At 62.2% G+C, this 57671-nt stretch carries 42 protein-coding genes and 5 rRNA genes (2 of these 47 running past the window's edge); 27 read left to right on the top strand and 20 right to left on the bottom strand.

Going from position 1 to position 57671, the window contains the following annotated elements:
• A 23S ribosomal RNA gene (locus KCX59_RS20115) occupies positions 1-2751 on the top strand; it begins 403 nt to the left of the window's first position.
• A 163-nt stretch (positions 2752-2914) separates the two neighbouring features.
• Positions 2915-3031 (top strand): 5S ribosomal RNA (gene rrf / locus KCX59_RS20110).
• A gap of 290 nt (positions 3032-3321) precedes the next feature.
• Here rrf (KCX59_RS20110) and KCX59_RS20105 read toward each other — a convergent pair.
• Entirely contained in the window at positions 3322-3612 is a 291-nt protein-coding gene (locus KCX59_RS20105; protein WP_256871311.1) for a hypothetical protein, read from the bottom strand.
• Between the two features lie 80 nt (positions 3613-3692).
• Positions 3693-3956 carry a hypothetical protein gene (locus tag KCX59_RS20100; protein ID WP_256871310.1) on the bottom strand — a complete coding sequence of 88 codons (264 nt, stop codon included), beginning with the start codon at positions 3954-3956 and terminating at the stop codon, positions 3693-3695.
• A 285-nt stretch (positions 3957-4241) separates the two neighbouring features.
• On the opposite strand from KCX59_RS20100, the gene KCX59_RS20095 reads away from it, so the two are divergent.
• From KCX59_RS20095 to rrf (KCX59_RS20080), 4 genes are all read left to right on the top strand, one after another.
• On the top strand, positions 4242-4544 hold the full coding sequence (locus KCX59_RS20095) for a hypothetical protein (protein WP_256871309.1): 303 nt from the start codon (positions 4242-4244) through the stop codon (positions 4542-4544).
• A 426-nt stretch (positions 4545-4970) separates the two neighbouring features.
• Positions 4971-6491: ribosomal RNA gene (locus KCX59_RS20090) — 16S ribosomal RNA — on the top strand.
• A 570-nt stretch (positions 6492-7061) separates the two neighbouring features.
• Positions 7062-10215: ribosomal RNA gene (locus KCX59_RS20085) — 23S ribosomal RNA — on the top strand.
• Between the two features lie 169 nt (positions 10216-10384).
• Positions 10385-10501, top strand: a 5S ribosomal RNA gene (rrf, locus tag KCX59_RS20080).
• The 16S, 23S and 5S rRNA genes sit together here, the layout of an rRNA operon.
• A gap of 133 nt (positions 10502-10634) precedes the next feature.
• Here the strand turns inward: rrf (KCX59_RS20080) and KCX59_RS20075 are convergent.
• Positions 10635-11618 carry a patatin-like phospholipase family protein gene (locus KCX59_RS20075; protein WP_179017804.1) on the bottom strand — a complete coding sequence of 328 codons (984 nt, stop codon included), beginning with the start codon at positions 11616-11618 and terminating at the stop codon, positions 10635-10637.
• Between the two features lie 204 nt (positions 11619-11822).
• Between KCX59_RS20075 and KCX59_RS20070 the strand changes: the two genes are divergently transcribed.
• The 6 genes from KCX59_RS20070 to KCX59_RS20045 all read left to right on the top strand — a co-directional run bounded on the left by KCX59_RS20070 (position 11823) and on the right by KCX59_RS20045 (position 18115).
• Positions 11823-12386 carry a GNAT family N-acetyltransferase gene (locus KCX59_RS20070; protein WP_179017803.1) on the top strand — a complete coding sequence of 188 codons (564 nt, stop codon included), beginning with the start codon at positions 11823-11825 and terminating at the stop codon, positions 12384-12386.
• Positions 12387-12615: 229 nt separating this feature from the next.
• Positions 12616-12903 (top strand): HU family DNA-binding protein, encoded by a 288-nt coding sequence (locus KCX59_RS20065; RefSeq protein WP_011776355.1) that lies wholly within the window; start codon positions 12616-12618, stop codon positions 12901-12903.
• A gap of 132 nt (positions 12904-13035) precedes the next feature.
• On the top strand, positions 13036-15291 hold the full coding sequence (locus KCX59_RS20060) for a cytochrome c oxidase assembly protein (RefSeq protein WP_370629195.1): 2256 nt from the start codon (positions 13036-13038) through the stop codon (positions 15289-15291).
• Positions 15291-17264, top strand: coding sequence for an NHL domain-containing thioredoxin family protein (locus tag KCX59_RS20055; RefSeq protein WP_179017802.1), 1974 nt, complete (start codon positions 15291-15293; stop codon positions 17262-17264). The genes KCX59_RS20060 and KCX59_RS20055 overlap by 1 nt, the downstream gene beginning before the upstream one ends.
• Positions 17265-17427: 163 nt before the next feature.
• On the top strand, positions 17428-17721 hold the full coding sequence (locus KCX59_RS20050) for a type IV toxin-antitoxin system AbiEi family antitoxin domain-containing protein (RefSeq protein WP_256871458.1): 294 nt from the start codon (positions 17428-17430) through the stop codon (positions 17719-17721).
• A 49-nt stretch (positions 17722-17770) separates the two neighbouring features.
• A complete protein-coding gene (locus tag KCX59_RS20045) occupies positions 17771-18115 on the top strand; it encodes an endonuclease domain-containing protein (protein WP_256871457.1) in 345 nt (114 codons plus the stop codon).
• 80 nt (positions 18116-18195) lie between these two features.
• Here KCX59_RS20045 and KCX59_RS20040 read toward each other — a convergent pair whose 3' ends face one another.
• The 4 genes from KCX59_RS20040 to KCX59_RS20025 all read right to left on the bottom strand — a co-directional run bounded on the left by KCX59_RS20040 (position 18196) and on the right by KCX59_RS20025 (position 23637).
• Positions 18196-19224, bottom strand: coding sequence for a hypothetical protein (locus KCX59_RS20040; RefSeq protein WP_178996023.1), 1029 nt, complete (start codon positions 19222-19224; stop codon positions 18196-18198).
• 126 nt (positions 19225-19350) lie between these two features.
• On the bottom strand, positions 19351-21081 hold the full coding sequence (locus KCX59_RS20035; protein ID WP_179017801.1) for a helicase HerA-like domain-containing protein: 1731 nt from the start codon (positions 21079-21081) through the stop codon (positions 19351-19353).
• Positions 21082-21084: 3 nt separating this feature from the next.
• On the bottom strand, positions 21085-21603 hold the full coding sequence (locus KCX59_RS20030; protein WP_179017800.1) for a GNAT family N-acetyltransferase: 519 nt from the start codon (positions 21601-21603) through the stop codon (positions 21085-21087).
• A gap of 57 nt (positions 21604-21660) precedes the next feature.
• Positions 21661-23637: an FAD/NAD(P)-binding protein gene (locus tag KCX59_RS20025; RefSeq protein ID WP_179017799.1), complete on the bottom strand. Its 1977-nt coding sequence runs from the start codon at positions 23635-23637 to the stop codon at positions 21661-21663.
• 288 nt (positions 23638-23925) lie between these two features.
• Here KCX59_RS20025 and KCX59_RS20020 point away from each other — a divergent pair, with 288 nt between their 5' ends.
• From KCX59_RS20020 to KCX59_RS19985, 8 genes are read left to right on the top strand one after another with little or no spacing between them, the layout of a single operon-like run.
• The gene (locus KCX59_RS20020; RefSeq protein WP_178995716.1) at positions 23926-24891 is read left to right on the top strand and encodes an amino acid ABC transporter permease; all 966 of its coding nucleotides are present in this window, start codon (positions 23926-23928) and stop codon (positions 24889-24891) included.
• On the top strand, positions 24888-25805 hold the full coding sequence (locus KCX59_RS20015; RefSeq protein WP_218649259.1) for an amino acid ABC transporter ATP-binding protein: 918 nt from the start codon (positions 24888-24890) through the stop codon (positions 25803-25805). The genes KCX59_RS20020 and KCX59_RS20015 overlap by 4 nt, the downstream gene beginning before the upstream one ends.
• An 8-nt stretch (positions 25806-25813) precedes the next feature.
• Complete coding sequence (locus KCX59_RS20010) at positions 25814-26794, top strand: ABC transporter substrate-binding protein (RefSeq protein ID WP_178995718.1); 981 nt, start codon at positions 25814-25816, stop codon at positions 26792-26794.
• Complete coding sequence (locus tag KCX59_RS20005) at positions 26791-27957, top strand: LLM class flavin-dependent oxidoreductase (RefSeq protein ID WP_179017798.1); 1167 nt, start codon at positions 26791-26793, stop codon at positions 27955-27957. Before KCX59_RS20010 ends, KCX59_RS20005 begins: the two co-directional genes overlap by 4 nt.
• Positions 27941-28774, top strand: a complete 834-nt coding sequence (locus KCX59_RS20000; RefSeq protein WP_179017797.1) for a DUF1684 domain-containing protein — start codon at positions 27941-27943, stop codon at positions 28772-28774. The genes KCX59_RS20005 and KCX59_RS20000 overlap by 17 nt, the downstream gene beginning before the upstream one ends.
• Complete coding sequence (locus tag KCX59_RS19995) at positions 28771-29838, top strand: LLM class flavin-dependent oxidoreductase (protein ID WP_179017796.1); 1068 nt, start codon at positions 28771-28773, stop codon at positions 29836-29838. Before KCX59_RS20000 ends, KCX59_RS19995 begins: the two co-directional genes overlap by 4 nt.
• Positions 29839-29847: 9 nt before the next feature.
• Positions 29848-31194, top strand: a complete 1347-nt coding sequence (locus tag KCX59_RS19990) for an NtaA/DmoA family FMN-dependent monooxygenase (RefSeq protein ID WP_091469728.1) — start codon at positions 29848-29850, stop codon at positions 31192-31194.
• Positions 31191-31352 (top strand): hypothetical protein, encoded by a 162-nt coding sequence (locus KCX59_RS19985; protein WP_178995728.1) that lies wholly within the window; start codon positions 31191-31193, stop codon positions 31350-31352. The genes KCX59_RS19990 and KCX59_RS19985 overlap by 4 nt, the downstream gene beginning before the upstream one ends.
• A 6-nt stretch (positions 31353-31358) precedes the next feature.
• Here KCX59_RS19985 and KCX59_RS19980 read toward each other — a convergent pair whose 3' ends face one another.
• Positions 31359-32579 (bottom strand): FG-GAP repeat domain-containing protein, encoded by a 1221-nt coding sequence (locus tag KCX59_RS19980; protein ID WP_179017795.1) that lies wholly within the window; start codon positions 32577-32579, stop codon positions 31359-31361.
• Positions 32580-32651: 72 nt separating this feature from the next.
• Positions 32652-33095 (bottom strand): GNAT family N-acetyltransferase, encoded by a 444-nt coding sequence (locus KCX59_RS19975; RefSeq protein WP_178995732.1) that lies wholly within the window; start codon positions 33093-33095, stop codon positions 32652-32654.
• Between the two features lie 273 nt (positions 33096-33368).
• Between KCX59_RS19975 and KCX59_RS19970 the strand changes: the two genes are divergently transcribed.
• From KCX59_RS19970 to KCX59_RS19960, 3 genes are all read left to right on the top strand, one after another.
• Positions 33369-34088 carry an LppX_LprAFG lipoprotein gene (locus KCX59_RS19970; protein ID WP_179017794.1) on the top strand — a complete coding sequence of 240 codons (720 nt, stop codon included), beginning with the start codon at positions 33369-33371 and terminating at the stop codon, positions 34086-34088.
• Positions 34089-34117: 29 nt separating this feature from the next.
• Positions 34118-35632, top strand: a complete 1515-nt coding sequence (locus KCX59_RS19965; protein WP_179017793.1) for an MFS transporter — start codon at positions 34118-34120, stop codon at positions 35630-35632.
• Positions 35633-35723: 91 nt separating this feature from the next.
• Positions 35724-36653 carry a threonine/serine dehydratase gene (locus tag KCX59_RS19960; protein ID WP_179017792.1) on the top strand — a complete coding sequence of 310 codons (930 nt, stop codon included), beginning with the start codon at positions 35724-35726 and terminating at the stop codon, positions 36651-36653.
• Between the two features lie 80 nt (positions 36654-36733).
• Here KCX59_RS19960 and KCX59_RS19955 read toward each other — a convergent pair whose 3' ends face one another.
• Complete coding sequence (locus tag KCX59_RS19955; protein WP_179017791.1) at positions 36734-37720, bottom strand: ABC transporter substrate-binding protein; 987 nt, start codon at positions 37718-37720, stop codon at positions 36734-36736.
• A gap of 283 nt (positions 37721-38003) precedes the next feature.
• Here KCX59_RS19955 and KCX59_RS19950 point away from each other — a divergent pair, with 283 nt between their 5' ends.
• Positions 38004-38993 carry an LLM class flavin-dependent oxidoreductase gene (locus tag KCX59_RS19950; protein ID WP_178995740.1) on the top strand — a complete coding sequence of 330 codons (990 nt, stop codon included), beginning with the start codon at positions 38004-38006 and terminating at the stop codon, positions 38991-38993.
• 10 nt (positions 38994-39003) lie between these two features.
• Here KCX59_RS19950 and KCX59_RS19945 read toward each other — a convergent pair whose 3' ends face one another.
• The 5 genes from KCX59_RS19945 to KCX59_RS19925 form a co-directional block, all read right to left on the bottom strand.
• A complete protein-coding gene (locus KCX59_RS19945) occupies positions 39004-40440 on the bottom strand; it encodes an amidase (protein WP_179017790.1) in 1437 nt (478 codons plus the stop codon).
• The gene (locus KCX59_RS19940; RefSeq protein ID WP_178995744.1) at positions 40437-41669 is read right to left on the bottom strand and encodes a M20 family metallo-hydrolase; all 1233 of its coding nucleotides are present in this window, start codon (positions 41667-41669) and stop codon (positions 40437-40439) included. The genes KCX59_RS19945 and KCX59_RS19940 overlap by 4 nt, the downstream gene beginning before the upstream one ends.
• Before the next feature lie 44 nt (positions 41670-41713).
• Positions 41714-43075, bottom strand: coding sequence for an MFS transporter (locus KCX59_RS19935; RefSeq protein ID WP_218649257.1), 1362 nt, complete (start codon positions 43073-43075; stop codon positions 41714-41716).
• Positions 43076-43416: 341 nt separating this feature from the next.
• Positions 43417-44334: a LysR family transcriptional regulator gene (locus KCX59_RS19930; RefSeq protein WP_091469746.1), complete on the bottom strand. Its 918-nt coding sequence runs from the start codon at positions 44332-44334 to the stop codon at positions 43417-43419.
• A 29-nt stretch (positions 44335-44363) separates the two neighbouring features.
• Positions 44364-46034, bottom strand: coding sequence for a PucR family transcriptional regulator (locus KCX59_RS19925; RefSeq protein ID WP_179017789.1), 1671 nt, complete (start codon positions 46032-46034; stop codon positions 44364-44366).
• Positions 46035-46149: 115 nt separating this feature from the next.
• Here KCX59_RS19925 and KCX59_RS19920 point away from each other — a divergent pair, with 115 nt between their 5' ends.
• From KCX59_RS19920 to KCX59_RS19910, 3 genes are all read left to right on the top strand, one after another.
• Positions 46150-47637 (top strand): CoA-acylating methylmalonate-semialdehyde dehydrogenase, encoded by a 1488-nt coding sequence (locus tag KCX59_RS19920; protein ID WP_179017788.1) that lies wholly within the window; start codon positions 46150-46152, stop codon positions 47635-47637.
• Between the two features lie 26 nt (positions 47638-47663).
• Entirely contained in the window at positions 47664-49025 is a 1362-nt protein-coding gene (locus tag KCX59_RS19915; protein ID WP_179017787.1) for an aspartate aminotransferase family protein, read from the top strand.
• A gap of 154 nt (positions 49026-49179) precedes the next feature.
• Complete coding sequence (locus KCX59_RS19910) at positions 49180-51816, top strand: trehalase-like domain-containing protein (RefSeq protein ID WP_179017786.1); 2637 nt, start codon at positions 49180-49182, stop codon at positions 51814-51816.
• Between the two features lie 78 nt (positions 51817-51894).
• On the opposite strand, the gene KCX59_RS19905 is transcribed toward KCX59_RS19910, so the two are convergent.
• The 5 genes from KCX59_RS19905 to rhaI form a co-directional block, all read right to left on the bottom strand.
• Positions 51895-52821 carry an AEC family transporter gene (locus tag KCX59_RS19905; RefSeq protein ID WP_091469758.1) on the bottom strand — a complete coding sequence of 309 codons (927 nt, stop codon included), beginning with the start codon at positions 52819-52821 and terminating at the stop codon, positions 51895-51897.
• Between the two features lie 161 nt (positions 52822-52982).
• On the bottom strand, positions 52983-53414 hold the full coding sequence (gene panD, locus KCX59_RS19900; RefSeq protein ID WP_179017785.1) for an aspartate 1-decarboxylase: 432 nt from the start codon (positions 53412-53414) through the stop codon (positions 52983-52985).
• A gap of 80 nt (positions 53415-53494) precedes the next feature.
• Positions 53495-54994, bottom strand: coding sequence for a rhamnulokinase (locus tag KCX59_RS19895; protein WP_179017784.1), 1500 nt, complete (start codon positions 54992-54994; stop codon positions 53495-53497).
• Between the two features lie 8 nt (positions 54995-55002).
• Positions 55003-57033, bottom strand: a complete 2031-nt coding sequence (locus tag KCX59_RS19890; RefSeq protein ID WP_179017783.1) for a bifunctional aldolase/short-chain dehydrogenase — start codon at positions 57031-57033, stop codon at positions 55003-55005.
• 4 nt (positions 57034-57037) lie between these two features.
• Positions 57038-57671: the 3' portion of an L-rhamnose isomerase gene (rhaI, locus tag KCX59_RS19885; RefSeq protein WP_178995758.1), read on the bottom strand. 533 nt of this gene lie beyond the right edge of the window; the window shows 634 of its 1167 coding nt (coding positions 534-1167); the start codon falls outside the window, past its right edge — the gene reads right to left on this strand; it ends in the stop codon at positions 57038-57040.

Raw genomic sequence — 57671 nt, 5'->3', positions numbered from 1 at the left:
CCAGAGAGGGTGTGAGCCCCGTAACCGTAATGTTGTGCACGGCCTGGGGAGTATCCCAAGTAGCACGGGGCCCGAGAAATCCCGTGCGAATCTGTCAGGACCACCTGATAAGCCTAAATACTTCCTAATGACCGATAGCGGACCAGTACCGTGAGGGAAAGGTGAAAAGTACCCCGGGAGGGGAGTGAAACAGTACCTGAAACCGTGTGCTTACAATCCGTCGGAGCAGTCGTGAGTAATCACAAGTAACTGTGACGGCGTGCCTTTTGAAGAATGAGCCTGCGAGTTAGTGTTACGTCGCGAGGTTAACCCGTGTGGGGTAGCCGTAGCGAAAGCGAGTCTGAATAGGGCGAGTGTAGTGGCGTGATCTAGACCCGAAGCGGAGTGATCTACCCATGGCCAGGTTGAAGCGACGGTAAGACGTCGTGGAGGACCGAACCCACTTCAGTTGAAAATGGAGGGGATGAGCTGTGGGTAGGGGTGAAAGGCCAATCAAACTCCGTGATAGCTGGTTCTCCCCGAAATGCATTTAGGTGCAGCGTTGCGTGTTTCTTGCCGGAGGTAGAGCTACTGGATGGCCGATGGGCCCTACAAGGTTACTGACGTCAGCCAAACTCCGAATGCCGGTAAGTCAGAGCGCAGCAGTGAGACTGTGGGGGATAAGCTTCATAGTCGAGAGGGAAACAGCCCAGACCACCAACTAAGGCCCCTAAGCGTGTGCTAAGTGGGAAAGGATGTGGAGTTGCGAAGACAACCAGGAGGTTGGCTTAGAAGCAGCCATCCTTGAAAGAGTGCGTAATAGCTCACTGGTCAAGTGATTCCGCGCCGACAATGTAGCGGGGCTCAAGTACACCGCCGAAGTTGTGGATTTCACATAATGCCCTAGCCTTCGTGGTTCAGGGGTGTGGAGTGGTAGGGGAGCGTCGTGTGGGCAGTGAAGTCGCGGTGGAAACCAGCGGTGGAGCCTACACGAGTGAGAATGCAGGCATGAGTAGCGAAAGACGGGTGAGAAACCCGTCCGCCGAATGATCAAGGGTTCCAGGGTCAAGCTAATCTGCCCTGGGTAAGTCGGGACCTAAGGCGAGGCCGACAGGCGTAGTCGATGGACAACGGGTTGATATTCCCGTACCGGCGAAAAACCGCCCATGCCAAGCGGGGGATACTAACCGCCCGGAGCCTGCCCGCTCACCCTTGTGGTGTTGTGGGTTTTGGCCGAGCGCGGGACCTGATCCCGGGAGGTAAGCGTATTAACAGGTGTGACGCAGGAAGGTAGCCGGGCCGGGCGATGGTTGCCCCGGTCTAAGGATGTAGGGTCAGGGATAGGCAAATCCGTTCCTGTGTGCTTCGAGCACGATCCTGAGATCTGATGGGACCCCCGTATGGGGGGATCCGGTGATCCTATGCTGCCAAGAAAAGCATCGACGCGAGGTTTTAGCCGCCCGTACCCCAAACCGACACAGGTGATCAGGTAGAGAATACCAAGGCGATCGAGAGAATTATGGTTAAGGAACTCGGCAAAATGCCCCCGTAACTTCGGGAGAAGGGGGGCCTGCCCCGTGATGGAGACTTGCTCTCCGTGAGCGGGTGTGGGCCGCAGAGACCAGGGGGAAGCGACTGTTTACTAAAAACACAGGTCCGTGCGAAGTCGCAAGACGATGTATACGGACTGACTCCTGCCCGGTGCTGGAAGGTTAAGAGGACCGGTTAGCCACTTGTGGCGAAGCTGAGAATTTAAGCCCCAGTAAACGGCGGTGGTAACTATAACCATCCTAAGGTAGCGAAATTCCTTGTCGGGTAAGTTCCGACCTGCACGAATGGAGTAACGACTTCCCCGCTGTCTCAACCATAAACTCGGCGAAATTGCAGTACGAGTAAAGATGCTCGTTACGCGCAGCAGGACGGAAAGACCCCGAGACCTTTACTATAGTTTGGTATTGGTGTTCGGAGTGGCTTGTGTAGGATAGGTGGGAGACGTTGAAACCCGGACGCCAGTTCGGGTGGAGTCATCGTTGAAATACCACTCTGGTCACTTTGGACATCTAACTTCGGCCCGTGATCCGGGTCAGGGACAGTGCCTGATGGGTAGTTTAACTGGGGCGGTTGCCTCCTAAAAAGTAACGGAGGCGCCCAAAGGTTCCCTCAGCCTGGTTGGCAATCAGGTGTCGAGTGTAAGTGCACAAGGGAGCTTGACTGTGAGAGAGACATCTCAAGCAGGGACGAAAGTCGGGACTAGTGATCCGGCGGTACATTGTGGAATGGCCGTCGCTCAACGGATAAAAGGTACCTCGGGGATAACAGGCTGATCTTGCCCAAGAGTCCATATCGACGGCATGGTTTGGCACCTCGATGTCGGCTCGTCGCATCCTGGGGCTGGAGTAGGTCCCAAGGGTTGGGCTGTTCGCCCATTAAAGCGGTACGCGAGCTGGGTTTAGAACGTCGTGAGACAGTTCGGTCCCTATCCGCTGCGCGCGCAGGAAATTTGAGAAGGGCTGTCCTTAGTACGAGAGGACCGGGACGGACGAACCTCTGGTGTGTCAGTTGTACTGCCAAGTGCATCGCTGATTAGCTACGTTCGGATGGGATAACCGCTGAAAGCATCTAAGCGGGAAGCTCGCTTCAAGATGAGATTTCCATACACATTATGTGTGAGAGGCCCCCAGCCAGACCACTGGGTTGATAGGCCGGATGTGGAAGCGAGGACTAAAGACTCGTGAAGCTGACCGGTACTAATAGGCCAACAACTTACACCACACAAAACACACTGCACGCGTCCACTATGTGGTTCCCGAACAACAACCCGCTTGTTCCAGGAACCAACAACTAAATAACAACACCACAGTTGTAACCACCACAGATTTCCCACCCCGAAAAACAGCCCACACCAGGCAAAAACACCGGGGACGGGTAACAAGGTTACGGCGGTCATAGCGTGGGGGAAACGCCCGGTCCCATTCCGAACCCGGAAGCTAAGACCCACAGCGCCGATGGTACTGCACCCGGGAGGGTGTGGGAGAGTAGGACACCGCCGGACAACCATTAGGTAGAGACCCCCCAACCCACCACGGGTCGGGGGGTCTCCCGCATTTAACAACCACCCCAAAACAAAAGCCTCCACCACCCACGGAGGCTTCACCCCTTTAACCACCAAACTCACGCCGACACAGCAGCCACCTCAAGCGGCCTAAGGTAGTGATCAACGCGGCCGAGGTCCGCCACGCCGTTTCCGGCAGCCCGTTCTTGTCTGGCCGGTTCCAAGGCACCCAACGCCCGGCGGATCACAGAGGGCTCGCCCAGTTCGCTCGTGCCGCTGGGCCAGCCGGTCTACCGCATCGGCTTGGTGCTGGCTGAGCTGGTGTCATTCACGGCGCACAATGCCTGCATACGAATCAGCCGCCCGTTGATTTCAGAGGTGGGCGAATCGGCGTCGAACGCTGTTGTTATCGGCTCCTGGCCGATTTCGGCGCGATCTGCTGCAAGCCCGGCTGAGGTGAAGGTCTGCATAAACCGGGCGCTCAGGGCGAAACAGAGCAGTTGCGCGTCCCCTAATCTCCTGGCGATTGCCTCCGCTTCGCTGACTTCCGGGTAGCGAACGCCGGTGCCCCGGGATTCCATGGCTAGGTGGCCAGGAGACGGGCGCGGCTTCGGTCGTTGAGGCCTGGGTTGGGCGGCAAGCGCATCCTCCGCAGCGGCAATCACGACGGCGGCAGCAGCTGGTTCATCCGGGCGCCAACCCCGGGTACGTCGTAGCCGCCGATGACGCTGGCAGCGAGTGTGGGATCGTTCAGCTCTGCAGCAGCTTGGATGGCCGCTATGCGTTGGGTGCGAGCTGTCTCAAGAATGCCGGCGACTGCCAAGCTGCCGAACACAGCGTTCGAGGCTTCCAGCTGAACCCTCGTGCCGCGTCTGGAATAGGCGGTGGCAGTCAAAGCCAAGCCGAGGGGTTCCACGCGGTGCATGGCGACGGCCTCCGCCGGCCGGCCGCAGTCCAGACATGCGGAGGCAAAGCGCTCGACGCGGCCTGCCGCAGCCCGGTAAGTCGTTTCACCTTTGGGAGGGCCCGTGGCCGCTCGGCGAATTCATGAAAGGCTGCGCCCCGCCAGTCGCGGAGTGCAGTGGAGAAGAGTGGTTCGGCCTGGTTAGGCGTTGCTCCAACTGCTCGGGTCACTACCACCCCAAACCTCCAGGCATCAACGGCATTGAGATCGAGTCGAAAGGCGTACCCATCACGCACTGTAACGAGCATGCCAAGGTTCCCCTGCGCCGGCGCTTGGACACGTGAAGCCGTGTGGTCGATCGTTGCCGACTACCGGGCTTCTGCGGGAATCGACGTCGCGCATGATCTCGCCGATAGGAACGCTGGACGCAGCCTGTGCATGCCTTTGATGCATCAGGATTGGGGAGGGGTGCTGGGCTATGACGCCGCCTCCCTATGGGGTGCGTGGGTGCCCGACCTTGCACACATGACGGTAAACACTGGCCACTTCATGGCTGAGGAGAATCCGGCGGCGGTGGTCGCGGCCATGCGCGAGTTGATGGAGCGCTAAGAACCAGCGTCCGACGGCGGTTGGTGGGGTTTTGGGGGTGTGTGGGGTGGGGTTGGGGGTGGATTTGCGTTGGGGGTGTGGGGCGTGTATTGTTTTCTGAGTCGCCGGGTGCGAAACGGAAAGCCGGAAGGTGTGTACGGTTCGGTAGGCGGCCAAAAATAACTCTTCTTTTCCAATGGCCCTGTTGGGTGCGCTGATTTTGTGGTGTGCTGTGGGTGATGTTTTGAGGGGTCTGTTGTTTGAGAACTCAATAGTGTGCCAAGTTTGTTGATACCGATTGTTTTTCAATTGGTTGAAATTATGGCTGGATCATTATGCACCCCCGTGTGTGGTGGTCTGGTTTTCAGCTGGTTTCGAATTTTGTGCAGCCGCGTTCTACCGTTATTTCCGGTGGGTGTGGTTGTGTCTGTTTGGTTTTGTTTTACTTCAACGGAGAGTTTGATCCTGGCTCAGGATGAACGCTGGCGGCGTGCTTAACACATGCAAGTCGAACGATGATCCCAGCTTGCTGGGGGATTAGTGGCGAACGGGTGAGTAACACGTGAGTAACCTGCCCTTGACTCTGGGATAAGCCTGGGAAACTGGGTCTAATACCGGATACGACCATCTGGCGCATGTCATGGTGGTGGAAAGCTTTTGTGGTTTTGGATGGACTCGCGGCCTATCAGCTTGTTGGTGGGGTAATGGCCTACCAAGGCGACGACGGGTAGCCGGCCTGAGAGGGTGACCGGCCACACTGGGACTGAGACACGGCCCAGACTCCTACGGGAGGCAGCAGTGGGGAATATTGCACAATGGGCGCAAGCCTGATGCAGCGACGCCGCGTGAGGGATGACGGCCTTCGGGTTGTAAACCTCTTTCAGTAGGGAAGAAGCGAAAGTGACGGTACCTGCAGAAGAAGCGCCGGCTAACTACGTGCCAGCAGCCGCGGTAATACGTAGGGCGCAAGCGTTATCCGGAATTATTGGGCGTAAAGAGCTCGTAGGCGGTTTGTCGCGTCTGCTGTGAAAGACCGGGGCTCAACTCCGGTTCTGCAGTGGGTACGGGCAGACTAGAGTGCAGTAGGGGAGACTGGAATTCCTGGTGTAGCGGTGAAATGCGCAGATATCAGGAGGAACACCGATGGCGAAGGCAGGTCTCTGGGCTGTAACTGACGCTGAGGAGCGAAAGCATGGGGAGCGAACAGGATTAGATACCCTGGTAGTCCATGCCGTAAACGTTGGGCACTAGGTGTGGGGGACATTCCACGTTTTCCGCGCCGTAGCTAACGCATTAAGTGCCCCGCCTGGGGAGTACGGCCGCAAGGCTAAAACTCAAAGGAATTGACGGGGGCCCGCACAAGCGGCGGAGCATGCGGATTAATTCGATGCAACGCGAAGAACCTTACCAAGGCTTGACATGAACCGGAAAGACCTGGAAACAGGTGCCCCGCTTGCGGTCGGTTTACAGGTGGTGCATGGTTGTCGTCAGCTCGTGTCGTGAGATGTTGGGTTAAGTCCCGCAACGAGCGCAACCCTCGTTCTATGTTGCCAGCGCGTTATGGCGGGGACTCATAGGAGACTGCCGGGGTCAACTCGGAGGAAGGTGGGGACGACGTCAAATCATCATGCCCCTTATGTCTTGGGCTTCACGCATGCTACAATGGCCGGTACAAAGGGTTGCGATACTGTGAGGTGGAGCTAATCCCAAAAAGCCGGTCTCAGTTCGGATTGGGGTCTGCAACTCGACCCCATGAAGTCGGAGTCGCTAGTAATCGCAGATCAGCAACGCTGCGGTGAATACGTTCCCGGGCCTTGTACACACCGCCCGTCAAGTCACGAAAGTTGGTAACACCCGAAGCCGGTGGCCTAACCCTTGTGGGGGGAGCCGTCGAAGGTGGGACCGGCGATTGGGACTAAGTCGTAACAAGGTAGCCGTACCGGAAGGTGCGGCTGGATCACCTCCTTTCTAAGGAGCTGCTAACAGCTGGTTGCTGCGCCTGCATGGGTGTGGTGGTGGTTGTCAGTGTTGCCCATTGCGCAGGCGTCTGTTCTGCGGTGGGTGCTCATGGGTGGAATATCAACGAATCAAACTTGTTTGGCATGGCCTTCACTGGTTGTGTCCTGGTGCCAGTACGGCGACCTGTGCCCCTTGTGGGTGTGGTGTTGTTTGGAACGTGTCGGGGCGTGGATTGTGTGGGGTTGTGTTTGGCGCACTGTTGGGTCCTGAGGCAACAGGACCTTTTTGCAGCAATGCATGGGGGCATCTTCTGGTGTTTCTTTTGTTCCTGCTTCCGGTAGCACTGTTCATCGTGCACGGCCCCGCTTTGGTGTGGGTTGTGGTGGGTGGTGGTCTGGTTGACGGGGTTGTTGTTTGAGAACTACATAGTGGACGCGAGCATCTAGAACACGCACGTGGCTGATCGTCTTTACCCTTTTGGGTGGGGTGGTTGGTGTGTGTGTTCTTACAGCAATTTCTTATGAATGAACCTGGCCCTTGTGGTCGTGGTTCTCTCGAGTAAGTTTATTGATCTTGTGTGGTCAAGTTTTTAAGGGCACACGGTGGATGCCTTGGCATTAGGAGCCGAAGAAGGACGTAGGAATCTGCGATAAGCCTGGGGGAGTTGATAACCGAGCGTTGATCCCAGGATGTCCGAATGGGGAAACCCCGCACAACGCTGCAAGGTGATTGTGTGACCCGCATCTGAACACATAGGGTGCGTGGGGGGAACGCGGGGAAGTGAAACATCTCAGTACCCGCAGGAAGAGAAAACAATAGTGATTCCGTTAGTAGTGGCGAGCGAACGCGGATCAGGCTAAACCGTTTCCATGTGTGATAGCCGGCGGGCGTTGCATGGGCGGGGTTGTGGGACTTTCCGTTCTGGTTCTGCCGGACCAGTGAGGTGAGGTGCAGGCATAGGTGAACGGTCTTGAAAGGCCGGCCAGAGAGGGTGTGAGCCCCGTAACCGTAATGTTGTGCACGGCCTGGGGAGTATCCCAAGTAGCACGGGGCCCGAGAAATCCCGTGCGAATCTGTCAGGACCACCTGATAAGCCTAAATACTTCCTAATGACCGATAGCGGACCAGTACCGTGAGGGAAAGGTGAAAAGTACCCCGGGAGGGGAGTGAAACAGTACCTGAAACCGTGTGCTTACAATCCGTCGGAGCAGTCGTGAGTAATCACAAGTAACTGTGACGGCGTGCCTTTTGAAGAATGAGCCTGCGAGTTAGTGTTACGTCGCGAGGTTAACCCGTGTGGGGTAGCCGTAGCGAAAGCGAGTCTGAATAGGGCGAGTGTAGTGGCGTGATCTAGACCCGAAGCGGAGTGATCTACCCATGGCCAGGTTGAAGCGACGGTAAGACGTCGTGGAGGACCGAACCCACTTCAGTTGAAAATGGAGGGGATGAGCTGTGGGTAGGGGTGAAAGGCCAATCAAACTCCGTGATAGCTGGTTCTCCCCGAAATGCATTTAGGTGCAGCGTTGCGTGTTTCTTGCCGGAGGTAGAGCTACTGGATGGCCGATGGGCCCTACAAGGTTACTGACGTCAGCCAAACTCCGAATGCCGGTAAGTCAGAGCGCAGCAGTGAGACTGTGGGGGATAAGCTTCATAGTCGAGAGGGAAACAGCCCAGACCACCAACTAAGGCCCCTAAGCGTGTGCTAAGTGGGAAAGGATGTGGAGTTGCGAAGACAACCAGGAGGTTGGCTTAGAAGCAGCCATCCTTGAAAGAGTGCGTAATAGCTCACTGGTCAAGTGATTCCGCGCCGACAATGTAGCGGGGCTCAAGTACACCGCCGAAGTTGTGGATTTCACATAATGCCCTAGCCTTCGTGGTTCAGGGGTGTGGAGTGGTAGGGGAGCGTCGTGTGGGCAGTGAAGTCGCGGTGGAAACCAGCGGTGGAGCCTACACGAGTGAGAATGCAGGCATGAGTAGCGAAAGACGGGTGAGAAACCCGTCCGCCGAATGATCAAGGGTTCCAGGGTCAAGCTAATCTGCCCTGGGTAAGTCGGGACCTAAGGCGAGGCCGACAGGCGTAGTCGATGGACAACGGGTTGATATTCCCGTACCGGCGAAAAACCGCCCATGCCAAGCGGGGGATACTAACCGCCCGGAGCCTGCCCGCTCACCCTTGTGGTGTTGTGGGTTTTGGCCGAGCGCGGGACCTGATCCCGGGAGGTAAGCGTATTAACAGGTGTGACGCAGGAAGGTAGCCGGGCCGGGCGATGGTTGCCCCGGTCTAAGGATGTAGGGTCAGGGATAGGCAAATCCGTTCCTGTGTGCTTCGAGCACGATCCTGAGATCTGATGGGACCCCCGTATGGGGGGATCCGGTGATCCTATGCTGCCAAGAAAAGCATCGACGCGAGGTTTTAGCCGCCCGTACCCCAAACCGACACAGGTGATCAGGTAGAGAATACCAAGGCGATCGAGAGAATTATGGTTAAGGAACTCGGCAAAATGCCCCCGTAACTTCGGGAGAAGGGGGGCCTGCCCCGTGATGGAGACTTGCTCTCCGTGAGCGGGTGTGGGCCGCAGAGACCAGGGGGAAGCGACTGTTTACTAAAAACACAGGTCCGTGCGAAGTCGCAAGACGATGTATACGGACTGACTCCTGCCCGGTGCTGGAAGGTTAAGAGGACCGGTTAGCCACTTGTGGCGAAGCTGAGAATTTAAGCCCCAGTAAACGGCGGTGGTAACTATAACCATCCTAAGGTAGCGAAATTCCTTGTCGGGTAAGTTCCGACCTGCACGAATGGAGTAACGACTTCCCCGCTGTCTCAACCATAAACTCGGCGAAATTGCAGTACGAGTAAAGATGCTCGTTACGCGCAGCAGGACGGAAAGACCCCGAGACCTTTACTATAGTTTGGTATTGGTGTTCGGAGTGGCTTGTGTAGGATAGGTGGGAGACGTTGAAACCCGGACGCCAGTTCGGGTGGAGTCATCGTTGAAATACCACTCTGGTCACTTTGGACATCTAACTTCGGCCCGTGATCCGGGTCAGGGACAGTGCCTGATGGGTAGTTTAACTGGGGCGGTTGCCTCCTAAAAAGTAACGGAGGCGCCCAAAGGTTCCCTCAGCCTGGTTGGCAATCAGGTGTCGAGTGTAAGTGCACAAGGGAGCTTGACTGTGAGAGAGACATCTCAAGCAGGGACGAAAGTCGGGACTAGTGATCCGGCGGTACATTGTGGAATGGCCGTCGCTCAACGGATAAAAGGTACCTCGGGGATAACAGGCTGATCTTGCCCAAGAGTCCATATCGACGGCATGGTTTGGCACCTCGATGTCGGCTCGTCGCATCCTGGGGCTGGAGTAGGTCCCAAGGGTTGGGCTGTTCGCCCATTAAAGCGGTACGCGAGCTGGGTTTAGAACGTCGTGAGACAGTTCGGTCCCTATCCGCTGCGCGCGCAGGAAATTTGAGAAGGGCTGTCCTTAGTACGAGAGGACCGGGACGGACGAACCTCTGGTGTGTCAGTTGTACTGCCAAGTGCATCGCTGATTAGCTACGTTCGGATGGGATAACCGCTGAAAGCATCTAAGCGGGAAGCTCGCTTCAAGATGAGATTTCCATACACATTATGTGTGAGAGGCCCCCAGCCAGACCACTGGGTTGATAGGCCGGATGTGGAAGCGAGGACTAAAGACTCGTGAAGCTGACCGGTACTAATAGGCCAACAACTTACACCACACAAAACACACTGCACGCGTCCACTATGTGGTTCCCGAACAACAACCCGCTTGTTCCAGGAACCAACAACTAAATAACAACCAAGCACCACAGTTGTAACCACCACAGATTTCCCACCCCGAAAAAACAGCCCACACCAGGCAAAAAACACGGGGACGGGTAACAAGGTTACGGCGGTCATAGCGTGGGGGAAACGCCCGGTCCCATTCCGAACCCGGAAGCTAAGACCCACAGCGCCGATGGTACTGCACCCGGGAGGGTGTGGGAGAGTAGGACACCGCCGGACAACCATTAGGTAGAGACCCCCCAACCCACCACGGGTCGGGGGGTCTCCCGCATTTAACAACCAAACCCACACCGCACGTTCCTCGCCCGGCCTGAAACCCGGCTGAGCTAAGACTCAGCCGGGGCAACACTCGCTAGCGCCAGAACTCGGTGATGTGCTCGGCGAGGACCCTGCCCTGGCCGAAGCCGGCTTGGGCAGCAGCCGGCCGCAGCGTCAGATCCATCGCATTGATGCCGAACATGTGCTCCGCCTCGCTGTCGGGGAAGATTGTCTCAACCCGGCTCCCGCTGCGCCGCAGTTCGTCCAATTGCCCGGATAAGTGCATGCCCCACTCCAACGGAGTCCGCGTCCGGCCGCCAAACGGAGACAGCACCAGTACGCGGCTGTACCCGGCTGCCAGGTCCGCATTCTCAGCGTTGGCCCGGTAGCCGCCGTCGATATAGTGATTGCTGCCGATAGCGTAAGCGAAGCCACTGGCGCAGCTGGCCGCCACGGCGTCAACCAATTCCACTCCGCTATGGCGGTGGAACACCACAGGTTCACCGGTTTCGGCATCAACCGCTGTGAGCAACACCAGTCGTTCCGGCCACTCCTGATGAGGCAGCCGGGCTGCAACGGTTGCGTGCCACCGCGCACTGGAGTCGTCCATAGCTGCAGCCATGTCTATTGCGGCGGCGCCCATCCTGCGGCGCATATCAGCCATATCCGTAGAGGACTCCAGGATTTTGCCTGTTCGCGCCATGTGGTCGGACACGGGCCGGGCTCTGTGGTTGGCCCCAACGTTATCAACCAAGCCGGACGGTCTTGGTGGAGCGGCTGCAAGGACGGCGTCAAGGAGCTCGGCGGGGTTTGCCCAAGCAAGCTGGGCCGCCGCCGTCGATCCAGCAGACGTGCCGACGGTGAGGTCCGCGGCGGTCACGTCCAACCCGGCGTCGAACAGGCCCGCGACGACGCCGATCAGCCACGCGTTACCGGTTGAGCCACCGCCACCGAGGATTAGAGCCCTCTCGCCGTCGGGCACCCGGTGTGAGGCGTCAACCCTTAGCTGAGGCTGGTGCGACCGCAGTGGGTCGGAAGCCGAGGCGGAGGTCAGGGGAGAAGAAGATGTTGTGTTCATGGGAGTCGCCTTTCGCGAATTGCCTGACGGGCGCTCCCAGTGGCGACTAACTCCGTCGCGAGATCGTGGACTGCAGGGGAGCGCCCACTATGGATACTGCGTACATGGGTCTCACCTCCTGGTCTTGGTTCACGATCACCCGAAAAACTATCATTCAGCCGACTCGCACGCAATCGCCGGGCTGGTGGCAGGTAGAGTCTGTGGATGATTCTCACGCGAAGCCTGGACCGCGGCTTAGTGGGCGAAGAGGCTGGTCAGCTTCTCCTGCGCCCGCTGGAACGTTCAGATGCGGCCGCCCTGGCCGCTGCCTACCGGCGGAACCGTGAGCACCTGGCACCGTGGGAACCAACCCGGGCTGATGAGTTCTTCACCACTACAGGCCAGTCGGCGGTGATGCAGGCGAAACTGAATCTCGACGAACAAGGCACTGAGGTGCCTTGGGTGTTGACGACAGCAAAAGGCATCATCGGGATGTTCACTCTCTCCGGGATTGTCCGGGGGCCCTTCTTGAATGCCAACCTCGGCTACTGGGTGGATGAGGCTTGGACCGGCAAGGGCATAGCGTCAGGTGCGGTGGCCGCCGTCGTGTCTATGGCCGAAAATGAGCTCGGTCTGCACCGTATCCAAGCCGCTACGCTGGTCCACAATGCGGGCTCCCAAGCCGTCTTGAAGCGGTCTGGTTTCGAGCGGATCGGGATGGCGCCCTCCTACCTGCAGATCGCAGGGGAGTGGCAGGACCACGTACTGTTCCAGCGCATTCTGTTCTAGCCGGGGAGGCCCGGCAGTGCGGCGGCTGTCCCTTCTGCCGATGCCGTAGGGTACGCCAAGGGCGTAAAGCACCCCTAAAAACCCCGAAAATCCGGTGATTTTGGTCAAAAAGGCGCGGAAACACGCGGAATTTGCTGGCCATGTCAGCCCAAGCTGGTAAGTTTTCGAACAGTGGCTTGCTCGCATTCCGCTTGAAAGCTCAAAAACGTATGAGTCCAGGAGGACGTAAATGGCTAAGAACCGTAGTGAACTCGTTGCAGAGGTAGCAGGCAAGGCTGGCACCAGCCAGGCAGCAGTCAACTCCGTGCTCGATGCACTGTTCGAAGTTTTCGAGACTTCTGTCGCCGCCGGCGAAAAGATCACCATCCCGGGCTGGCTCGCAGTTGAGCGCACCGACCGTGCAGCTCGCACCGGCCGCAACCCGCAGACCGGCGAAACCATCCAGATCGCAGCCGGCCACAGCGTCAAGCTGACCGCTGGCTCCAAGCTGAAGGCTGCTGTCGCCAAGAAGAAGTAACTACTCTTCGGCGAACGCCTTGAAGGGACGGCAACCTCTGGTTGCCGTCCCTTTGCCGTTATTGCTGTTAGTTAATGCACATAGCGCCTTATCCGATTCGCAGCCCGGCGGCAGGTAGCGGACAATGGATAAGTGCCATCAGCAAGAAGCTCCGCTACTGCCCCTTCGCCTGTTCCCAAGCCGGGAGCGCGGGGAGGCACTACAGTCGCGGGCATTTCCTTGCCGTGGCAACTGGCCGGCCTGGCGGTGCTGTTCCTGACTCTTGCGGCGGCCCTCATCTTCTCCGGCGCCTCAGCTGCCCGGCAGGTTTCTGATCCAGGCGAATTGGTCCGTTGGGGCCTTCCTTTCGCGAAAGCAATCCACAACGTGTCAGTGGCAACAGTGGTTGGCGGCCTGATCTTTGCCGTCGGCATCCTGCCCAAGAACCTCGGTGGCTCGCGGTCCCGTGAGAAGGATGCTGACGCGCCCGAACATCCGGCCTTCGCCCGGGCCTTGGCAGTTGCTGCGGCAGCCGGCGCAGCCTGGACTTTGTCCGCGGTGGCGGTCCTTGTACTCACTTACGCAGATGTCGCGGGGCAGGGGCTCTCGGGAGACGCGGAGTTTACGCGCTCCCTGGTCTACTTCATGACGGACATCGAGACGGGCAAGGCTTGGCTCGCGGTCACCATCATTGCCGCTGTCGTCACCACTGCGCTGTTCGGGGTGAGATCCTTGACCGGGCTGGCGTTCACTCTGCTGCTGGCTTTGATCGGCCTCATTCCCACCGCATTGATCGGACACTCCTCCAGTTCCAGCGACCACGAAGGCGCCATCAACTCGCTGGGGCTCCACCTCGTAGGTGTCTCCACGTGGGTTGGCGGCATCATCATGCTTGCGGTCCTCTCCGGCATCCTCACGGGTTCCAGGAGCAAGGGCACACCAGACATCACCGAGCAGACCTTGAGCCGCTTCTCGACGCTTGCCGGCTTCGCCTTTGTCCTCGTGTTTGCCTCCGGCGTCATCAATGCCGCCATCCGAGTGACCAACCCCGCGGACCTGTTCGGGTCTCCGTACGGTCAACTCATCGTCGCGAAGTCCTTGGCCACGTTGGTGTTGGGTGGCATCGGCTTCATGCACCGCCAGTGGGTTATCCCCCAGCTTGGCAAGAACGGCTCCATGTCGGCCCGCCGCGTGCTGTGGCAGCTTGTGTTGGTTGAGCTTCTGGTGATGGGCGCGACATCGGCACTCGCCGTCGCGTTGGGACGCTCAGCTCCGCCCCAGCCCACCACCTACGCACCTGATGCATCGCCGTCGTTCATCCTCTCCGGTTACGAGCTTCCACCCGAGCTGACGCCGGAGCGCTGGCTCACGGAATGGCGCTTCGACTGGCTGTGGGTGGGAGTGGCGCTGTTCGGCGCGGTCACCTACATCCTTGGCATCATCAAGATCCGCCGGCGTGGAGACAAATGGTCCTGGTTCCGGGCAGTCAACTGGATCATCGGACTGCTGGTACTCACTTACATCACCTCGGGCCCGCCTGCTGTCTATGGCCGCGTCCTTTTCTCTGCGCACATGGTGGACCACATGGCCCTGACCATGGTGGCGCCGATCTTCCTTGTCCTGGGCGCCCCCGTAACCCTTGCCTTGCGAGCCCTGCCCGCCAGGGGCGAAGGCGCCCACGGCTCACGTGGCTTGCGCGAGTGGCTGCTGCTGTTTGTGCACTCCAAGTTCTCGCAGATTGTGACGCACCCGTTGTTCGCCGCTGCCAACTTCGCGGGCTCCATCGTCCTGTTCTATTACTCGGACCTGTTCAGCCTGGCGATGCGCGAGCATGTGGGCCACGAGCTCATGAATGTGCATTTCCTTCTGACCGGCTACATCTTTGTGCTGAGCATGATCGGTAGCGATCCGCTTCCCCGCCGCGCCCCCTTCCCCATGCGCCTGCTTCTATTGCTGGCCACCATGGGTTTCCACGCATTCTTTGGTGTGGCCATCATGGGCGGGACCGGGCTGCTGGCCGCTGACTACTTCGGCAACCTGGGCCGGGCCTGGGGTCCGTCGGCCATTGGGGACCAACAACTTGGCGGTGCCGTGGCGTGGGGTATCGGCGAAGTTCCCACGTTGCTGGTGGCAATCGGTGTGGCTGTCTTGTGGTCGCGATCGGACGAGCGGGAGACCCGACGGGTTGATCGTGCGGCCGACAGGAATAACGACGCCGATCTCAGTGCTTACAACGATATGTTTGCCCGGCTCGCTGACCGCGATGCCAAGATGGCGAACCGCACCACCCAAGCACCCAGGACGCCCCAAGCATCCACGACAGCGCAGGCGGAACGCAGCAACGCCGAACGCCCCACCACAGACTCTGCCGGGCAAACTGAACCGAACACCAAGCTGGAAGGACGCTGATGAGCGAAACCGTACGTACCCAACACCGGGTCCGGGCCTCCGAACTGGAGGGCCGCGGCTGGCTCAACACGGGCGGGAAATCCCTTGACCTCGAGTCCTTGCGCGGCAAGATCGTGCTGCTGGATTTTTGGACCTTCTGCTGCATCAACTGCCTGCATGTGCTGGACGAACTGCGCCCGCTTGAGGAAAAGTACTCGGACGTACTGGTGACGGTCGGCGTGCATTCGCCCAAGTTCGAACACGAAGCGGATCCCGTAGCACTGGCATCCGCCGTGGAACGGTACGAGATCCACCACCCTGTCCTGGACGATCCTGAACTCGCAACGTGGAAGGCGTACACCGCCCGCGCATGGCCCACACTGGTGGTCGTTGACCCCGAGGGCTACATTGTTGCCCACCTCTCCGGCGAGGGCCATGCCGACGGCTTGGCTGTCCTCCTTGAGGAACTCGTGGCCGAGCACGAAGCCAAGGGGACCCTCCACCGCGGTAACGGCCCGTATGTGGCTCCCGTGCCGACGTCGGGCACCTTGCGCTTCCCTGGTAAAGCGACCCAACTCGCCAGCGGCAACTACCTGGTAGTGGACTCCGGCCATCACCGCTTGGTGGAACTCCGCCCCGATCTTGAAACTGTGGAGCGCGTCATCGGCTCCGGCACCAAGGGGTTCCTCGACGGACAGTCGGAGATCGCCCAGTTCAACGAACCCCAGGGCGTGACCCTGCTGCCGTCGGAACTGGCGTGGAAGCTCGGCTACGACGCGGTGGTTGCCGATACCGTCAACCATCGCCTGCGCGGCGTCACCCTGAGTTCCGGCTACGTTCAGACGCTCGCCGGCAACGGCGTCCAGCGGCTGCTCGACGCCGGTCCTGCCCGGGTGACGGACACCGGCGCCGGCACTTGGTCCGAACACCACGACGGCGGCCCTGCTGACTTCGCTGCCGACGCGATCGATGTTGGGGCGCTTGGTCTGGGCACCGAGGTTTCACTGTCCTCCCCGTGGGACGTGGTCTGGAGCGAAAAGCTGCAGCGGGTTGTGATCGCCATGGCCGGAACCCACCAGATCTTCGCCTTCGACCCCCTGGCCAACGAGGTTTCCATCCTTGCCGGTTCCGGACTTGAAGGCCTTCTGGACGGCAAGGCGGAGGAAGCCTGGTTCGCCCAGTCCTCCGGCCTGGCCATCGATGGTGAAGACAACATCTGGGTGGCTGACTCGGAAACATCCTCCTTGCGTCGCCTGGTGGTCAGCGATTCCGGTGTGAGCGTGGAAACCGCCATCGGCAAGGGCCTGTTTGATTTCGGGTTCCGTGATGGCGAGGCTGCTGAAGCACGCCTGCAGCACCCCTTGGGTGTCACGGTTCTGCCGGACAATTCCGTGGCCATCGCTGATACCTACAACGGTGCCGTTCGTCGCTACGATCCTGCCACCAAGTCTGTATCCACCTTGGCGAGGGGCCTCGCTGAGCCGAGCGACGTCGTCGTGGTTCAGGTAGAAGGCAGCGATCCGCTGCTGGTAGTTGTGGAGTCGAACAAGCACCAACTGGTCCTGGTTCCCATTCCCAAGGAAGCCCAGCAGGTGGACGAGGGAGCATCGCAGACTCACCGTCCCAAGAGCCCGGTAACTCCCGGGAACCTTGAGCTCGCAGTGCGTTTCCAGGCTCCTACCGGCCAGAAACTGGACGACCGTTGGGGCGATCCTACACAGCTGAAGATTTCCTCGACGCCGCCGGAGCTGTTGGTCTCCGGTGGGGGCACGTCGGTGGGCTTGCTGCGCACCCTTGAACTGTCTGCTGACGTTCCCGAGGGCATCCTTCACATCACCGCCCGCGCGGCAGCCTGCGATGGCCCTGAGACCGAAGACGGCGAAATCCCCGATCACGCTGCCTGCCACCTCTACCAACAGGACTGGGGCATCCCGGTAGTCTTGCAGGCTGACGGTGAGTCCGAACTGGTGCTGGACCTGCGGGGCATGGACTAAGCCTTGCAAACTGAAATGGCCCGGGTCTGACTCCCTCAGGAGTTGGCCCGGGCCTTTTCGTGCCGTTGGACTGTTCAAAACCGGGCCAGCCCGGGTGAGTGGTTTGTCCACATAGCCCACATCGGCACTGCCGGCCCGTCGGCGGAAACAGCAGGCTGGGGTGATGGAACCCGAGGAAGCCCTGCGGCGTTTGGGCGGAGTAGCCATGACCCGGCAGGTACGGGCACGGGGTGTCAGCGAATCAGCGATTCGTTCCGCGGTGCTGGCGGGAAGTATTCAGCGCATCGAGCGTGGAGTTCCGGGTCTTCCCGGTGCGGATCCGGAGCTTGTGGTTGCTTCACAAACCCACCGATCCCCACTACTGGCAGAGCAACGGGCGATGTGCGGAAGGGTGCATCAGTCATCGGTTGTCTCTGTCTCAACCCCGGCTGAGCGAGCCTTATGTCACACTGCCTGACGTGCTTCTACACTCCCTTTTCTGCCTCCCTCCGTTAGAAGCACTGGTTATGGTCGAAAGCGCTTACATCCGTGGGGATATCACCCTCGATTACCTGCGTCGCCGTCTACTGGGCAACCGCACTGAGACCCAGGTCTGGATCGAGGGCATAAGGACCGTCGACTTTCTCCTGGAAGGATTCCTTATAGTCGAACTCGACGGCCTTGCTTTTCACCTGGAGCCGCGTCAATTCAAGAAAGACCGCTGGCGGGACAACGAAGCAATCAGGCAAGGAATGCTGGTGCTGAGGTTCTTCCATGACGGCATCGTGTACTCGCCGGAGAATATGCTCCGGACGTGCGTGAGGTCCTTCTTCGTGGGCCGGCCCGAATGTGGTCGGACTAGCCCAGTTTAGGGTGGCTCTCATGGCACCACGGGCCATGACCGCGGTCTCGGTCCATGGAAGCTGGGCCAGTTCAGCGCGAGAATCACAAATCAGAAGGTCAGCATGGGGGTGACGGTCACCGTGTCTGCCCCTACGTCCAGCTGGGTGGTGAAGCTGAAGTCGTGCTCCACGTTGAGGTCATTGACCAGCCCGGTGAAAAGGTTGATCTCCCGGGCAGTGAGGGTGGCCTTGCCGTTGAGCGGAGCCACCACCCATTTACCACTGAACGGCTCAATGGTGATCTTGGGGTACTCGGTGATTGCCCACTTGATGGTTCCGTCCACCACCCGGGCGTTGCTTGCATGATAGAACGGGCAGTCCGGCTGCAGGCGCTGTTGCTCGGTGGCCTGGGCCGCGCACGTGTCCAGGAATTCCCGGACCTTGCCAGCCACTGCCTCGTTCATGGCAGCGGTGGACCGTGTCTGCAGGTTCAGGGGTGCCTGGCCGCCGTCGCGTGTTGAAACAAGGGCCGATGCCGTAGGGGCTTCGAAGTAGGTGCCATTCAGGCTTGCCTCGTATTTGCCGGGGAAGAACACGGCAAAGTTGTTGCGGCCGTTGGGCATGTTCACGGGTACGCCGTTGAGTGTGGCCTCGCTGGAATTGACCACGGTGACTTCTATGGTGGGAAGCGTTGTGGGCACGAACGCCCATTTAGCGAAGAACAGCCACTGGGTCCCGGTCCGTTCCATCAGGAATTCCGTGTGGAGACGGCTGCCGTCCAGGGTGTAGTCCACCGGCACGGCCATGCGGTTGCTGCCCCGGGGTTCGGGGTTTCCCACCTTGATATCGGACATCTTGGAAGCGGCCGTTTGCAAGGCTGTGCCGTCCAACATGGCGGGGTTCGCGCTGGGAACTTTGGCGCGCAGCAAGCCTAGGGCTTCTTCACCTTCACCCTTCTGTAGGGCCTCCAAATATTCCTTGACAGGCTGTTGAGGACTGGCCACCGAGGAGCTCACCAGGTTGATGCACACGATGGCTCCGGCGGCAGCAAGCATCAGACCGAGCAGCCATCCGGCTGCGGTCTTGACGAACGCTTGACTCAACTGCACGCCCTTTACGTTACCTGCCGCGGCCGCTATCACCGTGCAGGAAGGCCTCGGAGCGACTTATATCCACCGATTGGAGAAGGCCCGACGCCGGCTGGCAGCAGACGCTGCTGCCGCCCGCCGTCGTGGTTCCGCTGGCAAAACAGTAGTAAAACGGGACTAGCGGCGACGCCGCGAAGACGTGCCGAAGACCCCACGCATGAGATCGCGGCCAAGCTGTGTTCCCATGGATCGGACCATGCTCTTCAGCCCGCCACCCAGCGCTCCACCGAGGGCGCCGGCGATGTCCCCGAACATGCCCTCCTGAGGGGACGGCTGGGGGGACGACTGCGGCGCTGGCGCCGGCGCAGGCGGTGCCGGGAAAGACTCAGGCGACGAGGACCGGGAGCTGGGACGGCCCAGGATTTCTTCCTCAATACGGCGGGCTTCGGCGTCGATGTCGGCCTGCGAATTACCGGAAGACGACGAGGTAGACGCCGGCACCGGCGGCAGCCCGGGCGCTGCGTCTCCGGTAGGAACGGATGCTTGGCCATTGAGTTTTTCGTAGGCGGAGAGGTTGTCGACCGCGGTGCCGTACTTGACCAGCAGCGAGGACGCAGCAACCGTGCTGCGAATGAGCTCGTCAGCGCTGGGCCCCATCACCGACTCGGGAGCACGGAGGCGGGTCAAGGCAACCGGGGTGGGTGCGCCCTTCTCGTTCATCACAGTGATGACGGCCTCGCCGATGCCAGCGGAGGTGAGGGTCTCTTCGAGGTCGTAGTCGCTGACAGGGAATGTGGACACCGTGGCCTTCAACGCCTTGGCATCCTCCGGGGTGAAGGCTCGCAGGGCATGCTGCACGCGGTTGGCCAGCTGGCCGAGGACGTCGGCCGGAACATCCTTGGGTGTCTGGGTGACGAAGAAGATGCCCACACCCTTGGAACGAATGAGCCGGACGGTGGTGGTGATGGCTTCGAGGAAGGCCTTGGACGCGCCGTTGAACAGCAGGTGCGCCTCGTCAAGGAAGAAGACGAGCTTGGGCTTGTCCAGGTCACCGGCTTCGGGCAGGTCCTCGAACAGGTCGGCAAGGAGCCACATGAGGAACGTAGAGAACAGCAGCGGCTTGGTCTGCAGCGTGGGCAGCTCCAAGCAGCTGATGACGCCGCGGCCGTCCGGTGCGGTGCGGAGGAGTTCAGCGGTGTCGAACTCGGGCTCGCCGAAGAACTTCTCCATGCCCTGTGCCTCCAGCGTGACCAGCTCACGCAGGATCACCCCGGCTGTGGCCTTGGACAGCCCGCCAAGGTTTGCGAGTTCGACCTTGCCTTCGTCCGAGGTGAGGAACTGGATGACGGCACGGAGGTCCTTGAGGTCGATCAGCTCCAGGTTGTTCTTGTCCGCGAAGTGGAAGATCAACTGGAGGCTGGATTCCTGGGTGTCGTTGAGGTCCATGATGCGGGACAGCAGGATTGGGCCGAACGAGGTAATTGTGGCGCGGACGGGGATCCCGTGGCCGTCCCCACCGAGCGAGAGGAACTCAACCGGAAAATTCTTCGCAGACCATTCCTGACCCAGCGCCTCGGTGCGTGCCGTCAGCTTTTCACTGCCAGTGGCCGGCGTTGCCAACCCTGACAGGTCACCCTTGATGTCCGCGAGGAAGACCGGAACACCCGCCGTGCACAGCTGTTCGGCGATCATGTGCAGCGTAACCGTCTTGCCGGTGCCCGTGGCGCCGGCAACCAGTCCATGCCGATTCATCATGGCCAGTGGCAGGCGGACCTGCGCCTCTTTGTGGATTTCGCCGTCGACGATCGCGGCACCCAGCTCGATGGTGGCACCTTCCAGGGTGTAGCCCTGCTGGATGGTGGCGAGTTTTTCGGCAGTTGTTGCAGTGGGTTTGTTGGCCATGCGCATAGCTTAGCTGTGCACGGCAAGATCCTTGCTGAAGGCCAGATGCTTGATGTCCTCGGGGTCTGCGGCGAGGTCGAACAGCGCTTTGTAGCCTGTGGCGAGGTAGAGGTTTTTCGCCTCGGGCTGGCGCGGACCGGTGGTCAGGTACAGCTTCCGGTAGCCCCGCCGTCGAGCCTCATTTTCCAGTTCGGCCAGCACCAGCCGCGCTAAACCTCGACGACGATGCGCTGAGTGCGTCCAGATCCGCTTCAGTTCGGCGGTGTGCTGGTCGTATCGGCGGAATGCGCCGCCAGCCACGGACTCGCCGTCCTCCTGAATGATGATCAGTGCCCCGTGCGGAACTTCGAATTCCTCGGCCGGGTACCTGTTCAGTTCCTCCGCAGCGCCGCCGGTTCCGAACAGGTTGCCGTAGCGCGTTTCGTATTCGACGGCGAGCTCGTCCAGGAGCGGGCGGACGCGGGGATCGCGCATGGGCAGGCTGAGGACGGTAAGGCCCGACGTCGGGAGGGTTGGCGTTGCGGTCATGTCAGGCCTTTCGTAGGTGGAACCCAAGTAGGTAGCAGTTAACGTCGTTTTGAGGGCTCATAACGACGTTAACTGCGACTCAGTTGGGTGCGTGGCGGCAACCGTGGACAGGATCCGTCGCGCCAGGGCGTCGTTCTCCCGGAAGGGTGCAGCGTTGGTGTTGGGACGGGCGAACGCCCCTGCGCCCCACCCGGACGTCCACGGGCCCACCGCGAACAGACCCTTCTGAGGAGTATCAACAGGGGACAGGACCTCGTGATTCCCGGAGACCAGGAGTTTGCCGGTGGAGTGGGCACCGTCGGAGGTGAGGAGCCTCTGTTCGGTACCCCATCCGGCGTCGTGCAGGTCAGTCAGAGCGGGATTCGCTGAACGCTCGACTGAAGCGGCGGGCAGCCGCGCCTCGATGAAAGCGGACGCGTCCACCACCACGGGCGACTGGAACGTCCCGGCCACGAACCTGCCAACAGAGTCGTCAGCACGAACCCACATGCCCGGCCCCAGGAACTTCAGGAGCCCGGCCCTGTGCAGCGCGAGCATCTCGCGAAGCCGATGCGCCGGCGGTCCCGAATCCACGAAACTGAAGAAGCCATGCCACCAACCATGGATGGTCTGCTGGGAGCGCGCGTTGAGCCGCTCCTGGGGGACCAAGCGGCCTAGGTCCATATACACGAACAACAAAGCGGTGAACAGGGCCAGGGTCTCGGAATGGTCGGGGCTGGTCCGGAGGTCAAGGTCGTTCTGGATATAGGCGGCCACGGAGCGCTGGACCGATTCATGGCTGGCGAAGGCGCAGCCGCTCAGCGGGTGGTCCAATTTTTCGAGGTCCAAGCGCAGCGCAGGATCCGGCACGGAAAACGCCACCAGCTCTTCCCGGGCGGCGCTGTACCAATCGACGGCGTCGAACCTCGCCTCGAAGCTGGCCCACGTCCCGAGCACCCGCGACGGGTAGCCGGTGAACAGCTCGCGGTAGTACGCGTAGCCTGCATCTTTGGCGATCAACGGCCAGAAGTGTGCACGGAAGTCGAGTTCCTGGTGCTCTGCGAGCAGGGCATCAACGGCCTCGGCCGTGAAGTAGCGCGGACGGGTGATCGGCTCGCCGCGCAAAACGGAAGAGATCTTGGAGTGGTACGGAACACCGCGTCGTGACCCGGCCCAGACCCGCGGCTCGGCACCTGACGGCACGTACTCGAGTTCGCCGTCGGACCTTTCTTCAAAGCGGCCGCCGCGGCCTTCGAACAACAGCACCATCAGATCCACAAAGGCGAGGCCCATACCGGAAACAATCACGTCCTGCCCGGGCTCAATGGCGGAGTAGTCCACGTCCGTGGTGTACGACGGCGGCGCATGGAACCCGCCGTGCCGGGCGGCGAACTCACTGAGTCCGGCAGATTCGGGGCCAGGCAAGGAATCGGTGTGGCCCAGCGCGTAAACCACGACGTCGGCAACCACCTCGGTGCCGGAAGCCAGCCGCACGTGGTGCGCACCGTCGTCGGGCTCGCCCCCCGACGCAGCTGAAGCACCGCCAGCTGAAGCACCGCCACCCGAAGAGCGCACGACGCCGGTGGCCGTGTCGCGATGCACTGTCACGGTCACGTCCGGGCCAAGGGCGCTCACGGCCCGGCGGAAGAACCACTCAAGGTACTTGCTCTGCAGTTGCCGGGTGGGGAATGACGCGGGAGTCAGCGCGCGGAGTTGGGCGAGCAGGTGCGGCTCGAAAGCAGGAACGTCCCGGATGCTGCCATCCAGCACCCCCGCAGCCCACGTGGAAAGCCCGGGTCCGTCAATCGAAGGCCCGTCGCAGGCAACCGAGGCATCCGTGAACATGGTGACGTCCGCAGCTGTGGAGTTCAGCAGCAGCCCGGGATCCTGGTCATAGCGCCAGATCCTCCCGGAGCCGGGTTCATGCGGTTCGATGACGTGGACATGCAGGGGACCGTGGAACAGTGCGGGACGGTTGGCCGCGAGCCGTTCCAGGACGCCGGCCGTGCGCGGGCCGCCGCCGATGAACGCGATAGCGGGTACTCGTGACGGCATGGGATCTCCTGAAAAGCAGTGACTGGTGATGCCCAATCTAAGGACGAAGCAGGCTGCCGGTCGAGGCGGCGGTAACCGCCGTTCACCACACGTCACGCAGCGTTAAGACGCGCAAAACCACGTCTCATTTAACGGTTCGGGAAGGAAATTGTGACGCTGTGCGAACTCCTGCGAAGCCGCGCGAAGTCCAGTGAAGAAGTGCAAATTCCCGCCTTGCTGCCGGGTTTCGCGCGGCCCTAGATTGGCAGCCATCCGATAGACAACAACCGATCTGAAAAGAGGTGGCGCATGAGTGCAATCGCACCGCCTGCCACGGCGGAAACGTCACCGCCCACCCCGGACTACTCGGAGTACAAGCTGGTTCCGGCCCGGAATCCATGGCGATGGGTGGGCACCGTACTGGTAGCTGCCGGCGTCGCAGCCATTGCATGGTCGCTGGTCACCAACCCGCGCTGGGAGTGGGGAGTGGTGGCTGAATGGTTCACGGCCCAGTCGGTGGTCAACGGACTCATTGAGACCCTCAAGCTCACAGCCATTTCCGGTGTCCTTGGCTTCGTCCTCGGGTTCATCCTGGCCCTCATGCGCCTGTCCGCCTCGCCGCTGCTGGTCTCGGTGTCCTGGACGTTCTCCTGGATCTTCCGCTCCACGCCGCTGCTGGTCCAACTCCTGCTTTGGTACAACCTCGGTTACCTGTACGAGAAGATCAGCCTGGGCATCCCTTTCACGGACGTCCGCTTCTTCGAGGCGCAGACCACCACGCTCATCAGCCAGTTCGCCGCGGCCGTCCTGGGACTCACCCTGAATCAGGCGGCCTACTCCGCCGAAATTATCCGCGGCGGCATCCTCTCCGTGGACCAAGGCCAGCTGGAAGCTGCCTCCGCCTTGGGTATCCCGGCGTGGAAGAGGTCCACCAGGATCGTGCTGCCGCAAGCCATGCGCGCCATCCTGCCCAACGCGTTCAACGAGATCATCGGCCTGGTCAAGGGCACCTCCATTGTGTACGTCCTGGCCTACTCCGAACTCTTCTACACGGTCCAGGTCATCTACAACCGGACCCAGCAAGTGCTTCCGCTGCTGCTCGTCGCCACGCTCTGGTATGTGGTGATCACCTCGGTGCTGAGCGTTTTCCAGTACTACATCGAACGCCACTTCTCCAAGGGCGCCCTGCGGACCCTGCCGCTCACACCGTTGCAGAAGGCCCGGAAGTTCTTCACTACCCACGTTGCTTCCACTCCCACCAAGGACGCCCGATGAGCACCATCGCTGCACGCAAAGAATCCACGACGACGGCCCAGACTGGCGGTTCAGCCAGCGGTTCAGCCGGCGCTCCGGCCGGCACTCCTGCCAGCACGACGGCGGCCCGGCCCGCCTCGGCGGACAAGAAGGCCACCCGCGGTCAGGTTGACATCAACAATGTCCGGAAGTCCTTCGGCGCTACCGAGGTCCTCAAAGGCGTGTCGTTGTCCGTGCCGCCGGGCGGCGTTGCCGTGATCGTCGGACCCTCCGGCTCCGGGAAGTCCACCCTGTTGCGCACCATCAACCACTTGGAAAAAGTCGAGGGCGGTTACATCACAATCGACGGCGAACTGGTGGGCTACGAGGTCCGCGGCAACAAGCTTCACGAGCTTCGTGAGAAGGACATCCTCAAGCAGCGCACCCATATTGGCATGGTGTTTCAGAGCTTCAACCTGTTCCCGCACCTCACTGCCTTGGAGAACGTCATCGAGGCGCCCATCGTGGCTCAGAAGCGGTCCAAGGCCGAAGCCCGTAAACGCGGTCTTGAGCTCTTGGACAGAGTGGGCCTGAAGGATCGCGCCGACGCTTACCCTCGACAGCTTTCCGGCGGCCAGCAGCAGCGGGTCGCGATTGCCCGGGCACTGGCACTTGATCCCAAAATCCTGCTCTTCGACGAGCCAACCTCAGCGCTGGACCCGGAGCTCGTCAACGAAGTCCTGGACGTCATCCGTGAACTCGCCAAGTCCGGCACCACGCTCATTGTGGTGACGCACGAGATGGGCTTCGCCAGGGATGTCGCGGACACCGTGGTGTTCATGGACCAGGGCCAGATCGTCGAGTCCGGCACTCCTCAGGAGATCTTCGCCAACCCCCGCGAGGAACGCACCCGCAGTTTCTTCTCCAAAGTCATCGAACCAGCTTTCAACATCTAGGACATCCCATGCTTCGCACTACAAAGACCAAGCTCCTGGCACTCGCTGTACTTCCCGCCGTCGTGCTTCCAGTGCTGGCCGGGTGCTCCGACCCTGGGGCGTCGGCAGCCCAACCGGAGTCCGAGGCTGCCAAGAACGGGATCGTCTACAACACGTCAGTGGACCAGAACCGCATCCGCGGCGAGAAAGACGCTGCTGCGGCGGGAGCCGTTCCCGAAGCCATCGCCAAGGACGGCAAGCTGACCGTTGCCACCACAGCTGGTTCAATCCCGTTGTCCTTCCACGCGACCGACGACAAGACGCCGATCGGTGTCGAGGTGGACATCGCCCAGCTTGTGGCCGACAAACTCGGGCTGGAACTGGATCTTCAGGTGACGTCGTGGGAGAACTGGCCGCTGAAGACCCAGTCAGGTGATTTCGAGGCAGTCTTCTCCAACGTAGGCATCAACGGAGCCCGCGTGAAGCTGTTCGATTTCTCCACCTACCGGGCTGCCTACATGGGCTTCGAAGCGAAGAAGAGCTCCACGTACGACATCAAGGGTTCTGACGACATCTCCGGCTTGAAGATCTCCGTGGGCTCGGGCACCAACCAGGAGAAGATCCTCCTGGCCTGGAACAAGGAACTCGAAGCCAAGGGCAAGGCGCCGGCCACACTGCAGTACTACTCCTCTGACGCCGACACCATCCTGGCGCTCTCCTCGGGCCGCACGGACCTGAACCTGGCACCGTTCCCCTCGGTGACCTACCGGGAGAACACGCGTGACGACCTCAAGGTAGTGGGCAAGGTCAACGCCGGATGGCCCGCAGAAACGCTCGTTGCTGCCACCACCCTCAAGGGCAACGGGCTGGCTCCGGCCATCACCGATGCCCTGAACTCCACCATCAAGGACGGCTCCTACGGCAAGGTCCTGGAACGCTGGGGGCTCTCCGAAGAAGCCATCCCGGAATCCAAGACGGTCACAGAGGCCACGTTCGGGACCGGCAAATGAAGTTTCAAGTCCTGGACATCATTCCCCACGTGAAGAACCCGGTCACGGGGGAGATCGTCTCCACCGCTGACCGATTGAACCAGGTGGTGGAGACGGCCCGCCGTGCCGAGAAACTCGGCTTCGACAGTTTCTCCGTAGGGGAACGCCACGCAGGCGAGTTCGTTTCGTCATCCCCGACGACGGTACTCGCCGCGATTGCCGCCGTAACCAGCCGGATCCGGCTCCAAACCGGTGTCACCGTGCTCTCCGTGCTGGACCCGGTGCGCGTGGCCGAGGATTACGCCACCATCGACCAACTGAGCCGGGGCCGTTTGGAACTGGTGATCGGCAAAGGCAACGAAGTCCTGCAGTACCCGCTCTTCGGGCTGTCCCTGGACGACCAGTGGGACCTCCTGGCCGAGAAGTACGCGCTCCTCCGCACCCTGTGGCGCAAGGAAAGCGTCACTTGGTCCGGCCGTTTCAGGTCACCGCTCACCGAGCCCACCACGACGACGCCCCGCCCCTTTGCGGGGTCGCCGCGGATTTGGCACGGCTCGGCTACAACCCTGACGTCCGCTGCGCTCGCCGCCAAATGGGGTGACCCACTGTTTACGGCCAACGCCATCCAGCCCCGCGCAAACTACAAGGTCTTGATCGACCATTACCGCGAAGAGTACGAGCGTCACGGGCACGATCCGCGACACCAGTACCTCGGCGCGGGCAGTGGCGCCGGAGGTGTTTTCATCGCGGACACCACTCAGGAAGCCATCCGTCAGTACGGGCCTGTTTATGAAGGGCTGACCGCCAGCCGGAACGTCCCCGGCAACAACTCGCCGTTCAGGGACATCGGGCACGCAGTAGCCGAAGGGCCCGCACTTGTGGGTAGCCCGGAGCAAGTGATCGACAAGATCCTCAGCTACCACTCCCTGTATCAACACGACCTTCAGTCGATCTCCTTGCCCACCACGCTGCCTTTCGAACAGCAGCTGGAGATCCTGGAGCGCTTCGCTCTGGAGGTCATTCCGGCCGTCCGGGCTTCTGCGCCGAGCAGCCTGTGGGAAGCCAGCGATCCCTTTGGCGGCCGACCAGAATTCGCCGGAGCCACCGAACCCGACGCCGCAGCAACCGTCACAGCAGACCATGCCTTCAACAGGACGGACAACGCCAATGTCTTTGCACACTGATACAGCACTCGAATCCTTCGACGAAGAATGGCAGGAGTGGCACGACGCCCATGAGCGGCACCGCGCCCACCCGCACGGCTTCCTCGCCGTGACCCACCTGCATTGGCTTAGCAACGAGGCAAAGCCGCTGGAAGGCGTGCCCGGCAGCTGGAGTGCGGACGACGACGTCGTACGCGTTGCCCTCAAGCCGGGCGAAAGCCTGCAGCAGGACGGCGTTGAACTGAACACCGGCGAGGCAGAAACGCTTGAGTTCGGCCCTATCGAGGAGCGCGGCGGCATCAACTTGGTTTCCGGCGATACCGTGATCGAGGTGGCCAAGCGCGGCGGCGAGTACATCGTGCGGCCACGGAACCCGTCCAACGCTCTCTTGAAGGAATACCAAGGCACACCCGCCTATACGCCCAATGCCGCGTTTGCCGTAGCCGGTACGTTCGTCCCGTTCGAGGCTCCGCGCCCCACGACGGTGGGTGCCGCCGTCGAGGGCATCCACCACGTCTACGAAGCTCCCGGCGAGATTCGTTTCAAATTGGCCGGTGAGGAACTGGCGCTGACGGCGTTCAACGGCCACGCACCGGGTTCGCTGTCCGTGCTGTTCACGGACCAAACCTCCGGCAAGACCACCTACGCGGCCAACCGCTCACTCTCCGTGGTGCCCGCCGCCGACGGCTCCGTGGAGCTCGACTTCAACAGGGCCGTCAACCTGCCGTGCGCCTATACCAACCTTGCCACCTGCCCGTTGCCGCCCGCGGAAAACCGTCTTCCGGTGGCTATCGAAGCGGGCGAGAAGATTCCCTACGAACGTCAGGACCAGCAGTGAGCACCTTCGAAGAGCGCAAGGCCGGATTCCTTGCCATTGAACTCGACGACGCGGGGTATGGGAACATTGCCTCCGCCGTCCTCGCGGCCGAGTCGGCCGGTTTCCACGTGGCAACCTTCAAGGACACCCCGGACGCCGGAAGGGTCAACGCCCTGCAGCGTGCGGCTTTCGCCGGACCAGTGACCCGGACCATCGCCGTGGTCCCCGAGGTGGATACCGTCTATACGGAGCCTTTCCACGTCTCCACGCAGCTCGCGAGCCTGGACTACGTGTCGGGCGGCCGGGCCGGGTGGATCGCGACCGCGGCAGAGTCACCCGAGGCTGCTGCCGCCGTCGGACGCTCTTTTGTCCAGGGCGAGGCGCTGGCACAGGAAGCAGCGGCGTCCATCGAGGTTAGCCGGAGGTTGTGGGACTCCTGGGAGGACGACGCCGTGATCCGCGACGTTGCCACCGGGCGTTATATCGACGTCGACAAGCTGCACTACGCGGACTTCGAAACTCCCGCGGACTTTGCAGGACCGGCCTATTCGGTGAAAGGCCCTTCCATCATTCCCCGGCCGTTGCAGGGTCAGTTGCCCGTGTTGGCCGTGGCATCGCTGGTGGGGGAGGGCTTAGTGCCGGTAGGGGCGGTGGACGCCGTGCTGGTGACCGCGCCGACACCGGAGCTGCTCGCGGCCGAAATCCGCGACGTGCGGGCGCGGCTTGGTTCCTCGGTAGCGATTGTTGCAGAGCTCGACGTCGTCCTGGACGCGCGTGGGCAGGCTGCGGCTTCGCGTTCCGGAGCCGCAGAAGAGACCGGACAGGCGCGGTTTGTCGGCTCTGCTGCGGGTCTCGCCGACGTGCTCGACTCGCTCCTCAGGGAAGCCGACGGCGTTCGAATCCACCCGGCCACCCTGGACGTTGAGCTGGAAGAACTTTCACGGCTTGTGCTCCCGGAGCTGCGCCGCCGAGGTTCACTGCGGGCGCCCATCCAGGACGGCACGTTCCGTAATGTGCTGGGCCTTGCTCCGGCGGAGAACCGCTATTCGACCACTGCCGCGGCTACTGTCGCCGCCGGAAAGTAGGGGAACACCATGACACGCCACATTTTCCAGCCAAGCGGCCAGATCCAGTTTGGAATCTTCTTCCAGGGCGTCAACTCCGGCACCATCTGGAAAGCACCCCAAGCGGGCTCGCAGACGGACTTCGAGTCGTTCCGCCACATCGCCCAGACCGCGGAGCGAGGCAAGTTCGCAGCCTTCTTCCTGGGTGAAGGGCTCCGCCTCCGCGAACATCTTGGGCGTCCCCATGCGCTCGATGTTGTGGGCCGGCCCGACGCCCAGACCATGCTTGCCGCATTGGCAGCAGTCACCAGGAACATCGGCTTGGTGGCTACGCAGAACACCACGTATAACGACCCCGCGGACCTCGCACATCGCTTGTCATCCCTGGACCTGATCTCCGGTGGCCGGGCCGCGTGGAACATCGTCACCACCGACAACGCCTGGACGGGTGCGAACTTCCGCCGCGGTGGCTACCTGGACCATGCTGACCGTTACAAGCATGCAGAAGCGTTCGTGGAAACCGCCAAACGTATCTGGGACTCATGGGAAACCCCCACCGGACCTGCGCGGCGAGTACTTCACGAAGGCCAGCACTACACCGTCGACGTCACTCCGCGCCTGCCGCGTAGCGCCCAGTACCGCCCCGTGCTCTTCCAGGCCGGCGATTCACCGGATGGCCGTGACTTCGCAGCCCGCCAGGCAGACGTGATCTTCTCCGCCCACCCCAAATTCGATGACGCCGTTGAGTTCCGCCGCGACATCGTGACACGCTCCATCGCGGCCGGCCGCGGCGCCAACGCCGTGCAGATCATGCCAGCCAGCGAGTTCATCCTGGGCGCCACCGATCAGGAAGCCCAAGATAAGAAGGCCTGGGTCCGGAGCCTGCAGATCGGCCCGCAGCAGGCCATTGCTTATCTGGAACAGTTCTGGGGCCGCGAACTCTCGTCCTACGATCCCGATGGCCCTCTTCCGGAGATCGATCCCGTGGTGGAGGAAACTTCCGAAACCCGCGGCAGTGGCTTCCATGGTGCCAAGGCCCGCCAGCTTGCTGATCAGTGGAGGGCCGAGGCCAAGGACAAGGGCCTCTCCATCCGCCAGTTCGTCACCTCCAAGACGGCACGCATCGACGCCACTTTTACCGGTTCGTACACGGCGGTGGCCGACCACCTCGCGGAGTACGCCCGGGTGGGCGCCGTGGACGGCTTCAACATCTCGCCGTGGCTCATCCCCACAGGCTTGGACGACATCGTCAACCACCTGGTTCCCGAACTTCAGGAACGCGGCGTCTACCCCACGGAATACCGGGGCACAACGCTGCGCGAAAACCTGGGACTGGAAACTCCGGTGCGGTCCGAAGATTCGGTACGCGTCGGATGAAGGCAGAACGCCTGCTGAAGAACTTGCTGCGTCGGCTTGGCTTGCAGCCAGGCCGACGCGGGACAGAGCCCGACGGCGGCGGCTCGAGTGCCGCCGTCGTCGACGTTTCGCGCGGAACGGTCAGCTTGCAGCTGACGGTGTGGGGGCAGGCGCTTTAGCCGGTGCTAGAGGAGTTCCCGGAACACGTTCCAGCCGCTGCCAACCGGCCCTTGGGGCCCGTAGAGGCCGGTGGTCATGGCGCCCGTGGAATAGAGGACAAGGTCGCCGTTGCCATTGACGGCGGCAAGGTTGTTATATTTCTGATGGGCGTAACTGCCCAGGCCCGCCACATCCTGGAAGTCGTTCCAGCCACCACCCATGAACGCTTGGGCGCCCCAGCCGCCCTGACCGTCGGCGGAGTACAGCTGAAGGCCACCGCTATGGTCCCGGCCGAAGATTTCCACCGTGCCGTCACCGTTCATGTCGCCGCCAGGGATGATCTTGTTCATGACCTGCCAACCCCAGCCCACTTTGGACGGGGCGAGCCAACCGCCGTTTCCATTTCCCGGGTACAGGAACAGATCGCCGGCCGCGTTCCGCGCCAGGACGTCGTTGGTGCCGTCGCCATTGAAATCTCCGGGTCCCAGGATCGAGTCGAAGACGTTCCAGCCGGCACCGACCTGCCGGGTTGGAAGCCAGCCGCCGTCGCCATCTCCCGGGTACAGGAATAGCTGGCCGGACGCGTTCCTGGCGAGGAGATCGTTGAATCCGTCGCCATCGAAATCCCCGGGGGAGAAGACGATGTTGAACATGTTCCAGCCCGCCCCCACCTGCCGGGGCTCATCCCAGGAACCGAAATAGACCGGGCACGGACCCTCGCACATGCCTTTGTAATAGGTGTAGGTCCGCGGGTACAGGATGAGCCGGCCATCATGCGTGCGGGCGAGGGGCTCAAAGTTGCCGCGGCCTGTCCAACCCATGGCACGGCTGGACGCCTTGATGGCTTTGGTCTCTGCGCTCAACTGTGACCCCGTGGGGCAGCCTGGCTCGCCGGGTGTCAGCGGGTAAACCCTCAAGGAGATGCGGCTGCCCTGGTCCTCAGGGAGGACACGCAGAGTTTCACCTTGACGCTCGGCGGGGAGTGGTTGGCCATTGCGCAACCATTCCAAGGTGATCGCATCCCCGGAACCGTCGGGGTTCCTGCAGCCCCAGTAGTCGTAGTTGTACTGGCGTCTCATTTCAGAACCGACGTAAGGGACGCCGTCGATGTACGGTGTCGGCTGGGACGCTGCGGTGGCTGGGCCGGCCCCGAGCAGCCCGGAACCCAGCAGCCCGGAACCCAAGAGTCCTACCGCCATGACGGTCGTGACAGAGCGCCTCAACGAGCGCGATCGAAAGATCCCCATTTTTCCCCCCGGAAAGTATCGCGTCGTTGCCGCGTGGTGTGTGCTGAGGCTACCGCACTTCCGTCCGTGAGGTCAGGGGTTGACGGGGGCCACCATGAACACATCGATGGGGTCCTCGGATTCCAGCACGAAGCCGTGACGTTCGTACAGGCGACGGGCGGCGCTGCCCTGAAGCACGTTCAAACGGAACGGGCGTTCGTCCAAGGAAGCCGACAATACGTGGTGAAGCACGGCACTGCCCAGGCCTCTGCCCTGATGCGCGGGAGCCACATAGAAGTGTTCGATCCACCGGCTGTCCGGCTCAGGTCGGATAGCGATCACACCTGCATCTACGCCGTCCGAATGAATGACGTACGTATGCTCGGGCTGGAAGCCGTTCAAGAAGCGCTCGCGGACCCGCACAGGATCGAAACGCTGCAACCGCTCAAGGTCCGGGCGCATCACTACAGCGCGCAGTTCGGCAATCCAGGCGGCGTCGGTGGCTACAGAGGGGCGGAGGACAAAGTCAGCGGACATGCCATCAAGCCTATGCCGCTGGGTCCGGGGCCGGCCCCCAGGCCGCCCGACGAGAGTTGGCGGCGGACCAAGAGAAGGTGGAAAGGTCGCATGAACTGCTCTCACTCACCGCTGTGGAGCTGTTCTCCGAGCAGTCAGCATCTGGCTGGCCACCTTAGGAGACACGCCCTAGCGGTTGTGTGCAGTGGGCCAGGACCCGCAGGGATCAAATCTTCACAGGCAAAGTGCTAAATAAGCCTTCAGCAGCCTGACGCAGAGGTGTACTATGCGGCCATGTACAGTGCATCCAAGCAGAGCCGCTTTGTGGCGATCTTCGGGCCCCTCATCGCCGTCGTCGCCCTCGTTGCAGGGTGCACCGCCCCATCCCCTTCTCCATCCCCGGAGGCCTCTCCCGACCCCGTTGCCCTGTTGAAAGAGTCGAGTGAGACCACCAAAGGGCAGACCAGCGCACACCTCAAGCTCTCGGTTGAGGGCAAGATCGCCGGGCTACCGGTCGAGGCGATCCAGGGCGATCTCACACAGACTCCCGCAGTCGCCGCCAAAGGCGCACTCGACATGACATACCTTGGCCAGCAGCTCAAAGGGGTCGAGTTTGTAGTCTCCGACGGCGACCTCTGGGCCGCCATCACGTCGGGAGGCAGACTGACTAACTTTGGGCCGGCATCCAACATCTACGACCCCGCGACGATCCTGGACCCCGACGTGGGGCTGGCCAACGTGCTCGCCAACTTCTCCGATGCCAAGATCGACGGCAACGAGACCGTCGACGGTGTGGACTCTGTACGCATCACGGGCAACGTCACCGCGGACGCAGTTAACAAAGTCTCCCCGCAAATTGGTGCGACGGGCCCCGTGCCTGGCACCGTCTGGATCTCTGAGGGCGGCAACCGCGAGCTGATGCAGGCCCGGTTGGAGCCCAGCCCTGGTAACAGCGTCACAATGGCCCTGTCCAAGTGGGGTGAACCGGTCACCGTCGACAAACCGGCGATGTGATCCAGGGCCCGACCCCTGCCACCAGGCGGGTGTCGACCAACCGCCGCATCGCGATCAGCGCGGCCAGTCTCGCAGTAGCGCTGGGCGCGCTCGACACCTACGTCGTCGTCACGATCATGACCGACATCATGCGAGACGTCGGCATCGGAGTGAATCAGCTCCAACGGGTCACCCCGATCATCACCGGCTATCTGCTCGGCTATATCGCGGCAATGCCGCTACTGGGTCGGGCGTCGGACCGGTTCGGGCGGAAGATGCTCATCCAAGTCAGTTTGGTCGGCTTCGCACTCGGATCGGTGGTCACGGCGCTGTCAACCGAGCTTCCCGTGTTGGTCCTCGGCCGCACTATCCAGGGCGCCGCCAGTGGCGCGCTGCTGCCGGTGACGATGGCCTTGGCCGCCGAGCTGTGGGCTGCGCGCAACCGCGCAGCTGTGCTCGGCAGTGTCGGTGCCGCGCAGGAACTGGGCAGCGTGCTCGGTCCGGTGTACGGCATTGCCCTGGTCGGTCTGTTCCAGCATTGGCAGGCCGTTTTCTGGGTCAACGTGCCGCTCGCGGTGACCGCTATGGTGATGATCCACTTCACCCTGCCCGGCCGGCAAAGAACCGCTGATCCCCAGAAGGTCGACGTGCTCGGCGGTCTACTGCTGGCCATCGCCCTGAGCCTGACAGTGATCGGGCTCTACAACCCCAAGCCCGACGGCAAGCTGGTGCTGCCCATCTGGGGAATCCCAATGCTGATCGCCGCCGCCATAGCGAGCGTCGCGTTCTTCCTCTGGGAAAGGTTCGCCCGTACCCCCTTGCTGGAAACGACAGGAATGCACCTCAGACCGTTCCTAGCGGCACTTGGCGCGTCGTTCGCCGCCGGCACAGCTCTCATGGTGACCCTCGTCAACGTCGAGCTGTTCGGTCAGGGCGTCCTGGGCCAAGACCAGAACCAGGCCGCCCTCCTGCTGCTGCGCTTCCTCATCGCGCTGCCGGTTGGGGCGCTACTCGGCGGATGGCTGGCCACCTGGATCGGCGACCGGATCGTCACGTTCGCTGGCCTGCTCCTCGCCGCCGTGGGCTATCTGCTGATCTCGAAATGGCCCGTCGATGTGCTGACGGCACGACACGATCTCGGACTGTTCACCCTGCCCACACTGGACACCGACCTGGCCATCGCCGGCCTCGGTCTCGGCCTGGTGATCGGCCCGCTGACATCAGCGACGCTTAGGGTGGTTCCCGCCGCCCAACACGGGATCGCGTCGGCAGCGGTCGTGGTCGCCCGCATGATCGGCATGCTGCTCGGCATCGCGGCCCTGAGCGCATGGGGCTTCTACCGGTTCAACCAGCATCTGGCCAGCCTGCCCGCCAGTACGGGCGGCACCCTCGCCGAACGATTGTCAGCCGAGGCCGGCCGGGTCCGCGAAGCTTACGCCGTTCAGTACGGCGAGATCTTCTCGATCACCGCGATCGTGTGTGTGGTGGGCGCCGTGCTGGGTCTGCTGATCAGCGCCCGCGACGAGTACGCCGAGGAGCCAGACGCCGCGGGAGACCCTCAGTAGCGTCAAGTCCCACAGCTTGGCGCCGTCCGTTTTCCACTCCAGTCCTGGATCTCCAAACCATAGGATGAAACCGACGAAAGGTGCAGCCACGATGGTCACACGCGAAGAAGTAGAAGCAGCGTACTCCCGGACAGCCGGTTGGGTTCGCCATACGCCGCTCGCCGAGAGTGGCAACCAGGAGCCGTACCACCTGTGGTTCAAGTGCGAGTACATGCAGCACACCGGCTCCTTCAAAGCCCGTGGCGCGTTTAACCGCCTGCTCACGGCGAAGGAAAGTGGGGAGCTCAATCCGGAGGTGGGCATCGTGGTGGCTTCCGGTGGCAACGCCGGCCTTGCCAACGCTTACGCCGCAGCCAAGCTGGGAGTCCCTGCAACAGTTTTCGTTCCAGAATCGGCTCCGGCAAACAAGGTCCACAAGCTCTACGCAAGTGGCGCGAAGGTAGTCCAAGGCGGCGCTGAGTACGCAGAGGCCTATGCCGCTGCGATCCGCTTCGCCGAGGAGAAGGGCGCGGTGTACTGTCATGCCTACGATCAGCCCGAGATCGTGGCTGGCGCAGGTGGCGTCGGGCTTGAGCTCCTCGACGAACTGCCCGACGTCGATACGATCCTCGTTGCTGTAGGCGGCGGCGGGTTGATGGGCGGCATTGCTGCGGCGGTAGAGGGCAAGGCTCGCGTGGTGGGCGTCGAACCCGAAACAGTTCCCACCCTGCACACTGCGTTGGCCAAGGGCGAGCCAGTGGACGTGGCAGTCTCCGGGATTGCCGCGGACTCCCTCGGAGCCCGGCGGATCGGAGAGATCGGCTTCGGAGTTGCCCGGCGTACGGGTGTCCAAAGCCTGCTAGTCACCGACGAGGATATTGTCCAAGCCCGGAGGGCCCTGTGGGAGACGCACCGCATCGTGGTGGAGCACGGGGCAGCCGCAGCCTACGCCGCGCTGCTGTCCGGCGCCTACACCCCACGAGCGGGCGAAACCGTTGCCGTCATTCTCTGCGGCGCCAACACGGACCCCGCCCACTTATAGCCGCACCCAACTGAGTGACAGCAAACGCTCCATTGAGCATTCATTGCGACATGTGCTGTTACTTACTTGGGTCAGCGAGCCTACTTCTTGGGCAGGCCTGCCGGGTTCAGCTCGGACGCCGGAATGGCCTCGGAGGAGAGTCCCCAGCGGTCCAGGATCTTGCCGTAGTTGCCGTCCTTGATGAGGGTGTTGAGTGCAGCCTGGGCGGCGACGGCGAGTCCGTTGCCCTTTTGGGTGGTGAAGGCAATTTCGGCCTTCAGCGGCCAGCCGCCTTCGAGCGTACCCACTTCCTTGGTCTTTCCATCTTTCGCAGCCTTGTACGCCGCGGAAGCATTGGGTCCGAACGTTAGGTCCGCGCGGCCTGACTGGAGGGCGAGCTGGGAGGCGGAGTCGTCGTCGTAATACTGGAACTCAACCGGCTTCAAACCGTTCTTCTTGTTCTCCTCGTCCCATCGCACCAGGATGGCTTCCTGGTTGGTGCCCGAGCCGACGATGATGCGCTTCCCGGCCACGTCCTTGGCTTCCTTGATGGTGGAGATGTCCGAGTCGGTCTTGGCGTAGAAGCCCAGGAGGTCGTTGCGGTACGTGGCAAAATCGAACTTCTCCTTGCGGGCCTCGGTCACAGTGACGTTGGAGAGGACGGCCTCGTACTTGCCGGATTCGACGCCAAGCGGCCAGTCGGCCCACGCCACGGGCAGCACTTCCACCTGAAGGCCCAGGCTCTCACCCACTGCGTAGGCGATGTCCACTTCGCTGCCAATGAGGGTCTTGTTGTCCGTGGCAAACGTGCTCAACGGCGGAGTGCCGCCGGTGGTCACCACGGTCAGCTTGCCGTCCGCTTTGATGGCGTCCGGAACCAATGCGGCCGCGGCTGAGTCCACAGACACCTTGATGCGGTCCTGCTGCGGGGTCAGGTTGAACTCTTTGGTGCTTGATGAAGCGCTCGACGCCGGGGCGGTCGCCCCCGTTGCGGCCGTCGCCCCGGGATCGGAGCAGGCCGCCAGCCCCAGTAACGCCGTAGCGGCCAGCGCCGCGGTGGCGCCGGTCTTGAGAGCAAAGCGTGCCATTATTTCTCCTTGGATTGCCCGAATCGGGAAGTCTGATGCGTCCTTGTGGCTGCAACTATCCGGCAGCTCCTGGGAAGCGGTCAAAGCGATCTGAAACGCTGGGATACAGGGGTTCACGGCGGTTAATCGGGCGTCGAACGGGGTCACAAAACCGTGCCCTGGAACTTGGGTAACCACAGCGCGACGCAACTCACAGAAATAAGCCGGGTGTCGTCGTCGTTGTCGCTAGAGTGCCCGGCAATCAACCGTGCGGGCACAAAAAACGTACCGAAAGGCCTTTCCTGTGACTGTTCCTCTTTCCATCCTCGACCTGGCAACCATCGGGAAGGGCCAGACGGTGGCGGAAAGCCTCGCGGGCAGCGTGGCCATGGCGCAGAAGGCCGAAGAGTTGGGTTATCGCCGGGTCTGGTACGCCGAGCACCACAACATGTCCGCGATTGCCTCCTCCGCTACCAGCGTGCTGATCGCCCACGTCGCCGCCCACACCAAAACCATCCGCCTGGGTGCCGGTGGCGTCATGCTGCCCAACCACTCGCCGCTGACCATCGCTGAGCAGTTCGGCACGTTGGAGACGCTGCACCCGGGGCGGATCGACCTCGGTCTTGGCCGTGCCCCCGGCAGTGACCAAAACACCATGCGTGCGCTGCGCCGCGACCACACGTCCTCGGACAGGTTCCCGCAGGATGTCCTGGAACTGCAGGGCTACCTCACTGGTCCCACCCGCATCCAAGGTGTTGAAGCGACGCCAGGCAAGGGCACCAACGTGCCGCTGTACATCCTGGGGTCCTCGCTGTTCGGCGCCCAGTTGGCCGCCCAGTTGGGCCTTCCGTACGCTTTCGCTTCGCACTTTGCTCCTGCCGCGCTTCAGGATGCCGTAGCTGTTTATCGCCGTGAATTCCAGCCCTCGGACCAGCTGTCCGAGCCTCACGTGATCGCCGGCGTGAACGTTACCGCCGCGGATTCCAACGCCGAGGCCCAGGCCATCCACCTCGCCGTGAAGCGCGCCCGTGTCTCACTGTTCTTTGGTGGCGGTCGCGAATTCACCGACGACGAAGCAGACATGGTGCTCGATTCCCCGCAGGGCCAGCACATCGCCCAGATGATGAAGTTCTCCGCCGTGGGCACCAAAGATGTGGTGCGCGATTACCTCGACGAGTTCACGGCGTTCGCTGATGCCGATGAACTGATCGTGGCGCACCAAAGCATCGGCACCGAAGAGCGCCTGCGGTCAGTGGAACTCGTGGCCGAGGTTGCGGGGCTGGTGAGCGCGTAGGGTAGCTCCGCTACCCGGAGTGCCCCGCGAATTCGGGTGCCATGGGGTGGCGATCAGCCCAGGGAAGTACGGATTCCACGGCTGCGCCGATGTGGAATACGGTCGCGTCATCGAACGGATGTCCCACGATCTGCACCCCTGTGGGAATACCGCAGTCTGCCTTGCCGCTGGGAACGGCCAGGACCGGGCATCGATTGGCAATGTTGAACGGCGCGGTCATATGCGCTTGCCAGTAATGGCTGAGGTGTTGCCCATTGGCGTCGATTCCATTGAGATAGTCGGCGTCGGCTTCCAAAGCTGAGATAGCCGACGCCGGACACAGCAAGGCGCTGAACCCGGTCATGGCTTCTGCCAACTGCGCCTGCAGGAGGGTTTCGGCCCGCACCCCGTCTACATAACGGTTGTGCTCGGCTGCCACGCGGGCGTCAGCCATAAAGCGCCTGGTGTAGGCGGCAAGCTGCGGCTCGCTACCGGCCGTTTCGTCCTCCATGGCCGGACCCAGCAGATATCCGAAGTGCGTAAACATGGTTCTGCTGATTTCCTCGACAGTCCAAGGGAGGACGATCTCCTCCACCACGGCCCCCGCCGCCGACAGAGCTTCCGCCACTCGACGGGTGTTGGCTTCGACGTCGGGAGCTACCGGGTAATTGCCCAAGCGTAGGCAAAGCGCGATCCGCAAGCCGGCCACCGCTGCCGGATCCGGAGTTATGGATGAAGTGTCGGCCACTGTGGTGTGATCACCGGGGTGTCGCCCGGACATGATGTTCGCCAGCAATGCCGTGTCTGCCACGGTACGTGCCATGGGCCCATCGCCACGGTAGTGGTCCGCCGACAACGGGGCTAACCCTGGAATCCTTCCGTAGGGCGCCTTGTAGCCAACGGTTCCAGTGAACGACGCCGGCAACCGGGTTGATCCAGCGATGTCGGACGCCGTAGCCAGGGGCGCGAACCCTGCAGCCAACGCCGCACCTGAACCTCCCGATGACCCACCGGGGGAGAACTGTTGGTTCCACGGGTTTCGGGTGACACCCCAGAGCGGGCTGTGCGTGACAGTGGCGCAGCTCAATTCCGGCGTGGTGGTTCGGGCATGGATGATCCCGCCGGCCCGTCGAATCCTGTCAATCACAGGATGGTCGGACTCTGCAATGGTGTCCTTCTGCATCACGAGACCTTGGGAAAGCGTGCGGCCTTGGAGCCCGTGCTTTTCCTTTGCGGCCACCGGCAATCCAAGCAGGGGAGTAATGTCCCGGCCGCGGGCATACTGGGTGGCTGCCTTTCGTGCCGCCGGCAGGGCTTCCTCAAAGAGTGTCTCTGTCAGCGCATTGACGCCGCCGTTTACCTCCCCGATGCGGTCGATCACCGCTTGCAGTAGTTCCACCGGAGAGAGCTCACGGCGTCGGAACAGACCCAGGGCCGTACTGGCGTCGAGGTAGTGCAACGCGGTCATGCCAGCTCTCCCTGCACCAGTTCCCGGGCAACACCCGTCAGCATCTGCACGCCCGTCACCATGTCCTCGTCGCTGGTGAATTCGCGCTCGCAGTGGGATACGCCGTCCACGCTCGGGATAAACAACATCACCGACGGAACGGCCGTGTTCATGGCCACGGAATCGTGCCCGGCCATGGTCTGGATGCGGCGGGAAGACAGCCCAAGGTTTGCCGCGATCTTGGCTGATAGTTCCAGCCCGGCTTCCGGGAAACGTCGGATGGGGCGGATGTCGAAGTCTTTGACGTTGACTTTGATGTCATGTTCAGCGGCCAGTTTCCCGATGTCGGCCAGCAACCTGGCGCGGGCTGCATTGACGATCTCCGGGTCGCCCGACCTTAAATCCGCCACCAGGTGCACACGACGTGCGACGACGATGGGCGAGTTGGGCTCCAACGTCAGCTGGCCTACGGAAGAGACCAATGCTTCCTCGTCGAAGTCATTGGTGACCTCGTGGACCATCAGGATGATTTTCGATGCCGCCACCAGGGCATCGTGCCGGTCTGCCATGGCTGTTGCGCCAGTGTGGGACTGTTCGCCCAGCACTTCAATGTCCAGCTTCTGCGTGTACCAGCTGCTGTCCACCAAACCGATGCTGATTCCTTCCCGTTCCAGGATGCGGCCCTGCTCTATATGGATTTCCGCGTAGCCCGCGGCCTTCGGTCCTGCGTCCGTGCCCAGGTAACCAATGCCTTCCAACGCCTCACGGACTGAGACGCCCTGGAGATCTTTGACGGACAACATTTGTTCACGGTCAAACAGCCCCGTGAAAACGGAACTTCCCATGACGGATGGTGCGAATCTGCCGCCTTCCTCGTTGAACCAGTTGACGACGGCCAGGTTGAAGCGGGGCGCAGTGCCGGCCGCCCTGACTTCGAGGTCAATGGCCCTGGCTGCGTGCAGGGCGGCAATCACACCGTAGGCGCCGTCGAACCGGCCACCTAACGGCTGGCTGTCCAGATGGGAACCGATCAGGATGAAGGGCGCCCCGGGCGTCCACTCAAGCAGCCCGAACATATTGCCGATGCCGTCCACCTGAAGCTGCCATCCGGCGTCGTGAATCCACTGCCCAAACCAGTCGCGGGTCTTGGCATCATCCGGCGTTGCGGCTTGGCGGTCGACGCCGTTGTTGGCTGTGGCGCCGATGGTGGCCACATGGTGGAAGTCCTGAAGGAAAGCGGAGGAAGTCATGGGGGTCCTTAGAGTGCTTGGAAGTGCAGTGGGTGCGGTGGGTCTCAGCCCATGCGGCCGCGGGTCTCAGGCACCTTGGTGAAGAGGATCAGGAGAAGTACGACGGCGGCAGCTGCCGCCATGTAGAGGCCTGGCGCATGCGGTACCCCGGTAGCGCCGACCAGTGCGGTGCCGATCAGTGGAGCGGTGCCGCCGAAGATCGCGTAGGCGCCGTTGTAACTGACAGCTGCCGAGGTGAAGCGTGTCTTGGTGGTGAAGATTTCGACGAAGAACGTGTAGCAGCCGCCACCGTAGATGCAGAGTGCCACCACGAAGATTGATTGGCCGAGCAGTGCAAGGGGCAGGCTGCCGCTGGTCACGAGCATGAAGCTCGGGATGGACAGCAAAGCCAGGGCAGCGGAACCGGCGATCAACATTGGCTTGCGGCCGAAACGGTCCCCGAGTCGCCCGCCGATCGGCAGGAGTACGGCATAGAGTGCCAGTGCCGCGGCGTTGACCATCAATGACTGCTCGCGGCTTAGTTTTCCTGTCGTCTGGACATAGGAGACGAAGTAGGCGGAGAGAAAGTAAAAGCCCATTGCTGTCAGGCCCATCACGAAGACGACCTGCAACATGCGGAGCTTGTTTTCGCGGAAGGCCTCGCGGATGGGGCTGAATTCCTTGGTCTGCCCGTCCTGTGCCTTCTTGAAGACATCGCTTTCTTCGGTGCGGCTACGGATCCACACTCCGAACAAGGCAAGGGGAAGGGCGAGCAGGAACGGTAAGCGCCAGCCCCATTCCATGAACGCCGAATTGGGCATGGATTGGCTGAGGATCAGGATCATGGAGCCCGCCACCACCGATGGCAGCGCCGTTGCTGCAATGGTGATGTTGAGCCAGAAACCACGTTTGCTGACGGGCGCATGTTCGAACACGAAGGACGGCGCACCAACGGATTCGCCACCCGCGGAGAATCCTTGGATCAGCCGGCAGAGAACCAGGAGGGCCGGTGCCCAAGCTCCGATTTGGGCGTACGTGGGGAGCAGCCCCATGAGGGCAGTGGCTCCGCCGATCGCGATGAGGGTGATGGTGAGGACCCGGCGCCGACCGATCCGGTCACCCAGTGCGCCGAAGAACAGGCCGCCGAGGGGGCGGACCACGAAAGCTACGCCGAACGTGGCGAACGTGGCCAGCATTGCTGTCAGCGGGTTGCTGCCCGGGAAGAAGAGTTGAGAGAACACCACGGCCGTGAGGCCGTAGAGGGTGAAGTCGTAGAACTCGATGAACTGGCCAACGCTACCGCCAGCCAGGACACGCTTCTGCATGGTTGTGGACTTGTGGTGGGGCTGGACGTTGCCATCGATGGTGGGCGTTGAGCGTGCCGGATCCTGGGCCGATTCTTGCTCGGCGAGCTTATTGAGGGTCATGACTGCCACGCTAGGGTGCTCAGATTTCCTGCTGCCGATTCGGTGTTTCGGCTGTGGGAAATGATTTCGGCGAATATTGCTTCGTTGTTGCGGATGGGTCCGTGGGCCGAAACCACGCGGACACTTTCTACGCTGTTCTGAACCATCGAATCTCCTCTGATCAAGATGGCAAACGGAGGTCCAGCTGAGGTGACGTTTACTGCAACGGCGGGCACTTTGGGGTATTTACCCGGTAGTGCAGAAGCTGGACTGGTTCAACCTTCGGTGACATGGATCACATCTGTCCAATTGATTGTTTTTGATTCTGCGATCGACTTATTCGATAACCCAGCTGTGGTGACCTAGTCCCGGACGGCGCCGTACAACTTCAGGCAGGTCTCTTCGAAGGCCAACACCCGTTGGGTGGCCTGGACTCCTTCCGGCCGGACCAACATCACCTCGATCGGCGGGAAAGCATCCGTCAGTGCCAGCGGGACTACCTTTCCACCTGAGTAGGTGACGTCACTGTGCAGCCGCTGATTGAGGATGGCATAGCCGTGGCCCTTGGCAACGAATGAGCGTACGGTCTCATAACCTGCGAATCGGTGCCGGACATTCTGGACTACTCCGGCCATGGCATAGAGCTGCTCGTAGTACTCCCGGCTATGCGGAAGGTCCAGCACTACGGAAGGCTCGCCGTCGAGCTCCATCAGCGAGATTTCACGTTCCGGGCGGCCCGCCGCCGGGTGCCCCTCGTGGACCAGGATGTGTGGCGGAACCCGCTCCACCACCTTGTACGCGAAACCCTTGCCAAGGCCCAGGCCGTAGGTGAGGGCGACATCGCAACGGCCATCCATCAGTGCGTCCTGCAACGTAGCCAGATCCGCCTCCAGAATGGAAACCTCGACGCCGGGATGCCGGCTTTCGAACGTCTGCAGGATGGCAGGAAGGCGGAAAGGCGCCAGCGGGGCGAAGACGCCAACTTTCAGCTCGCCAACCAGCGTGGTGGACAGGCCTCGCGCGGACTCATACAGCGAATCTGCCTGCTCAAGGAAGGACTTGATGTCTTTGGCGAATTGCCGGCCGCTCTGTGTCAGTCGAAGGCCCCGGGATTTATGGCGAACGAACAGCTGCGTGGCCAGGCTCGTTTCCAACTGGGCCATCGCCGCGGATAGCGCAGACTGCGTCACCATCAGTCGCTGGGCCGCTGCCGTCATGTTCTCGAGTTCCGCCACCACGGCGAAGTACCGCAGCTGCGTGAGGGTGAAGGGTTTTGCCATCCGTCCATGGTCGCACCTAGGGCGGCCGGTTACTGGCCCCGGATGAGGTGCGCCAGGAGCGCCACATGCAGTGAGGTTCGCGATTCGGCGTCGTCCAGGTCCACGGCCAGCAGTTCCTCCAACTTGGCGAGCCGGGTATAAAGAGTAGGGCGGCTCAGGTAACCGCTGCGCGCCATGGCTGCTTTGTTGCCACCGGACCCGAGGTAAAGCCCCAGCAGTTCCAGATACTCGCCTTTGCCCTCGGCGTCTGCTTGGAGGACGGCTGACAACTCCGACTCCACGAATTGCTGAACGCGTGGGTCCTTGCGCAGGAGGGCCAGGAGCCCGCGAAGGCGCACATCTGTAGCCCGGTAATAGGGCTTGCCCGCTTCCCGGAGCGTGGCGGCACTCTCCGCTACATGGGCGGCTTCGTCGATGCCGGCTGCGGCTTCCAAAAGCGTTGCCTTCATGCGGCCCACTCCAATGATCCATGCAGGGGGCACCGCGGAATTGGGTTGGGCGTTGGGGGTCGTATCAGCCCCTGGCCCTGCTGCAGCCCCGGCCAGGATTTGCAGGGTCGCCTCCTCCTGCTGGCGGGCGGGGAGGGCGAGGATCATCCCCACCGAACCGGACTGGATGCTTGCCGCCAAAGCTGTGCCGGCGCTGGACTTCAACGCCTTGGCCAGCCGCTCGAGAAGTTCGCGTTCGTCCTGCTGCCCGGCGAAGGGGTCCGCGGGCAGGACGGGGGAACCCCAAGCCTGCAGGGCGGTCCTGAAAACCAGAGGAACGTAGTAGGACGAGCGTTTCAAACCCAAGGAACCCGCCCGTGCCAGTGCCTCCGCTTCGCTGAGTCCACGGGGCTGGCGGAGCGCGTTCAGGAGTCCGGCCTGTGCGTGATGGCTGAGCTCGCGTTGATCGCGATCCGCCAAACGGTTGATCGCCAGGGTCTGGGCGGCCCGCTCAAGAACCATGATCGCCATGTCTTCGTCGGCACCGAAAGCCGCGGACGGCACGGGCACTACCAGCCTGCCCCAGACTTGTTGCCGTACTCCCACTGCTGCCTGCAGCCATCGCTCTGGTCCGGACCGTCCGGTGTGTGCCGGGAAGGGCGTGGTCCTGGATCGTCGCTCCCAGTCGTCCAGAAGATCCGTAGTGGACACGTGGTGACCCGCGTAGGCAAGCACCAAGTGCGAAAGGTCCTCCAGCACCACTGAAGCCCCAATCATGGTGGCTGCTTGCTCCACGACGCGTTGGGTGTCGGCACTTTCCAAGCTCAGCACGGTGAATGCTTCGTGGACGTCCCGGGCGCGTTCCACGCGCTCCAGCTGTTCAGCCACGATCATCCTGTGGACGATCTCCGTGACCTGGACGAACCGCACCCGATGTTCCACAACAACCACCGGCAATGTTGCCGTACGGGCGGCTTTCTCCAAGGCCGTTCGGCTGCGTTGGCGCTGCCCGACCAGTTCCACGATCAATCCTGCGGCTCCGGCCGCCTCCAGTGACCGGATGAACGACGCCGATTCTTCCGGGGATTTTTCCAGCTCCAATCCCGTGGTCAGAACCAGTTCCCCGCCGGACAGCAGGTTGCCGACGTCAAGGATTTCGCTGACGTGCACCCAACGAACGGGCGCGTCCAATCCCGTTGTGCCGCCAAGGACCTTGGGAGCGGCGGCTCGCAGCACGGGAAGTCCGAGGATGGCGCGAACGGTAGGCAGCATTTACACAGTGTAAGGCTCGCTGAGTATTCCTTTACACATGGGCTCTTCTGGGTGGACGTCGCGACGGACAGACTTATTCCAACCTTCGAAAACACCCCCGCACCAAGGAGAACTCTTGAACACCATCGAGCACTGGATCAACGGCAGCTACGTCCCCGCCGGCGACCGCACAGCTCCCGTCACAAACCCAGCCACGGGGAAGGTGACCGGGCAGGTTGCTTTGGCCAGCGTCGAGGACGGTCATGCCGCCGTCGCCTCCGCGAAAGCTGCTTTCCCGGCATGGCGCGATACCTCCTTGGCTCGCCGCACCCAGATCCTTTTCGCTTTCCGTGAGCTCCTCAACTCCCGAAAGGACGAGCTCGCCGCGATTATCACCTCTGAGCACGGCAAGGTCCTGGATGATGCCCTGGGCGAGGTAACCCGTGGTCAGGAAGTGGTGGAGTTCGCTTGCGGTATACCGCACCTGCTTAAGGGCAGCTACACGGAGAACGCCTCCACCAAGGTGGACATCCACTCCATCCGGCAGGCACTGGGCCCTGTGGCAATCATCAGCCCGTTCAATTTCCCCGCGATGGTGCCCATGTGGTTCTTCCCGATCGCGATCGCCGCCGGCAACACCGTCATCATCAAGCCCAGTGAGAAGGATCCCACGGCTGTCAATTGGGTCGCCGAACTCTGGAAGGAAGCCGGCCTTCCCGACGGCGTGTTCAACGTCCTTCACGGTGACAAGGTGGCGGTTGATACCCTGCTGACGCACCCGGATGTCAAAGCCGTTTCCTTCGTGGGCTCCACCCCGATCGCCAAGTACGTCTACGAGACGGCTACTGCCCACGGCAAGCGGGTCCAGGCGCTTGGCGGCGCTAAGAACCATATGATTGTCCTTCCCGACGCCGATCTTGACCTCGCTGCCGACGCCGCCATTAACGCAGGGTTCGGTTCCGCTGGTGAACGCTGCATGGCTGTCTCGGCGCTCCGGGCCGTCGGCGACGTCGCCGATGCGCTGGTGGATAAAATCGCTGATCGTGCCCGCAGCCTGCGCACCGGGGACGGACTGCGCGGTTGCGACATGGGCCCCCTGGTGACGTCCCAGCACAGGGACAAGGTATCGGGATACGTCGACGCCGGTGAAGCGGCAGGTGCCACGCTCGTCGTCGACGGTCGCGGCGTAGTTCCCGACGCCGAAGGCGACGGCTTCTTCGTGGGCCCCACCCTGTTCGACCACGTCACCACCGATATGTCCATCTACCAGGACGAAATCTTCGGACCGGTGCTCTCGGTGGTCCGGGTGGACAGCTACGACGACGCCCTGGCCACCATCAATGCCAACCCGTACGGCAACGGCACCGCGATTTTCACGAACGACGGCGGTGCAGCCCGCCGCTTCGAGAACGAAGTTGAGGTGGGAATGGTGGGCATCAACGTCCCCGTCCCGGTGCCCATGGCCTACTACTCATTTGGCGGGTGGAAGAACTCCCTGTTCGGAGATACCCATGCCCACGGTTCTGAAGGTGTCGGATTCTTCACCCGAGGCAAGGCCGTCACCACCCGCTGGCTGGATCCCAGCCACGGCGGAATCAACCTCGGCTTCCCCCAAAACTCCTAAGCGCCGACGACGTCAGGACAGCCACCATGACCGCCACCCTTGAACCAACACAAACGGACCGCGAGGCAGCCCAACGCGCCTACGACCTGGACCGCAAGCACGTCTTCCACTCCTGGTCTGCGCAGGACACGCTGGACCCCATGGTCATCAGCGCAGCAGAGGGCTCACACCTCTGGGACGGAGAGGGCAACAAGTACCTGGACTTCTCTTCGCAGCTGGTCAACACCAACATCGGACACCAGCACCCGGCCGTAGTCGCGGCGATCGCCGCGCAGGCAGCAAAGCTGTGCACCATTGCTCCCAGCTATGTGAACGACGCCCGATCCGAAGCCGCACGGCTGATCGCCGAGCGGACCCCGGGGGAGTTGGACAGGATCTTCTTCACCAACGGCGGGGCAGATGCCAATGAGCACGCCGTCCGAATGGCCAGGCTGCACACTGGCCGCCATAAGGTCCTTTCCGCCTACCGCTCGTACCATGGCGGAACGCATTTGGCAGTCAATATCACCGGTGATCCACGGAGATGGGCCAGTGACAACGGCTCCGCGGGCACCATTCACTTCTTCCCGCCATACCTCTACCGCACGGCGTTCCACTCCACCACCGAGGAAGAGGAAGCCCAGAGGGCTTTGGAGCACCTGGAACAGCTCATCGAGTTCGAAGGTCCGTCCAGCATCGCTGCGATCATGCTGGAGAGCATCCCCGGAACGGCGGGCATCTACGTTCCTCCGGCCGGATACATGCAAGGCGTTCGGGAGCTGTGCACCAAGTACGGCATCGTCTTCATAGCCGATGAGGTCATGGCTGGCTTCGGACGCACAGGCAAGTGGTTCGCCGTCGAGCATTTTGACGTTGTTCCGGACCTGCTCACCTTCGCAAAGGGCGTGAACTCCGGCTACGTACCCCTCGGTGGCGTAGCAATTAGTCCGGAAATCGCAGCTACCTTTGGTACCCGCGCCTACCCCGGCGGACTGACCTACTCCGGCCACCCGCTGGCTACGGCGGCCGCCGTAGCCACCATCAACGCCATGGAACGCGAAGGCATGGTGCAGCACGCAGCGAGCCTCGGCACTGACGTGATCGGGCCGGCGCTCGCCGGATTCGCGGAACGTCACCAGTCCGTGGGCGAAGTGCGGGGCCGGGGTGTCTTCTGGGCCATCGAGCTGGTCAAGGACCGTGCCACCCGCGAACCCTTGGCTCCGTACGGTTCTTCCAGCACCGAGATGAACCAACTCGTGGCAGCCTGCAAGTCACGTGGACTCATCCCGTTCGCCAACTTCAACCGTATCCATGTGGTTCCGCCGTGCAATATCAGCGTTGAGGATGCCCTGACGGGCCTGGCCATTCTGGACGAGGTCCTGGACATCGCGGACACGTACGCGGCTTAGTGGTTGCGTCAGGTCCCGCCTCGCTCCGGAAAAGCGGGTGCGGGACCTCGCCGCATAAATCCAAGGAAAAGCTTTACTTCATTGCAATCAACTAGGTAGTCAAGCGAAACCGTCCGGGCGGAAACTGTAGCTATCCGCTTCGGAAGGATTCGCCATGCCTACGCACCTGAACCAAGCAGTAGCCGACTCGGCGCTGCTCATGAAATCGCTCCCGCTTGGCCTCCTTCGCTCTGTCCTCCAGTCTGACGCGGAGAACGGCATCACGCCGCAACTATTCGCGGAGCTCAGGGCACTGGCCAGGGTTCCCGGCCTGCTGGTGGCGTGCAACTATGGCGGAACGCTCTGCTCCGCTGAGGGCGTGTCAACGGAAACACTGCCACTGGATAGCGCCGCCGTGGCGCTCCGCGCGCTCGCCGCCTTGCCCAACACGCACACGGCCATCATCTCCGGACGCTCACTGCGGGATCTGGCAGCAGTTTCCCGGCTCCCGGCCGAGGTCCATCTGGTGGGTTCCCATGGCATGGAGTTCGACATGGGCTACGCCTACACACTGTCGCTAGCCACGGAGCAGTTGCTTCAACACGTGGCCACGGCGCTGACCGAAGCCGTTGCTTTCGAGAAGGGCATCAGTATTGTCCGAAAGCCCGTTGGGGTTGCCGTGCACACCCGGCCGGCGACGCCCGAGGTAGTGGAGCGGGTGATCTTCGTTTCGCAAAAGATCGCCATCGAGTTCGGGCTGTATTTCATCATCGATGGAACGGTGCTGGATTTGACCGTGGAGGAACCAGCCAAAGGCCAGGCCCTGGAGCAGCTCCGGGCACGGCTTGGGGTAAGTGCTGCGCTGTATGCCGGCGATGCCGAGAGCGACGAAAAAGCGATCGCCACCCTGCGCGGGCCTGACCTCGGATTGCACGTCGGACCGGGAGATACGACGGCGGCCCACACCATCCCGGATCCGGAATCCTTTGCGCACGTGCTGGCTTTGCTGTTCGAACTGCGGCGGGCCTGGTTGTTCGGCGAGGATGCTGTGGGGCTGGAACGGCATTCGATGATTGGCAATGGAAGCTCAACGGCGTTGCTCACCCCGGACGCGAAGGTCTGCTGGATGAGCCACCCCTTGCCGGACTCCGGGTCAATATTTGCCCACATTCTTGGGGGTGAGCCAGCTGGGCACTTCAGCATCGAACCGGTGAAGGCGTCGCAGGTGCTGGCGCAGCGATATGTGGACAACACCATGATCGTTGAAACGCGCTGGGCCGATGTCACGGTGACCGACTACTTGGAACCGGCGCCGGAAGGCATCACCAGTTTGGTGCGCGTCCTCTCCGGGACGGGCACTGCGCGCGTAGTGTTTGCGCCCCGGCCGGACTACGCCAACGCGCCCTTCAGTATGGAGATCCGGGGCGACGAAGTCCACATCATGGGTACTTCGGATCCGATCATCCTGTCCGCACCAGGGGTTCAATTCCGGATCAGCAGCGACGGCAAATATGCCACTGCCACCGCCGAAGTTCCCCTCCATCACGGTCCTGTGGTGCTGAACCTTCGATGCGGTGACACTGAGCCGCTGCCCGCGGACCCTGCGGGGGAGCCAAACCGGCGTGCCGGCGTCGGGCGGTCTTCCCGGGAGTGGATCAAGGCACTGCAGCTGCCCACCATCAAAACTTCCTTGGTGCGCCGCTCCGCCTTGGTGCTGAAGTCGCTCGTCCACGAGCCCACCGGTGCAGTGCTGGCCGCGCCCACCACGTCGCTGCCAGAGGGCATCGGCGGGACCCGCAACTGGGATTACCGGTATTGCTGGCTGCGTGACGGGTCCATGACCGTGAATGCATTGGTGTCGTTGGGCTCCACGCGGGAGGCCGACGGGTTCCTGGCCTGGCTGGACCGCATCCTCAAGAATGCTCCAGGGCCCGAGTGGTTGCATCCCCTCTATTCGGTGACCGGGGCGCCGCTCTCCACGGAGGCAATCGTGGAAAGCCTGCCCGGTTATGCAGGTTCGCGACCCGTCCGGATCGGCAACGCGGCAGATCATCAGGTGCAGTTGGACGTGTTCGGGCCCATTGCCGAGCTGATCCACGATCTTGCCGAGCGGCGTGGATTCCTGCCCGATGAACACTGGTTCCTGATGGAACAGATGGCACATGCGGTGCTTGCCCGTTGGCATGAGCCCGACCACGGGATTTGGGAAGCCCGCAGGCCCCCGCGGCACCACGTGTACACCAAAGTGATGTGTTGGGTCACGCTGGACAGGGCCCTCCGGGCTGCCGCTTTGCACGGGCGCCCACCCCACGCTGATTGGGCTCCCACTGCCGAAACCATCCGCGAGGAAGTCCTGCGCGAGGGCTGGGACTCGTCGGCAATGTCCTACACGGTGGCTTACGACAGTCCTGACCTCGACGCCGCCGTGCTTCACATAGGCCTTTCCGGCTTGCTGGATGTTCAGGACCAGCGGTTCCTGGACACTGTCACAGCCGTTGAACGCGAGTTGCGTGTGGGGCCCACCGTTTTCCGGTACAGGTACGACGACGGGCTGCCGGGTTTGGAGGGCGGCTTCCACATCTGCACTACCTGGCTGATCGAGGCGTACCTCGCCGTTGGCCGCCTGGATGATGCCCTGGAGCTGTTCAATCAGTTGGTGGCATTGTTCGGACCGACGGGCTTGCTGCCGGAGGAGTACGATCCCGGCACGGAAACGCACTTGGGTAACCATCCGCAGGCATACTCGCACCTGGGCTTCATTCGCTGCGCGCAGCTTCTGGATTACTACTTGGCCAGCGCGGACGTGGAATAACCCAAGTAAGTCGCAGCAGAGCGCGTTTTGAGCGCTGAAAACGCGCACAATTGCGACTCAGTTGGGGAAGCGGTGCGGCTAGGCGAGCAGCAGGGCCACGGCGATCATGGCCGGCACCGCCACGATGGTGGTGATGAGCACGGTGTCCTTGGCCACGGTGATTCCCGCTTGGTAGCGGTTCGCCGCCACGAAGACGTTCTGTGCTGTGGGCAGGGCGGAGGTAACCACCACGGCAAACAGCGCGTGCCCTTCCATGCCCAGCGCAAAGCGCGCGAACAGGTACGCGATCAATGGGTGGACAATGAGCTTGAACCCGCTGGCCAGCAAGGTATCCAACCTGCGGCCCGCGGCTTTTTGCAGTGGCTTTGATCCGTTCAGGCTCATGCCGAAGGACATCAGCATGGCCGGAATCGCGGCACCGCCAATGAGGTGGATCGGCTCAAGAATCAGCGTCGGGACCTGGAAACCGGTGCCCGCTACCAGGAGGCCCAGCGCCGACCCCACGATCATGGGGTTCTTCACGATCATCAGCAGGAAGCGGAGGAAAGTGGTGCGGTGGGTGCTGGTGCTGGCGTCGAGGGCCATCAGGTACATGGGCGTGAAGAACGCCAGTTGGAAGATCAACAACGGAGCCACATAACTCGCATCACCCAGGACAAACACGGCGATGGGGATGCCGAGGTTGGCTGAGTTGGCCAGGGATGCACTCATGGAGGACATCAGTGCTTCCGGCATGGCGCGCTTGAGCCAGAACTTTGCGATCAGGAAGAACAGCAGACCCGTCACCACGGCGCCTACGGCCGTGACCAGTAGGGGAGCGGCAAAAACGTCGTGCAGTTTGGCCTTGCTCAAGGTCTCGAACAGCAGGGCGGGGCTCGCGACGAAGAACGTCAGCGAGCTCAGGACGGACCGGGCGTTCTCGCCCAGGATGTTCCGCCGTCCAACAAACATGCCCACCAGGATGATGGCCCACACCACGAAGAACCCGGACAGGACGCCGATCATGGCGCTGTGCGGGCGGAAGCTGGTTGGGTCACGAATGACAGCTTAGCTACAAATGAGAACTGAGTAAGCGTTTTCTCGGGAGAGTTCCGTCATACGGACCCGAAAAACCGCCCGACGTCGGCACTCACCTGGGTGCCGACGTCGAACGTTGCTGTGGAGCCTTAGCTGAGGTGCGCTGCGTTACTGAGCGCGTGGGGCGGGCGCATAAGCCCAAGGGTGTGGCCCTCGGCGGGGTCGTTGCCGAGCTGGAGGATCTTGTTGTCCTTGTCCACGTGGACAACCCGCGGCTCGTAGGTCCGTGCCTCTTCCGTGGTCATCTCCGCGTAGGTGATGAGGATGACGGTGTCGCCAACGTGGACCATGTGGGCTGCCGCGCCGTTGATCCCGATCACGCCGGAACCGCGCTCGCCCGCAATCGTGTACGTTTCGAGCCGGGCGCCATTGGTCACATCCACAATGGAGACGAGCTCACCGGGAAGGATGTCGGCTGCGTCCAGGAGGTCCAGGTCGACAGTGACCGAACCGACGTAGTGGAGGTCGGCGTGTGTCACCGTTGCGCGGTGGATCTTGGACTTGAACATTGTGCGGATCATAGTGCGATCAGTTTAGCGCGGCACCCTCATCCGGCGCTGTGACGTACCAGACTCCCGGGCCATTCCCCGTCCAATCAGGGTCACGAACGGCTGGCCTGCAGGGCGGCCGCCGGCACGTAGTGTTCCAGTGCGGTTCCTGCCACCACCAGCGCACGCAGTTCGGCCAGCCCACCGGTCACCGCCCCGGCAGCGCGCGCCTGGACCAGGACGTTGCCCTGCGCAGTTGCCTCAACGGGTCCGGCGATCACGGGCTTGCCGGTCGCATCAGCGGTTAGTTGGCACAAAAGCCGGTTCTGCGAACCGCCACCCACGATGTGCACCACACTGGTGCTGCGGCCGGTGAGCCGTTCGGCGTCGGCCAGCGTCCGGGCATACCCGGCAGCGAGGCTATCCATAATGCAACGCACGACGGCGGCAGGCCGGTCCGGGAGCACCGCGCCGGTGTTGCGCACGGCTGCGCGGATTCGGTCCGGCATGTTGTCAGGGGCCGTGAAGGCAGGATCGTCGGCGTTGATCTGCGGACCTCCGGCAGGGAGCGCAGCAGCTGAGTCAAGCAAAGCCGGGAGCGACTGGCTGAATCCCTGGGTAGCCCACGTACGCTGGCATTCGCTCAACAGCCACAGGCCACCCACGTTGCGGAGGTAGCGGATGGTCCCGTCCACGCCGCGTTCGTTGGTGAAGTTGGCCTTGCGGCTCGCTTCGGTGAGCACCGGGGCGTCCAACTCCACACCCACAAGGGACCAGGTCCCTGAGGAGATGTATGCAAAGTCTTCCTGATCCGCGGGGACGGCTGCGACCGCCGAAGCAGTGTCATGCGACCCAACTGCCACCACCGTAGTGTCCGCAGGCAGGCCCGTTTGCTCAAGGACCGCGGGTAGCAGGGTGCCCACGGTTTCACCGGGCTGGACGAGCGGCGGGAAGATGTTCCGGGGCAAGCCGAAAGCATCCAGGAAGTCCGTGGCCCACTGGCCCGAAACGGCGTCGAACAGCCCGGTGGTGGAGGCGTTAGTAGCCTCGGTCCGGCGCTCACCGGTCAGCAGGAAGGCGATCAGGTCCGGGATCAGGAGAGCCTGTACCCCGTCCAGGTTCGGCTCTGCCGCCAGCTGGTACACCGTGTTGAACTGCAAGTACTGCAAACCAGTAGTGGCATACAACTTCTCCGGCGAAATGACCGCATGGACCCGCTCCACAGTGGCGCGGCTGCGTTCGTCCCGGTAGCTGTACGGTTGCGCGGTGAGCGCGCCGGTTTTGTCCACGAGGCCGTAGTCGACCGCCCACGTATCGATGCCGACGCTGACGATGCGCTCGCCGTTCCCACGTGCCACGGCAGCGGCCGCCGTCAGGCCCTTCAGCACCTCGGCGAACAGGGCGTCGAAGTCCCAGCGGAGGCCGCCGTCGAGCTCTACAACCCCGTTCGGGAAGCGGTGGATGGTCTCGAGGGAGACACCGGATGCAGGTGAAACACGGCCCAGCATGACGCGGCCGGAGGAGGCGCCGATGTCGACGGCGGCGAACACTGCGGGAGCGGACACCGCCCCGGCGTGTGCCGGGGCGGTGCTCGCGGTGGTTCCGTTGTTCACTGTCAGTCCTAGCGCAGGAATGCTGCCGCAACGCCGGCGTCCACGGGGATGTGGAGGCCGGTGGTGTGGGACAGCTCGTTGCTGGTGAGCACGGATGCGGCGTTGGCCACGTGTTCGGGGAGGACTTCGCGCTTCAGGAGCGTGCGCTGGGCGTAGTACTTGCCCAGTTCCTGCTCGTCCACACCGTACACCGCGGCGCGCTTGGCGCCCCAGCCGCCGGCGAAGATGCCGGAGCCGCGGACCACGCCGTCGGGGTTGATGCCGTTGACGCGGACGCCGTATTCGCCCAGTTCGGCGGCGAGGAGGCGGACCTGGTGGGCCTGGTCCGCTTTGGTGGCCGAGTAGGCGATGTTGTTCGGGCCCGCGAACACGGAGTTCTTGGAGGAGATGTAGATGATGTCTCCGCCCAAGCCCTGGTCGATCATGACCTTCGCTGCGGCCTTGGAGACCAGGAACGAACCCTTGGCCATGACGTTGTGCTGCAGGTCCCAGTCCTTCTCCGTGGTTTCGAGCAGCGGCTTGGAGATGGACAGTCCGGCGTTGTTGACCACCAGGTCCAGGCCACCGAAGGCGAGTACGGCTTCCTGGATGGCGGCTGCGATCTGGGCTTCGTCGGTCACGTCGGCCTGGATACCGATGGCGACGTCGGAACCACCCAGTTCCTCGGCCACCTTTTGCGCGTTCTCAAGGTTGAGGTCGGCAATCACTACGCACGCGCCGTCGGACGCCAAGCGGGTGGCGATCGCCTTGCCGATGCCCGACGCAGCACCGGTCACCAACGCGATGCGCGTGGCGTGCGACTTCGGCTTGGGCATACGGGCGAGCTTGGCTTCCTCCAGAGCCCAGTACTCGATGCGGAATTTCTCGGATTCCTCGATCGGGGCGTACGTGGAGATGGCCTCGGCGCCGCGCATCACGTTGATGGCGTTGATGTAGAACTCGCCGGTCACGCGTGCGGTCTGCTTGTCCTTGCCGAAGGAGAACATACCCACGCCGGGAACCAGCACGATGGCCGGGTCCGCTCCGCGGAGTGCAGGGCTGTTCTCGTCAGCGTGACGGTCGTAGTACGCCTGGTAGTCCTCACGGTAGGCCGCGTGGAGTTCCTTGAGGCGGGCCACGGAGTCTTCGATCGAGGCGTCGGCCGGGAGGTCCAGGACCAGGGGCTTGACCTTGGTGCGCAGGAAGTGGTCCGGGCAGGAGGTGCCCAGCGCGCCGAGGCGCGGGTGCTCTTCGGACTCAAGGAATTCAAGAACGACGGCGTCATCGCTGAAGTGCCCCAGCTGCGGCTTGTCCGTGGAGGCCAGGCCGCGGATCACCGGTGCGAGGGCAGCAGCCTTGGCCTTGCGCTCTGCCTCCGGGAGTGCACTGCAGCCCGGGAGTTTGGCGCCGAAGGGCTCGGACTTGCCGTTTTCCTTGATGTAGTTCTCGGCCTGGTCAATGATCCAGAGCGAGTTGGTCTCGGCCTCTTCGGACGTGGCGCCCCACGCGGTGATGCCGTGGCCGCCCAGGATGGTGCCGATGGCCTGGGGGTTGGCTTCCTTGATCGCGGCGATGTCCAAGCCCAGCTGGAAGCCAGGGCGGCGCCAAGGCACCCAAACAACCTTGTCGCCGAAGACCTTGGAGGTCAGTGCCTCGCCGTCCACGGCGGTAGCAATCGCGATGCCGGAATCCGGGTGCAGGTGGTCCACATGGGCGGCGTCCACCAGGCCATGCATGGCGGTATCGATCGACGGCGCTGCGCCGCCCTTGCCGTGCAGGCAGTAATCGAACGCGGCCACCATTTCGTCTTCACGCTCGACGCCGGGGTAAACGGACTTGAGTGCCTTCAGCCGGTCAAGCCGGAGCACGGCAAGGTTCTCAGCCTTCAGGGTGCCGAGGTCGCCACCGGAGCCCTTGACCCACAGGAGCTCAACATCCTGACCCGTCACCGGGTCCTTCTCCATGCCCTTGGCGGAGGTGTTGCCGCCCGCGAAGTTGGTGTTCCGCTTGTCCGCGCCGAGGCGGTTGGAACGGTTGATCAGTTCTTCAACAGTGCTCATCTTTTTAAGCGCCCCATCCGGCTTGCTGGCCGCCTGCGCGGTCCTCGTTGATCTTCTTCTGGTACCCGCTGGCCTTGTAGGCGGCCATCGGGTCGGCGGGCAGGCCGCGGGATTCACGCCACTCGGCCAGGACCGGGCGGACATCGGTGTAGAAGGCATCGTTGAAGATGCCGTTAGCGGCCAGGACATCGCCGGCGCGCTGGGCTTCGGACAACGCGGCGGTGTCCACGAGCAGGGCGCGGGCGGTCATTTCCTGGACGTTGAGGACCGAGCGGATCTGGCCCGGGATCTTCTCTTCAAGGTTGTGGCACTGGTCCAGCATCAGCGCGACGCCGGAATCCTTTCCGAAACCGCCACCACGGATGACCTCGTGCATGATGCGGAACAACTGGAAAGGATCAGCCGCGCCAACAATCAGGTCATCGTCCGCGTAGAAGCGGGAGTTGAAGTCGAACGAGCCGAGCTTGCCCAGGCGCAGGAGTTGCATGACGATGAACTCGATGTTGGTACCCGGTGCGTGGTGGCCGGTGTCCAGGCAGACGAACGCCTTCTCGCCCAGGGCAAGGGTCTGCGCGTAGGAAGTACCCCAGTCCGGAACATCGGTGTGATAGAAAGCCGGCTCGAAGAACTTGTACTCC

This window comes from Paenarthrobacter nitroguajacolicus (genome assembly GCF_051027655.1).
Taxonomy (GTDB): Bacteria; Actinomycetota; Actinomycetes; order Actinomycetales; family Micrococcaceae; genus Arthrobacter; species Arthrobacter nitroguajacolicus.
Note: the sequence above shows the minus strand (reverse complement) of the source record. Positions and strands in the feature narration are given on the sequence as shown.

Excerpts from the sequence above, each read along its gene's own strand:
- KCX59_RS20105 (WP_256871311.1), bottom strand. The coding sequence starts at position 3,612 with ATGGAATCCCGGGGCACCGGCGTTCGCTACCCGGAAGTCAGCGAAGCG.
- KCX59_RS20100 (WP_256871310.1), bottom strand. The coding sequence starts at position 3,956 with ATGCACCGCGTGGAACCCCTCGGCTTGGCTTTGACTGCCACCGCCTAT.
- KCX59_RS20095 (WP_256871309.1), top strand. The coding sequence starts at position 4,242 with ATGCCAAGGTTCCCCTGCGCCGGCGCTTGGACACGTGAAGCCGTGTGG.
- KCX59_RS20075 (WP_179017804.1), bottom strand. The coding sequence starts at position 11,618 with ATGAACACAACATCTTCTTCTCCCCTGACCTCCGCCTCGGCTTCCGAC.
- KCX59_RS20070 (WP_179017803.1), top strand. The coding sequence starts at position 11,823 with ATGATTCTCACGCGAAGCCTGGACCGCGGCTTAGTGGGCGAAGAGGCT.
- KCX59_RS20065 (WP_011776355.1), top strand. The coding sequence starts at position 12,616 with ATGGCTAAGAACCGTAGTGAACTCGTTGCAGAGGTAGCAGGCAAGGCT.
- KCX59_RS20055 (WP_179017802.1), top strand. The coding sequence starts at position 15,291 with ATGAGCGAAACCGTACGTACCCAACACCGGGTCCGGGCCTCCGAACTG.
- KCX59_RS20050 (WP_256871458.1), top strand. The coding sequence starts at position 17,428 with ATGGAACCCGAGGAAGCCCTGCGGCGTTTGGGCGGAGTAGCCATGACC.
- KCX59_RS20045 (WP_256871457.1), top strand. The coding sequence starts at position 17,771 with ATGGTCGAAAGCGCTTACATCCGTGGGGATATCACCCTCGATTACCTG.
- KCX59_RS20035 (WP_179017801.1), bottom strand. The coding sequence starts at position 21,081 with ATGCGCATGGCCAACAAACCCACTGCAACAACTGCCGAAAAACTCGCC.
- KCX59_RS20030 (WP_179017800.1), bottom strand. The coding sequence starts at position 21,603 with ATGACCGCAACGCCAACCCTCCCGACGTCGGGCCTTACCGTCCTCAGC.
- KCX59_RS20025 (WP_179017799.1), bottom strand. The coding sequence starts at position 23,637 with ATGCCGTCACGAGTACCCGCTATCGCGTTCATCGGCGGCGGCCCGCGC.
- KCX59_RS20020 (WP_178995716.1), top strand. The coding sequence starts at position 23,926 with ATGAGTGCAATCGCACCGCCTGCCACGGCGGAAACGTCACCGCCCACC.
- KCX59_RS20015 (WP_218649259.1), top strand. The coding sequence starts at position 24,888 with ATGAGCACCATCGCTGCACGCAAAGAATCCACGACGACGGCCCAGACT.
- KCX59_RS20010 (WP_178995718.1), top strand. The coding sequence starts at position 25,814 with ATGCTTCGCACTACAAAGACCAAGCTCCTGGCACTCGCTGTACTTCCC.
- KCX59_RS20005 (WP_179017798.1), top strand. The coding sequence starts at position 26,791 with ATGAAGTTTCAAGTCCTGGACATCATTCCCCACGTGAAGAACCCGGTC.
- KCX59_RS20000 (WP_179017797.1), top strand. The coding sequence starts at position 27,941 with ATGTCTTTGCACACTGATACAGCACTCGAATCCTTCGACGAAGAATGG.
- KCX59_RS19990 (WP_091469728.1), top strand. The coding sequence starts at position 29,848 with ATGACACGCCACATTTTCCAGCCAAGCGGCCAGATCCAGTTTGGAATC.
- KCX59_RS19985 (WP_178995728.1), top strand. The coding sequence starts at position 31,191 with ATGAAGGCAGAACGCCTGCTGAAGAACTTGCTGCGTCGGCTTGGCTTG.
- KCX59_RS19980 (WP_179017795.1), bottom strand. The coding sequence starts at position 32,579 with ATGGGGATCTTTCGATCGCGCTCGTTGAGGCGCTCTGTCACGACCGTC.
- KCX59_RS19975 (WP_178995732.1), bottom strand. The coding sequence starts at position 33,095 with ATGTCCGCTGACTTTGTCCTCCGCCCCTCTGTAGCCACCGACGCCGCC.
- KCX59_RS19970 (WP_179017794.1), top strand. The coding sequence starts at position 33,369 with ATGTACAGTGCATCCAAGCAGAGCCGCTTTGTGGCGATCTTCGGGCCC.
- KCX59_RS19960 (WP_179017792.1), top strand. The coding sequence starts at position 35,724 with ATGGTCACACGCGAAGAAGTAGAAGCAGCGTACTCCCGGACAGCCGGT.
- KCX59_RS19955 (WP_179017791.1), bottom strand. The coding sequence starts at position 37,720 with ATGGCACGCTTTGCTCTCAAGACCGGCGCCACCGCGGCGCTGGCCGCT.
- KCX59_RS19945 (WP_179017790.1), bottom strand. The coding sequence starts at position 40,440 with ATGACCGCGTTGCACTACCTCGACGCCAGTACGGCCCTGGGTCTGTTC.
- KCX59_RS19940 (WP_178995744.1), bottom strand. The coding sequence starts at position 41,669 with ATGACTTCCTCCGCTTTCCTTCAGGACTTCCACCATGTGGCCACCATC.
- KCX59_RS19935 (WP_218649257.1), bottom strand. The coding sequence starts at position 43,075 with ATGACCCTCAATAAGCTCGCCGAGCAAGAATCGGCCCAGGATCCGGCA.
- KCX59_RS19930 (WP_091469746.1), bottom strand. The coding sequence starts at position 44,334 with ATGGCAAAACCCTTCACCCTCACGCAGCTGCGGTACTTCGCCGTGGTG.
- KCX59_RS19925 (WP_179017789.1), bottom strand. The coding sequence starts at position 46,034 with ATGCTGCCTACCGTTCGCGCCATCCTCGGACTTCCCGTGCTGCGAGCC.
- KCX59_RS19915 (WP_179017787.1), top strand. The coding sequence starts at position 47,664 with ATGACCGCCACCCTTGAACCAACACAAACGGACCGCGAGGCAGCCCAA.
- KCX59_RS19910 (WP_179017786.1), top strand. The coding sequence starts at position 49,180 with ATGCCTACGCACCTGAACCAAGCAGTAGCCGACTCGGCGCTGCTCATG.
- KCX59_RS19905 (WP_091469758.1), bottom strand. The coding sequence starts at position 52,821 with ATGATCGGCGTCCTGTCCGGGTTCTTCGTGGTGTGGGCCATCATCCTG.
- panD (WP_179017785.1), bottom strand. The coding sequence starts at position 53,414 with ATGATCCGCACAATGTTCAAGTCCAAGATCCACCGCGCAACGGTGACA.
- KCX59_RS19890 (WP_179017783.1), bottom strand. The coding sequence starts at position 57,033 with ATGAGCACTGTTGAAGAACTGATCAACCGTTCCAACCGCCTCGGCGCG.